Here is a 55,769-nt window from a genome sequence, read left to right as displayed (position 1 = left end):
TGGTTAAGGAATACCCGGACTTCTATCAGAGCCCGGGTATTTTTTGTTCAGTCTTCATGTTTTTCCGCCCATTCAAATATAACAGGACTTTGCACATCGACTCCGAACTCTGCCGCTTTTTGCAAAATACGGTAAGCCAGCAACGGCTTTTTATCCTCCGGTGCATATCTGAAATAAGCCTCAGCCGCCCGGACATGGGCTGCATCAGGCATCGGAAACTCACGTGTTCCCGGGAGACCGAAATCGGATGAAGGAAGTTCTTTACGTTCTTCTGTCGTCAGTTTGTCACTCGATCCACTGTTCATTCTTGCCATAATGATTTCATTTTAAAGATTTATCCTACAATAACCGGATCGACAGGAAGAATGTTTACTCCTCCTTCTTTAGTAAGATAATGTCCAGGATGGAGCTGACAGTATCCGCTTTCTTCACCACCATCAGATGATCCCCTCCCTCAACGGGGAATACGTTTTCAAGCCGGTCATAAGGAAATATCTGATCGGCAGTACCGTGGATGTGGTAGAGGTGTTCGCTTTTATTATCCGGTACCCAGTCGGTGATCTGTTCGAGTGCCCATTTTATATAGACAGGATCGGTAACAGTCATATACTCAGCCAGGTCGGAGTTGGAGGCATTATATACCAGCCGGTTAAAAGCATTGGTTATAAAATCGGTGGAAGAAAAGAGCCTCTTAGGCATAAATTCCATCAGGTTCACTTTGCGCACGGCCTGAAAGAGAATCGGGATTTCCCTTTTACTTTTGAAAGATGAGATAATAACACATTTCTCCGGTTTCAGGAAAAGGGTCATCTCCTGCATGATCACTGCCCCAAAAGAATACCCGATCAGGATAAAAGGAGAAGTCGTATCGATCACCTTCGCCATAGTACGGGCATACTCGGACAACGACTCGTCGGGCCGGGGAATATACCATTCAATATATACTTTCTTAAATCCTTTGGGGAGCCGCAGCTTATTAAACACTTTACAATTATAGCACATCCCGGAAATAAAATAGACATTGACGTCCTTTACATCCTTCTTCCAAAGCCAGTTTACCAATGAAGATAAACGCTTCCACATTCCGGGTGATGATGCCTTACTTTCTTCCATACAGCTTTTACTCTTTATATAAGTATAAAGATAGCGTTTTTGTTCAAAACCTTCCGGCTTATAGCTAAAAGATTATTTTTCAGCCTTAAGCTGGCGAAGTAATTCGGACGGAGTACAACCGAACTGTTGTTTACAGAACCGTGTAAAATGGGTAGCTGAATTAAACTTGTAAAGCCTCATTATATCACTTAGGGTATTGCCCGGTTCTGCCAGTTTGAAACGGACATGTTTAGCTTTCTGTTTCAACAGCCACTGGTGGGGAGAGATACCAAACTCTTCGCGAAACTTGTTATTAAAATTCGTGCGTCCCATCCCTGCTATCTTTGCCAGATCGTCCACATGATCCACTTTCAGATAATTTTCAAACATAAGCGAACGGAAGTCCAGCGACTTACCTATGATCGGGTGAAAGAGGTAAGCCAACTCCTCTTTCGTATAGAAACCGCGAAATAGCAGAAAAAGCTCCATCGATTTAATTTCATGCAAATGCTTACAATTCATCCGGCATTCCATATATTCGATCATCGTATTCAAAAAAGTCTTTAAAGGAGGATATATTGCAGTAGGTTCAAAGTCATATTGTATCTTACTGGATAAAGGAGCCAGCGATTGAAGTTCCAGTTTATTACATGCCCCTTGAAAACGATCGAATGTAAATATAACAACATTCGACGTCGACAATATCCTGCAAGAAAAATCGGAGGATTTAGGTATCAAGATAAACTCATTAGCCCTGATAAATTTATTTCTCAGGTCATTACAAGAAAAGATAGCATCTCCTTCAAGAAAAAAAATCAAATGGTGATAATCCTTGTCCTGTTCTTTCAGAAAGCTTTCCTCATTCAATATCCGATGTTTAAACCCAACTAAAATATTCGGAGAATATTCACTGCAAGATATATGCTCTTCCAAATAAAGCATCTTTTTCATTACACCCCCTATTTTAAAAAATCCGACATTAGTGTTTTCCTCATGTATATCCATTAAGGATATCATTACCGGCCTGGTCTTTCATTCACGCAAAAAAGTATCGTACTCGTTATGTAAAAACAAATGTATAACCTTTTTTTAGTATTACGACCCACATTTTCGCCGTTAATGTTTACATATTCACCAATCTGATACAGGCTAATAAATTATTGACCTGTATTAAACTTTTATTAGTAAAATCAGAAGTATATATCTAAATAATGCCTTATAAACAAAGATGCAGCTTTCACGCAATTTGAAAAGCTGCATCTAATGGATTAACTACCAGTATTTAATATTTATTTCTGTTAAACCTTACCTACCATCTTCGATGGATCAACCCATTTATCAAACTCTTCCGCGGTTATATAACCCGACTCGACAGCCGCCTGCTTCAAGGTCTTATTTTCCCGGAAGGCTTTCTGCGCAATGGAAGCGGCTTTATAGTAACCGATCTTCGGATTAAGAGCCGTAACCAGCATCAGTGAATCATCCAGGTGCTTCTTTATATTTTCCTTTACCGGCTCGATACCTATTACGCAATTATCGGTAAAACTTCTGCAACCATCACCGATCAACCGAGCACTATGGAGAAAATCAGTAATGATCATCGGCTTGAATACATTCAGCTCAAAATGCCCGTTTGCCCCACCAACCGAAATCGCGACATCATTCCCCATTACCTGTGCCGCAATCATTGTCAGCGCTTCACATTGGGTAGGATTCACTTTACCCGGCATGATGGAAGAACCCGGTTCATTCTCCGGCAGATGGATCTCCCCTATTCCTGCCCGGGGACCGGAGCCCAGCATACGGATATCGTTCGCAATCTTCATCAGGCTGACGGCAATACCTTTCAACGCACCATGAGTCGACACGATTGCATCATGGGTAGCCAATGCCTCGAATTTATTAGGAGCCGTAACAAACGGCAATCCGGTCAGTTGGGAGATTTTACGGGCTACGTTCTCCGCAAAATTCTCAGGAGTATTGATGCCCGTACCGACAGCCGTACCACCCAAAGCCAGTTCCGCCAGATGCGGCAAAGTACTTTTCAGGGCATGGATACCATATTCCAACTGGGCGGCATAACCACTGAACTCCTGACCGAGTGTAAGCGGCGTAGCATCCATAAAATGCGTACGCCCTATTTTTACGATCGGCATGAACTCACGGCTTTTCATCACCAATGTCCGGTGCAACAGCTCCAAAGCCGGGATTGTATTCTCCCTCAGCACCTTATAAGCGGCAATATGCATGGCAGACGGGAAAGTATCGTTAGACGACTGCGATTTATTCACATCATCGTTCGGAGATAATATCTTTATCTCATCCGTGAGTTTACCCCCATTCAGCACATGTGCCCGATAGGCAATCACTTCATTTACATTCATATTTGTCTGCGTGCCGCTACCGGTCTGCCAAACAACCAGCGGAAAAGAATCCTCCAGTTTTCCGTCGAGTATTTCATCACAGACACGTACGATCAGGTCGCATTTCTCCGGAGATAAGACGCCCGCATCTTTATTCGTCAGAGCGGCTCCCATTTTCAGGTAAGCAAAGGCCTGTATAATTTCCTTCGGCATCCAGCTGATATCCTGTGCGATCCTGAAGTTGTCAATACTACGTTGTGTTTGAGCACCATAATATGCGTGGACAGGGACTTTAACATTTCCCATCGTATCTTTTTCTATCCGACATTCCATAAGTCTTTATCTTTAATTATTCTTTTATTAAAACCATACAGAGAATGAATTGTTTAGACTAAGGGGAGGTATCTTTTAAAGTACCTCACCTTCATATACCAATAAGACAGTACAAAGAGGACAAAAACATACAAAAGTTCTGCTGTCCAATAGATTACAAGAGGTGCGTCAAACCGAACCACTATCAGGAACAGATAAAGCAGGTAAAGAACAATCGTTATCAACTCGAACACAAAAGCGGTACGTGTCCTACCCGTTCCCGTCACGGCATTACAATAGATATGCGCCGGGACAGACAGGAAATAATTAGACAGCATCACCACGAAAGGCCCGAACGCATCCCGTATCAATTCCTGATTTCTTGTATAGATACCTATCACCTCATCCGAGAAAAAGAGCGTAAGCATAATCAACGGAATACCCAGCAGGAAGCTCAGCCCCATCATTTTCCGGCATAAAGGCATGATCTTTTTATATTCTCCCGCTCCGATCAGATTACTGACCAGCGATCCGGTTGTCGTAGAGAAAGAACATACTATGACAAAAAAGACGGTCGAGATGCTACGCACTATATTGGCAATGGCCAGTTGTGCTTCTCCCAGGTGTTCTATCATCACAAAGAATAAGAACCAGGGTGCCACCCCCGTAAAGGAATGCATCATGCTCCATATCGAAAGACGAAGCAGGCGGATCAACAAAGGCAATTCGCAAACAGGCTTCAACCCGTAATGACGCCTATCTACTTTACGGTAAACATGAACAACTAAAACGATCAGGAAGGAAAGTTCCGAAATCGTGGAGGCCAGCGCAGCGCCCGATATCCCCAACCGGGGAAATCCCAGATTCCCGAATATCAACAGATAATTCAACAGAACGTTAGTCGTCACCATAACGATCGCGCCGATCGTCAAGATCCTGGTCTTTGTGATGCCGACAAAGAATGCACGGAAAGCCAAAGCCGGAAAGGTGAACAACAGGCCGAAGATACGCCAGTCAAGATATTTTAGAACGGCCTCATAGACTTCTTCCGAAGTAATCAGCCAGGATAACAGTTTCGGGGAAAAGAACCAGGACAGAAGAAACATAGACCCGGCCAGTACAAGAAGAAAGAACAATCCCTGAAAGAATACTTTACCCGTCTCATGGTAATTCCGTTCGCCATTCCTGCGGCCTACCATCACTTGCAGCCCCAGGCTAAAACCAAACCCCAGCATATAAATAGCCAGATAATACATTCCGGCCAGGGCGGAAGCCCCAAGTTCCACCTCCCCATAATGTCCCAGAAAGATAGCATCCGTAATATTGATCAACTGTTCTATGAGAATGCTCATCATCACAGGAAAGTTGATGAGCCATATTTGTTTGTATGTAAAATTCATAATTCAACTTAGTATATATACGTCAGTGTACATCCTCCCGGGGAGAATGCAGCACGGCAATTAATAAAAATATAAGATTTTGTACCCTGTATAAATAGGATAGCGAATAACAGACAAAGAGAACCTTTGCCTTATATGAGGGAAAACGACGCTATATACAGAGTTGCCACTTCATAAGTTGAACACTTGGATTAATTATTACACCTGCAAATATAGAAGTTTTTCCGGATTATCCCCCTTCATCCTCCTGTGAAAAATAATCGGAATGGGGAGCACAAGCAGCCAGATACTCTTTCGGCGTATAACCGGAAAAGACTTTAAACTCATTGATCAGGTGGGATTGGTCATAAAACCCACATTCATACGCCAGTTGGGAGAAGCTCATGCCGGGGTTGGATTGCAACACATATAAAGCATGCTGGAAACGGACAATCCGCAGAAACTCTTTCGGACTGATCCCCACATGTCCGGTAAACACACGCTGAAACTGCTTGGTACTAAGAAAGACGGAAGAAGCCAGATCGGAAATACGGACTTCCCCTTTACTTCGGTTGATGGTATGTATAGCGGAGAACATCCGCTCCAGGTTATGTTCTTTCGGCGGATTCAGGCGGGATAAGAGGAAACGTTCGACCAGGCGGATACAATTCAGGTCGTCTGCTTCATATAATATACGGTCTTCCAGTTCCTGCAATTCGCGGTCGCCCGCTTCATCGGCCGAAACTTTCCGATTGCAGAGTTCGCTTACAGGCATCCGGAAGAAAGCACTTGCCGCGTGGGTACGGAATATAACGGCCAGAATTTTTATCGTACCGGTAAAGCTCAGGTCGGAGAAACCGATAAACTGACCGGACAAAAGCACCTGATTGTCTACCAGGCGCTCATCAAGGGAAGAAGAAAACCGGATCGGATTGCCCCGGTAAAAAAGCATCTGCACATTTCCCGACGGGATCACGCGCTCAGTACCCAGAACGGGACTATCCGTCTCCAACAGCCAGTAATACCTGACATAAGGAGCAAGTGCCGGCGATGGCAACATTGTCTGAAACGATTCCATGCCGGCAAATATACTAATTTATTCGATCGGAATATGAATTTCGGTAATCAGCTCTTCGGGAGCGGTATTAGCCGGATTATTCAGATACTGCTCATATCCCGGTGCATCGAGCGTCTTGTAGCCGCCTTCGGGAAGCAGGTGCAGATAGACCGTATCATAGACCGCTTTCAGATTTTCATACGAACCCTTATAACGGAAAACGACATATTTAGCAGCCGGCAACACCTTCACGCCTACCTCCCCTTTCGGTTCGGCCGTCTTTGGCAAGATCAGGCAGACATACGTCCGCAGCTTGTCGGGTTCCGTCACTTTGGGGTCGTCGTGATAGATACAGATATGTTCTATCCCTTCCGAATACAGGTTCTGCTCCTTCACAAAACCCCATAGCTTCTGCCAGGCTCCGCAAAAATCGAGGGTCATATAGGCACCCGACAAACGGACATAGGCTATCTGGCGGTCGGGGAACTCTTTTACTTCAGTTTCTATATTTAAATCATGTCTTACTTCAACAGGTCTCATAATAATGTACTCTTTATTTTTACGATAATCATTCGGTGAAATACCATAGAATTGCTTAAAGGCTTTCGACAGGGAAGACGGTACATCATATCCTACGCGCCAGGATATTTCCTGTACCGGCATATCAGAGTAGCGCAATAGCCGGGCGGCAGTCTCGACTCGCATACGGATGATAAAAGCACCGATATTCTCCCCCAGGAATGCTTTTACGATCCGGTGGAAATGCCAGGGCGAAAAACCGGACATTTCTGCCAGTATATCCAAATCAATTGTTTCGCTCAAATGATTGTTGATATACTCCACGATGATATTTATTTTACGCTGATATTCTTCTGTTGTAGATGGTCTTTGTTGCATATCGGATTGTATTTCGATACAAAGATAAGAGACGGTTAGAGAAAGCACTTGTCCTATCTTGCTAAAAAGAAAAGAAGGAAACTGATGATAGATTAGCGACAAGAAACCATAGTCCGACTAGAACTATGTTCATAATAGCCGCAAAGATAGGAATAATCCACAAATACAACTTATATCATAAGATTATAATCAAGGTTTAACGCTAAAAAAGATACTTATTCTATCTTTTTCAGTCATATAATTGGTACCCTCAGAGTACCACAAGCAGGACAAACCACATTCCAACTCTATGGATATATCGGTGATCCTATCGTATTTAGTACAAGGCTAAGAGCTTCCCTAACGTGAAAATCAATGCTATTGCCACAGTTCTAGTCGAACTTAATAAATCTAATAAAGCCTATGGCAACAAACGAACCTAAAAAACGTAGCATCGTCGCCACCTTAGTGGCTAACATGCTGACAGAGCGTGAAGATGACTTCACAGCCAACGTTACTTACGTGGCAAATCGCTCGATCGAAGACCTCTGCAATATCGCAGCAAGCGGTAAAAGCAAATTCTCTGCTTCCGAATTACTGGCCGCCCACAACGATCTGAAGGCGACTGCAAAGGATGAATTGTACTCCGGTTCTACCGTAGAATTCGGATTGACAAACAACTCTCTCGGAATAGACGGTTCCTTTATCGGGCCGAAGGCTAAATTCGATCCGGCAAAGAATAACGTCACTCTCCGCAGCACTCCCATTAAGGAAGTTAAAACGGATATGAAAGGTATCAGCGTGATCATCGGTGAAGTAGTGGAAGGCCTTCCGACCGTTACCAAAGTGACCGATATATTCTCCGGTGCAGTAAACGGAAAGATCACTCCGGGAAATACCCTCAATGGTGAAGGCAAACGGGTTAAAATCGTAGGTACAGAAGGCAATACCGTAGGTTTCTTCTTTATCAACTCGGAAACCGAAGCAGAAACGGCTGTCCCGATGATTTACATTTCGCGCAACGATCCTTCTTACTTCTCCTTTATTATCCCGGCACTGGCCGACGGTAAATATTATCTGGAAGTAGCCACCCAATACGGCGGTAGCAACCAGCAGACCGTGAAAACCGTACGCCGCAACCGCTTCCCCTATTTACTCACTGTTGGTGATGGCGGCGGAAGTGGCGAGGACGACCGCCCCGTAATCGAATAAACTTTTTATGGGATGACCCTATGTGAGCGTATAGGGTCATCCTATGTGAGGGGATAGGGACACCCTATGCTCCCGTATAGGCTCACCCTATGTGAGCGGATAGGACGACAATATATCAATTAAATAAAATATAACATGAAACATTATTTACTAAAAACAACTTTCCGGCTACTACTGACGGTCGTTATGGTTTATCTCCTGCCAATGACAGCATGGGGACAAGGTACACCTCCTTCTGGAGACGGTAATAGTGAGGGTTCCGCTTATCAAATCAGAGAGCGGGCGCATCTGGAATGGATGGCAGACCAGATAGCGAACCAGTCTACAACCTTTGATGGTAAGTTTTTCAAATTGCAGAATGACATTGACCTGGGCGGCACCGCCTGGGCACCGATCGGCATCCCTGACAGCCACTTCAAAGGCACTTTCGATGGCGATGGATACACAATATCCGGACTGTATATCCCGGCAACCAACCCAGCCCAAAAAAATAGAAGTGAGGGATTATTCGGAGAGGTCGGTCAAAACGGTACGATTAAGAACCTGGGAGTAGAAATAGCATCGGGCGGCATACATATATGCGCCCCCAATAATTCAGAACCGACTTTAAGTCTCAATGCAGGTGGAATAGCAGGAAGAGTTCAAAATTCCAGTACGATCGAGAACTGTTATGTTACCGGAGGTGGCATTTATTGGGACGGAGACTTGGATGGGGTTGATGCCCATATGGGTGGCATAGCAGGAAGATCAGATGGTACAATCGAGAACTGTTATGCTACAATAGATATAACGCTTGACTGCGAAAATGCTATTTATCAACAAGGGAATAACTTTATCGAGGTGGCAGGAATAGGTTCTGGAGGTACGATCACCAACTGCTGTTATTCAGGGGCATTGACGGCGCATGCTGCTAATTGCCTCAATAGTAATTATCGATGGAAAGTCGGTGGTATATCCATAGGTGGAACAATCACCAACTGTTTGGTGTTAAGCCGGGATATTTCTCTTGTTATCGATAATGGCCCAACTGAAAATAAAAAGGTTAATGCAATCGCTCCAGATTTGAGTAATAGCACCAATTACGTCTCTCCGCTAACTAATGTAAACGGAGCAGCCCCGAGTTATGACAATGCAGCAAATGGCACGAAGTGGGATAACATAACCGATGGTGCCGCCCCTATCTCCACCTGGATAGGTACCAGCAAGTGGGAAGCAAACGCCGATTGGGATAAATGTATGCCTACCTTAAAGAAGGAAGATACAAACCCGTTCCAGTCATCGACACCACAACCCTACGTTTTCAAAGAGACAACACCAATCTCCATCGGTACCGCAGCCGAGCTGGCCGCTATCAATACGAATGCAGCACATCTGGCAGGCTCTTACAAGTTGACAAACGATATTGACCTGACCGGCTATAACGGCGACAACTGGACACCGATCGGCTCGACTGCCACCCCTTTCAAAGGAACCTTTAACGGCGATGGTTATGTAATCGAAGGACTGAACGCGGAAGGGGCAACACAAGTTGGCTTATTTGGTGTCATTGAAAGCGGGACAGTCGAGAATCTGGGGGTAAAGTTCGGAACGCTCAATTCGACAGGAGCTAGTAATACTCTTGTTGGAGGTATAGCCGGAGAGATTCAAGATAATTCCACCATTCAAAACTGTTACACGACAGGAGGAGCGATAATAGCAGATCTAAACTCATTCGGCTCTACAGCTGCTGGAGGTATCATCGGAAAAGGATCTCAATCTACCATTCTGAATTGTTATTCCACCTGTAATATAAGCCTTGTGTCTACCTATTTAGTTTATGGAGGTGGCATTGCAGGCTCCGGAACAAACCTGACTGTCAGCAACTGCTATTCGATCTGTAAAATAAAAGGGATACACGGCGGTGATGGCGGAGGTGGTAGCGCTTATGCCGGAGGTATAATCGGAGGTGTTTCTAGTATTTATGGTCAACCGACAGAACAGAGTCGTATAACGAATTGCCTGGCTCTTAGCAAAGAAGAATTCGATTTAACAAACACGGATGGCCGTCCGGATTTCCATTCCGGTCGTATTCTGGGCGAAAAGGGATATAACTCAAGTGCGACTCTCTCCAACAATTACGCAACCACATTGATGCCCGGCAGCTGGACGACAATCGGTGCGGATAAAAACGACGGAGGAGACTGGAACGGAGCAAACTGTACACCTTCCGACCCTGACGCATGGGATATCGCATGGACTGATATGACTATTAGTAGGGCAATAGCCGGCCCCAATCTACCCAAGCTGAAAACAACAGGTGGAGCGCTTATCAACGGTCAGGGCGATATAGATAAATTACTCTATATCGGATTTAAACTGACAACTACATCGGATGCAAACGGAAACATCGAAGTTAAGAGTACCTCCGGAGGCACCCTCTACAACGATGGCGATTATATACCGGCAAATACGGAGCTGACCATCACAGCCAAACCGAACAGTTCTTACAAAACGGCTTCATTGAAAGTATCCGGTAGCAACTTTACATCCGGCAGCAGCTATATTGTTGGCAGCGACCTTGCCACAAAAGGTACCGACCTGACTGTCGAAGCTACATTTGCAATGACTCATACGGTAACAGTAGACGCAGCAATAGCCAACGGTAGCATCGAAGTTAAGAAACCTGACGGAACTTCTCTGACAGCAGGTGCAAATACCGTAGACAAAGGTACCGTACTCACGATCACCGTCACCCCCGCCACCGGCTACCAGTTAAAACAGCTGACGGCAGGCGGAAATCCGATCAACGGAAACACCTATACCGTTACAGGCGACATCACTCTTTCCGCCGAGTTTGAAGCAAAATCCGGAGGAGGAAATGAAGGTGACGGAGGTGGTTCCACTACCCCGACAGTCTACCACACGGTAACCCTTCCGGCAGTAGAAGGAGCAACCACCGATCCCATAGCAGGCGATTATGAAGTGGAAGCATGGGGCAGTTTCCGTTTCTACCTGACCCTCGATAAGGAGTACGATAAGTCTGAGCCCGTGATAACAACCGACCGGGGTGAAACAATTCAACCTCGCAGTAGTGACGGCGCATATATCGTCAAGTATGTGCGTAGCGATGTGCAAATCCTGATCGACGGTATCATAAAGAACCCCGATCCGGTAGGCAACGAAACGGTTACGGCAAACCAGTCCAAAGTATGGGCTGCCGAAGGTTATCTGCATATCGAAGCGGCAACCGACGGTCAGGCTTATATCTTCACCGCCGACGGCAGACTGCAAAAGCTGCAACCTCTCACCGCCGGCCAAGCCATAGCCCTTCCCTTGCCGGAAGGTGTCTACCTCGTCCGCATCGGAGACGAACGATTCAAGGTGCTCCTGTAAGGGCAGTTCGTAAGTGCGGTTCGTGAACCGCACTTACCCCAAAAAGAAAGGGCGACCATCACTGGCCGCCCTTTCGACGTTTACGTTGAATTATCGTTTATTTAAATCAGAGAGTGAATGTTGAATATCTTCTTTTGTTATAGAGAAGTTTTCATTATTGGCAATCCTGTCACGGACAAGCGAACCGATATTTCGGGCACTCGCCTCATCGGGAAAAGCCATTAATGTATCAATTGCAGGAATGGTGGGTTGATCAATCAACACTTTATCATTCATCAGGATCCGGTATCCCCAGCCATTCCCCAATCGATACGTTTGCAACTCCGGTTGCCGGCCGTCCGGAGACCCCTTTTCTCCGGAACAGATGTAAACAAATAGAATCAGTACCGGCAGTACGCATAGCCCCCACAGGGCTTTTCTACCTTTAATAGTCATCATCATCAAATTCATAAGGGCGAAGTTCCCAAATGTCATCAAAGTAATAGGTACTGCTACTACCGGTTGCTACGAATCCTCTCTCACCATTGGAGAAAGCGACCGTGGCGCTACGGGCTGTTCCCTTAAACTTGGCTACCTTCTCCCACAAGTCGGTTGTAGGATAGTATTTCCAAGTATCGGAGCGTACACCTCCACTCTCACCGCAGGCCAGATAAACTGCCCCGTCGATGACTAAGGCTACGCCATTCGTCCGTACTATATTATAATCATCATCATAGCTCTCATCCGATGAGTCCGACATATCGCGCAACTGCGTCCATGTCCCGTCAGACGGGTCGAACTTCCAGAAATCATCCACATATCCTCCATTGTTCGTACCGCAGCAGACATAGGCGATATTATCCAGTACAAAGCTGGTCGCCCCGCGGCGTTTGCTTCCGCCGATACTGACGATCTGCGTCCAGCTGTTGGTAGACGGGTCGAAAACATAGAAATCTTTCAGATAGTTGCCGTCATAACCGGAACCCATGTATCCTTTCCCGTTGATCCCGAACGCAGTCGCGTCATAACGGGCTGAACCGGGGAAATCGGCTTTCTGTGTCCAGGTGTTCGACGCCGGATCGTATTCCCAAAAGTCTTTCAGATAGTTTTCACTATCATAACCGGTGCCTAAATAGCCTTTCTGGTTGATAGTCATTGCAGTGGCCGTGTTGCGGGCTACACCGGGGAAGTCGGCCTTCTGCGTCCATGAATCCCGATCCATATCGTATTCCCATACGTCGGAGAGAGGTTTCGTTTTCCCATTATACCCGCAGGCCAAATATCCTTTGTTCCCGATGGTAAACGAAGATGCATAACTACGGGCAAGACCGTCGAAGTCGGACATACGATACCATTTACCTTGCAAATCATCGTCATCATCGTCACCGCAGGAGATCATCATCACCGGAAGCAGTGCTATCAGGAATAGAAATAATCTTTTTTGTGTCATCATATAGCGTGTTACTGTTTTACGGTCACAAAAGAACAGGGCTTTTTGTTGTCCGGCAAATTAAATCGGCAAACAGGCCATCCTGCTCGGTGAATGCCTTAAAAAAGGGGGTAAAGCCCCCTCCCGCATCCCGCAGACTGGTTGACCTGCCGATTTCAACCGTTAATGGAGCAATATCAGCGTTTGACAGGTTATTCTTGCACAAGAATAGGCGATTGCGGTTCTTTGCCCGATCAACAGACTCTATTACTAATATATATAATGTATATGAATAAGATTCTTTTTCTATTTTGGATATGCCTTTCCGGCTGCCTGCTTTCTTCCTGCTATGACGAAAGTAATAAATACGGCAACGGACTGGTCGATTCGGTTTTTCGCAATATCAGTACCGATACCTCAACAGTCGTCATCACTTCCGTACTGATCGACTCGCTGGAAACATCCGGGACAGGGGTGGCACTGATCGGCGAATATACGCATTCGCTTTGGGGTACGATGAAATCGACGGGATATATACCTTATACACGCCCCACTTACAGCACGGATATCAGCAAGACAGTAGTGTTGGACTCACTGATCCTGTCGCTGTCGTACGGTAGTTATTGCCTGGGCGATACCTTACAGTATCAGCAGTTCTCGGTTTACCAGCTAACGGAAAAGGTTCTCCTCAACGACAACGGTTACTTATATAATACCTCTTCCTTTACCTACGATCCTACTCCCATAGGTAGTTGCAGGTTCAAACCCCGCCCGCTGGCCGGCAACAGATTGGAAATCCGCCTGCCGGACGAATTGGGGCAAAACCTGCTGACCCGTTTCCACGAACGGGATGAAGCAGTGTCGTCCGAACGTTTTGAGAATTACTTTAAAGGAGTCGTTATAGTTCCCGACAATCCGGACAGCCATTCGATACTCTCTTTCCAACTGGCCGATACGATGTCGACAATGGTATTGCATTACCATATCATCGGGGAAGAGAGTAACGAGCAGGAGCTGGTGTTCGCCCCTAACACCTCCACTCACTTCAGCCATATCGATCACGACAGGAGCGGAACCCTGATGGAGCCTTATCCTGCAAAGGACGCTGAAATACCTTCCAAAGCTCTCGACAACCGGGGGGTATTGTTCGGTGGGTTGGGTTGGTTCGCCCGGTTGGAGTTCCCCCACCTCAACAATATCATGAAACTGGGGGAAAGGGTGGTGATAGAGTCGGCCATGCTCAAACTGTACCCCGAACTGGGCACCTACTCGGATATAAATGCGCTCCCCGACAGTATCTATCTCTATATTGCCGACGAGAACAACGTCGTTACCGATGCCGTAAAAGACTACCTCGGATCGGAAGTACAGGGCGGAACGCTTGTAAAAGATAATGTATATAATGAAAATACGTATTACTATTTCGATGTCACCGACTTTATGCAGCAGGAACTGGGTACAATCGGAATAAACAAGCATAACCTGCAACTGGTGCTGAACGAAGACAGCTACACCCAAACATTCAAGAACATGACCTTTGGCGACTGTCAAAGCAAATCGCCCATCGTATTACAGCTAATCTACAAAATATATGAAAGCTATTAAGTATATATTCTCTTCCCTCCTGCTGACTGCAACGGCAGCAAACGCGCAAAATATTATGACTTCCTCGCCTTATTCCATGTTCGGTATCGGTGAGATCGTAACCGGATTGTACGGCTCCAATTCGGCGATGGGTGGGGTTTCCACCGGGATGCGCCATTCCTCGTTGATAAACACAGAGAACCCGGCCGGACTTTCGGGACTCGACTCATGCAGGCTCTTTGCCGAAACGTCTGCCTTCGCCAAAAGCGAATCGTATAAGTCGAAAAGCGGAAGCAGCGATGCTTTCTCCGGCAACGTATCGGCTTTTGCGTTAGCCGGACGGATCATGCCCCGCTGGTATATGGCTGCCGGGCTGACTCCTTACTCGTCGGTCGGTTACTATTTCCAGAGTACGCAGCCGTTGGAAGGTTCGCCCAACTCTTACTATACCAGTACCTTCGAAGGATATGGTGGTCTTTCCAAGGTGTATCTGACCAATGCCTTCATGCTTTCCAAACATTTGACTGTTGGGGTGAACCTGAATTATATTTTCGGGAATATAAAGGCGTCAGAGAATCAGGGTAGCATGACTGTCGAAAACAAAATGTATACGAATGCCTTTTATGCTGATTTCGGGATCCAGTATCACCGGAATATTGCCAAGGATAAATCGATTACGCTCGGGGCGGTTTACGGATACAAGCAACATCTGAAGATAGATAATTCGACCATCATAACGAACGGGAACGTGGAAACGGAAGAAAGCGACAAGAGTTCCTCCCAATATCTCCCGCAGTACATGGGGATCGGCGGATCGTTGGTCTACCGGAAATGGACGTATGCGCTCGACTATAAGTTTCAGCAATACAGCTCCATGATATCCAACGACAGCCGGGTGAAGTTCAAGGATGCACACGAAGTACGTGCCGGGGTCTGTTACTTCCCGAACGGGTATTCTTCAAGCAGCTATTGGAAACGGATGTCTTACAAAGCCGGACTGGACGTCTCCACCCCTTATATGAACATCAGCGGGCAATCCGGCCTTTCATGGCGGGCCAGTTTAGGTTTCGGCCTGCCTGTCTCCAACGGACAGATCAACGCCGCCCTCTTCTACGACCGCACCAAACTAAAAAACAACACTTACCAAAAAGATGTCATAGGGATAACGGTGACTTATACGTTGAGCGAGTTGTTTTATAAGATAAAGTTGTAAGGGTTTTCAATAAGAAAAGGGGCAGATCAATTAAACCTGCCCCTGCAATATATCAAGAATATAAATTATTTATTTGGAAGACGTTCCACTCTCCAGGATACTGACAATAGAAAATAGGGTAAAACAAATACCACCTAATCCCGCCAAGACCCTGGCCGGTACGAAATAATATCCATGAACCGAGCCCATTTCAAACAAGAAAGCGGAAAGGAACAGGCAAGTCAGTGCCGTAAAGATCGGAATTAACGGTATACGGTTGGATAGCTTGAACTCGTGCCGCCATATCTTCGACAACAGGATCACTTTACTGGATATGCTGAAACAAACTAATCCAAGTCCGATCATGATATAACCCGTGGCACCGCTTGCCGCATTGGCTGTCGCCAGGATCAGGATTATTCCCCAGATAACACACAGGCTACCCATGATCAATACCATGATCGGCCATATTTCGCGCTCGGTCGGTGAAAAGATATTCCGTATCTGGCGGGCAATAGTGGCGACCAATGCTATCAGGCTGGTACAGATACAAGCCAATCCGATCATCACATGTCCGGCCACGAAATATTTGGAACCATGCCCGCTGTTGGCCAGCAACCAGAAAGCCCATATCCAAGCAGCTAGTGCAATCAGCCCGGCAATAGCGATCAAGGTCAATCCCTGTGCACGGGTAAACGCTTCGGGTGGGACATCGTGATCCGTCTTTTTGGAATTGACGGTGATCATCGTAAAACGGGTGGAAGAGGTAGCCGTAGTAGCCACACAAGCCGTGATCAGCCCTACTCCGCAGATAACATGACCGGCTACGAACGATGAAGTATCGGGCGATTCCATTATATGGATCCCGATGATCACCGTCAGCAGTGCAGACAGATAACCGAGTGCCGGAAGTGCGTACCGGCTCACCATCCCGAAGGTGTTTATGATCTGCCGGATAATCGTCGCCGCTGTGGAAAAGAGAGCGATACAGATCATCCCCAGAGAGAATACTACCGGCCCTGCCACAAACTTACCCGGATCTGTTCCATATTCATAAACGAACAAACCATAACCGAAACAAAACAAAGCCATCAACAAAGGGATCGTCCTGAATAAAACACTAATGCCGTAATTCATAGTCTATTTGTTTTTAATTTTCCTCCAAACAGACGGAATCACGGCATTGTTTCTCCAATTACATTTTTATAAAATCTTTTTAGTTATCAGGAACAGGATCTACCTATTCCTGCAACGCCAGCCGCCCCATAAGGGCAGGCAGGTAAGAATCGCTGATGGGGATCAACTCCTCACCGATGCGTATCCTTTTCCGCTCGATGTAGCTGATATGGGAAAGAGCTACGATATAGGAGCGGTGTACACGACAGAACAATCCGTCGGTAAGATTTTCTTCAAATCGCTTCAGGCTGACCTGCGAAAGCAAGGGTTTGCCCACTGTACGATGAATCTTGACGTAATCGCCATAGCCTTCCAGAAAAAGGATCTCCTCTCTGCGAAGGCGAATGATCTTACTTCCTTCCCGAACAAATATAGGTTGCTCGGTTTGTTCCTTGTGCAAAACGTCATGCACGTCAGCGAGTGCTTTATCCAACTTCTCAAAATAACCCATCAGGGTGTTCAACGTAGAAGCATCTCCATCGAAAGTAATACATTTCAACATAGTTGATTCTCTTTTTAGTTTACACTACAAATAAATAAGAATATTCGGTGAACAAAGGTTAACCACCGATAAATGGTACAACTTGATCGGTGAATCGCCCGAAGTGGCAGGGTGAAAAAACTTGCTTTTGTGATGCAGTATTCCACCGGAAAACTATTCCATCAATATCCACTTTTTAAATACAGGCGTCTTTGTCTTGCTGATAATGATACGTTCGGGAACGGGTAAGGTCAGGTTGACCGACAGGCGACTGCCGAACCAGAGGTCGATATCCTTGATGGATTTACGGGCGATGATAAACTGGCGGTTGGCACGGAAGAAGTCTTTCAGGTCGAGCTGGTCGCTCAAGGTATCCAGCGTACGGTCTACCGGGTGTTGCTTTCCGTCGGAAGTATAGGCGGTCACCTTTTCGTTCATCGTATAGAAATAAAGGATCTCCTCAACCTGTAAGGGATAGAATTTGTCGGTGAGCATGATCAGCAGGCTCTTTATCACATGCCGTTTCTGGATCGTGTCATTCGTTTGCCGGATATGTGCCAGACGTTCTTCCGGGCTGAACACGCGCAACTTACTTAAGGCACGTTCCAGGGAAGCCAGCGTAACCGGCTTCAACAGATAATCGATACTGCTTACCTGAAAGGCCTGCAGGGCATACTCGTCGTAAGCAGTTGTAAAAACAACGGGAGCTTCGATCTCTACCTGCTCAAAGATCTTAAAAGCCGAGCCATCAGCCAGGTGGATATCCATAAAGATAATGTCGGGATGAGGTTCTTCCCGAAAATATGCCACGCTCTCCTCAATACTCTCCAACTCCGCTATTACTTCGATCGCAATAATGGAGTTCTGCGCCAGGATAGCCTTCAGGCTACCTACAGCAGCAGTTTCATCTTCAATAATGACAGCTTTCATACAATCTTTTCGTTTCGATAATTCATAATTCATGCTTTGACCGGCGTATCCAGCAAAGGGAGAGAGACTTTGAAGTATTCTTTCCGGTTGGAGATCGTAATATCTTTCCCGGTCAGCAGCCGGTAACGTCCCCAAAGATTTTTAAGTCCGATGCCGCTGCTATGTCCCTCCTCCACCTTCGGTTGTACTTTATTGGACACCACCAAAGCATGCTCTTCTGTAGTATAAATGTCGATTTGCAACGGATACTGCTTGCTGATCACGTTATGTTTGACTGCATTCTCGATCAGGGGTAGCACGCTAAGGATGGGAAGATAGCAAAGCAGAAGAGCGGGAGCCGCTTGTACTGAGAAGAATAGCTTGCCTTCGTAACGCACGCTCAGCAGATAAGTGTAGGCTTTTACGAACTGTAATTCTTCTGCCAGGGTGACCATTTCTTTCTTATTGCTCTGCAGGATATAGCGGAACACGTTCGACAGTTCGTCGAGATAAGTCAGCGTTTGTTCCTTCTCGCCGTTTCGTATCAGCGAATTCAATCCATTCAGGGAGTTAAAGAAAAAGTGGGGGTTGATCTGTCCCATTAAGGCGTTATAAGAAGTTTGGAGTTTCTCGGTCTTGAGTTTCTCATATTCCAACATCATCTGTTGTTTTCCATTCAGCAGGCGTATCAGAAGGACACTCAACAAGACAGTCAGCAGGATAAGCAGGTGCTCTGTCAGGAATGGCCTCGGATGATCTATTCCCCGGCTGAGTGTTACAGCCATACGATGATCGGGCGGCCCGGGTTTTACTGCCATATCGGGAGCCCGCTCCATAACCGTAAAGCTATCCGCCCGAAACATTTCATCCATCTGCAGGAGATCCGTCATGATGAAACGCTGTACGCCGGGGTATAAAAGAAACAGTGCCACCCCGCAGACGATCGTCAGTACAGCCGCCAACAGCATCGTTTTATATTCTTTATTATGGAACAGGCGGTCGCCCAGCTTATATATCTGCGAGTTCAGCATAAACAACAGAAAGGCATACATGAAGAACCAGAACAGGGAATAGTAAAGGAACTCGTCCCCGAACGAATGCCTGCCACGAAAAGGCAAATCCAGCGACTGCATCTTATAAGTAAGCATCAGCATGGAAAAGTTAACAAACAGGCTTAACAGCACTGACACGATAAAACCAATCACCAGATTGTTTTTTACGGAATGTTGCATAAGAATAGTATTTATAATGGTCAAAGATAAACCTATTCAGCAGTCAAAGGGAAATCAAACCGACGAAACGGACAAAAACATCGGCGAAACGCCCGCATAAGGGCATAAAAAAAGGTTACCCGCAATGAGTAACCTTTTTTTATGGCAATTAAACCCCGAAGGATTAGAATCTTCTTTCTTTGATTCTTGCTTTCTTACCAGTAAGAGCACGCAGGTAATACAATTTAGCGCGACGTACTTTACCAAGTTTGTTTACAGTGATGCTTTCGATGAACGGAGATTCCATCGGGAAAATTCTCTCTACACCTACGTTTTCAGACATCTTACGAACTGTGAAACGTTTTTTGTCACCATGTCCTGAGATACGGATAACTACACCTCTGTACTGCTGGATACGTTCCTTGTTACCTTCTTTGATACGGTAAGCTACTGTAATAGTGTCACCACTCTTGAATGAAGGATATTCCTTCTTCGTAGCAAACGCTTCTTCTGCAATCTTAATTAAATCCATTGTTTTATAGCTTTTTAATTGTAATTTTAAACGAAACGCAATATAACGGGCTACTTCTCCCGACAGAGATTGCGCAAAGCGGATGCAAAGTAACGAAAGATTTATTTGATACGCAAATAGTTTAAGTAATAATTCACTCGCTATGACCTATTTCTCTTTATCCGAACGATTGTCTAACCTTACTTTTGCACGCTCTATTGAAAGTCTAAGCTTTTCTTCAAGGATTCTCTTATCCGGTAGCTTAGTTAAATAATCTGCCACTCTAATATTGCATTTATCCAGTTGCATCAGCTCAACATGCTCCTCACTTTTCCCTGCACAAAGGATCAAGCCGATGCGATAATAGCCGATTCCAAATCATTCTCCGAATAAGTATCCTTCAATCCCAAGAAATCGAGAAAATAAGGATCTTTGAATACAAGATCGGGAGATAGTTTTTCCTCTTCTTTTAATGCTTGAAGCTCGCTGCTGATTGTTTCTTCCGGTTTCTGACTGATAACAGTACGTTCATATAACATGGAATCAATGCGTTCACGAAGAATACGAACACTCCAACGATCCATTTTACACATTTCTATATAGAAATCTCGTTTTAAGCCATCTTCAATAGGTAAAACCTCTTTAATATGCGACCACGTCAATTGTCTCCACAGTGTAGAGACAATTGGTTTCTCCGGAAATACCTGAAAAAATCGCATACAATGCCGTAATTGTTTTTCACTCCATCCTTTTCCATATATTAATGTAAGCTGCTGTGACAAAGATGCAACGACCTGCTTGCCATATTCAGCACGCTCATTCTTCAGTATATCCTCACTAATTAGTTTGCCTACAGACCAATAAAGCATACTTATTTCTGAATTTACAACGGAAGCGACTCGGAGACGACTTTGTTCGATTAACTGTCTGACATTTGTCAAAAGAGCAGGACTCTCAAATAAACGTTCTTTATTTCCCATTTGGATTCTTTATTTCATAGTTAATAATATTATTCCTTTGATCAATCAGATACAAAGATAGATAAAACATTTACTTCACTCAGGTAAAACTTCAACTAATTTTCCTATTTTTGAGGGATAATAATGATAACGTGAAGATGAGGAAGATACTTACAATACTGTTTTGCGCAGTGTGTTTATTAACTGCCAAAGCACAGACTATTCCTAATATGTACCGTAACGTCGATCAGGCAAAAATGAATCACTGGGTAGATTCGGTGTTTGACGCGATGAGTTACGATGAACGGATCGGGCAACTTTTTATGGTCATAGCCGAACCTAAATCAGACAACCGCAACATGCAACGGCTCCTGCGGTACGTAAATGAAATCAAGATTGGCGGAATCCTTTTCCATAAAGGAAATCCGGTGACGCAGGCTGAAGTGACCAACCGGCTTCAAAAAGCCTCTCGCGTACCTATGTTTGTTTCGTTGGATGGAGAATGGGGATTGTCGATGCGTTTAAGCGGTACGACCCGTTTTCCCAAGAACATGATGCTGGGAGCGATCGAAGACAATAAACTGATCACCGAATATGGAAAAGAAGTAGCCCGCCAGTGTAAAGAACTGGGGATTCAGATCAACTTCGCCCCCGACATAGATGTGAACAGCAACACCGACAACCCGGTAATCGGCCTGCGCTCCTTCGGAGAGAATCCGGTAGCGGTAGCGGACAAAGGCCTCGCTTATGCACGCGGTTTGGAAGGGGAAGGTATTATCTCTGTTTCCAAACATTTCCCCGGACATGGAGATACCTCGGAAGACTCACACAACACACTACCTTCCGTACATCATGACCGGGCACGTCTGGACAGTGTCGAGCTCTATCCTTTCAGACGATACATATATGATGGATATGCAGGTGTTATGACCGGGCATCTTTATGTTCCGGCTCTCGACAAAACACGCAATCTGCCCTCTTCCCTCTCCCGCCCGATAGTTACCGGATTGCTGAAAGAGGAATTAGGATTCAGGGGGCTCTGCTTTACTGACGCATTGGCCATGAAAGGCGCGACGACCAGTAAGCTGGACAATCCTTCGGTAAAGGCTTTACTGGCAGGCAACGATATCCTGCTGGCTCCGGCCGCCCCGATCAATGACTTCACTGCCGTGAAGGAAGCGATAGACGAAGGTATCCTCAATATAGAAGACATCGAAGCCAAATGCATCAAGATACTTCAGTATAAATACATTACCGGTCTTAACAAATATAGTCCGATAGAGGTCAAAGGCTTAAGCAAGCGACTGAACTCGCCGCACGCCGCCTGGCTGGCCGCCAAACTGAATGCGGAAGCAATCACGCTGCTTAAGAATGAAGCCGACATGATTCCGCTCCGGCAACTGGATAAAAAGAAAATTGCCGCCTTGTCGATTGGTTCACCCGTAGGAAACGATTTCCAGGAGATGCTGGGCCGTTACGACTCCGTGGCCTGCTTCAGTATCAGCCGTAGCTCGACAGCGGCACAAGTTCAGCAGGTTTACAGGCAACTGGAAAAATACGATGTTATCATTTGCAGCATACATACCGTGCGGATACCGGAAAGCCAGTTGCTCCGCACACTGGCCAGCAAGAAAGAACTGGTTTACGCCTTCTTCACCCTGCCCTATTTCTGTAAAGACTACAAAAACTCCATACAGAAAGCCAAAGCAGTCGTCATGGGATATGAAGCGACTCCCCTGGCTCAGGAATATGCCGCCCAACTGATATTCGGAGGTATCCCCGCCAAAGGAAAACTGCCTGTTACCATCCCCGGACTTTACTATGCAGGAACCGGCATTTTTACGGAAAAGACCCGGCTGGGTTACCATGAACCCGAAGAAGCCGGTGCCAACCCGATACGCCTCGATGTGATCGACTCCATTGTAGAAGAGGGACTGGAAAAGAAAGCCTATCCCGGTTGTCAGGTGCTTGTGGCGAAAGACGGCATGGTGATCTATGACAAATCGTTCGGCTATTTCGATTACAGCGAGCGCCAGCCTGTACGGGAAAATTCGGTCTACGATCTGGCTTCCGCTTCCAAAGCAGCCGGCACTTTACTGGCAGTCATGAAGGCGTATGATGAAAAGAAATTCACGCTCAACAATAAGATATCGGAATATATCCAGGAGCTGAAAGACTCCAATAAAAAGGATCTGAATATAAAGGAAATGCTCTACCACCAGTCGGGCGTAGTCTCCACCATCAACTTTTACCTGAATGCCATCGACAAAGACAGCTATAAAGGTAGTCTCTACAGCCGCGAAAAGAATGCCACCCACCCGGTGCGCTTCGATGCTAAGACCTTTGTCCGCAACAATTTCAAATACCTGCCCGACCTGGTTTCCGATAAAAAGAAACCAGGTTTCACGACCGAAGTGGCACGTGACTTCTATCTCCACGACTCTTTCAAAGACAGTATCATGCAGGAGATAAAAGACTCCCGTCTCGGTACACGCGGCAAATATGTGTACAGCTGCGTCAACTTTATCATGCTGAAGATGATGGTGGAAAACCAGATGAAGCAACCGATGGATCAACTGCTCCACAACGATTTCTACAGCCGCCTGGGCGCCCGTCACACCACCTATAACCCATTGAAAGTGATGGATACGTTGCAGATCGTCCCCACAGAAGACGACCAGTTCGTGCGTCGCCAGCTGATCCGGGGATATGTGCACGACGAAGCTGCCGCTTTCCAGGGTGGCGTATCCGGTAATGCCGGACTGTTCTCCAACGCCAACGACCTGGCAAAGGTTTTGCAACTGTTCCTTAACCAGGGGAAGTACGGCAACGAGCAATACCTGTCGCCCGAAACCTGCCGTCTCTTTACGCAAAGTAAAAGTCCGACAAGCCGCCGCGGGCTGGGGTTCGACAAACCGGCCGTAGGTTCGCATAAAGGTTCGCCCTGTAGCAGCCTGACACCGCCATCCGTCTACGGACATACCGGATTTACAGGGACTTGCTTCTGGGTGGATCCCACCAACCAGCTACTTTATATATTCCTCTGTAACAGGGTGAACCCGTCGCGCGCCAACAGCAAGCTGAGTGCATTGGATATACGAACACGCATACAGGACGCAATCTATAAGTCAATTGATAGAAAAAGCCAAAAAGATTAGTATTTTTGCAGTACCTTATATAACAACATTAATTACTAAAAACAAATAAAGTATGCTATTCGGACACGGTGACGACTTTTACAACTCACAGAACGAAGTAAAGATAAACTTCAGCTCCAATGTATGGCACGGCGCCAACCTTGAAAAGCTCCAGGTACATCTCAACGAGCAATTCAATAAACTGACACGTTATCCGGAACCGGATGCCGCTTCACTCAAACGGTTACTCGCCCGTCGATACGAAATAAAAGAAGAGAACGTAGTAGTAACCAACGGTTCCATTACCGCTTTCTATCTGATCGCCCAGGCATGGAGAGGGGCCAAATCAATGATCGCTGTTCCGTCCTTCTCCGAATATGAAGACGCCTGCCGCTTGCATGAACATGAGATCAGCTTCTTCTCCACTTCCGACGATCTCTCGGAGCTTTCTTTGGAAGGACAGGATTTCTGCTGGATATGCAACCCGAACAACCCGGATGGCAAACTGCTTCACCGCACAGAGATACTCGGATTGCTCACAGCCAACCGCAATACGAAATTCATCATCGACCAGGCGTATGTTGCCTTTACTACCGAAGATATGCTGAAACCTTCGGACGTAAAGAACCATCCGAACCTGATCCTTATCCAGTCTATTTCCAAAGCGTACAACATTCCGGGACTGCGTATCGGTTATCTTGTCGCTTCTCCGGAAATTGTAAACGAGGTAAACAAATATATCATTCCCTGGTCTATCAATGCGATAGCACTGGAAGCGAGCAAATATATCCTGATCCATCCGGCACAGTTCACTTTGCCCATCCGCAAATGGCAACGCGAAACAGCCGAACTGATCTACCAGTTGAACAAATTCGATAATCTGGAAGTGATCCCTTCTTCCACAACATTCTTCCTTGTTCGTCTGAAAAAAGGGACAGCTGCCGAACTGAAAAAATACTTGTGGGACAACTACGGCATCCTGGTTCGCGACGCGTCCAACTTCCGTGGACTGGATGAAACATACATCCGCCTGTCTACCCAGACGACAGCCGAAAACCAGATACTGATCGATGCCATTCGCGAATGGTTCAATCAGCAGTAAAATAACACCGACACAACGAGCATAAAAAGGGGGACGATAATATCATCGTCCCCCTTTTGCATACACTCCTATCAATACCGCTTAGCGAATAATCACCTTTTGTGATACTTCACCGATACGTACGATATAGAAACCGGCACGCAACTGCATATTGTAGTCGCCCGATACGCCACGAAGCTGTTGCAGCAAAGCTCCGGTACCACTAACTACATATACGTCGGAAGTTTCCGGTACATGTATATATAAGGTAGAACCTACAGTCCATGCACGGGCAGCATCTTCAACAGTATCTTCAATGCCGGTAGCCGTATTCTTAACGATACCTGATACCACGATCTTAATATCTGTCTGAATATTCTTGATTGTATAACTGCCGTCGGCATCTGCTGTGATGGCTTTGCCGTCTACGGTTACAACCGGTTTCGACTGGTCATAATCTTTATCCAACGTGATTTTGAAAGAGAAGCTATCGCCTGCATCAACGGTTGTCTTTTCGCCTTTGCTGAAAGTAGCACCTGTTACCTTATCAAGTGATACGGTGTAAGTAGGTGTCGACGGATTTGACGGCTCATCCGGAGTACTTGTGTAAAACTGAACAGAGGCAGCCTGGGTGTAAAGAGTGGTGGTCTTTGCAGGTTCTCCTTTATTTGTACTCTTCACCTCGCAACGATATTGTGTCGTTCCGTTCGCTGTTTTGGTGATCTTCAAAGCTTTGTCTGTACTACTACTTACATTTCCCCAACCACTAGCGGAATATGCTTGCCATTGGTAAGAAAGATTACCATTTGATTCGGCACTAACAGACAGAGTCACTTCGTTTCCGGTTGTCGACTTACTTGTTGGCTGGGAAGTGATAGACAGATCGGCAGCTCCTGTTACAGTAACGATTGTAGCTGTCATATCGGTAAAGACACCGTTGTTCTCTACAGCACCTACAGCACCATTGTTTGCGAGAGCAGCACGTGTTCCGATAGCCATTGACTGAGTGGCAACGGCAGGTGTAGCTTCTCCATTCTGCAATGTCAGCGTTCCGGCATTGGTGATCTTTTCGATCGTGTTGCCTGATTGCAAAGTGATCTTTGTTTCTTTACCGGAAATCAAAGTAACATCTTTGATCGTTGCCGCCTTCAATACAATCTCACCGATTGACTCATTCAATGTCAATGCAGAGCTAACGGTTGCGTTGTCAATGGTCAGTTGTTTGGCACTTGTTCCGGCAGCAACTATTACAGTTTCTATTGTTGTAGGAGTCGTTCCACCGTCACCGATCTTGTCGACCGGGTTTTGTTCGGTAATCTCTACATCTGTTACTTCACCTGTTACTACCTTCAGGTTAGTTACAGTTGTTTTTCCGGTTTTTTCTACTCCACCGGCAATTACGTCTAAAGCTGATTGAATAGTCCAGGTAAAGACATTCGTTGCACCTCCGGCAGCATTGAAAGCACCTTCTGTGTGACTCTCATTATCATTATCCGCAGCATCATACGACCATTCCAGTTTCAGATCGGTATTACCACCGTTTGTCTTAATAGTAACACCTTCCATCTTAGCCAGCAGAAGTTTGACTGCTTCTATATCAGCTGCTACTTCCGGCAGTTTGTATGTGGCAGGAACTGTTACTTCTGTTATCTTTTCATCCTCAACAGTAAACGTGATACTAAAGTTCTTTTTAGTCACACCATCTTCGGCAGTGATGGTAAACTTAAACACTGTTGTTGCTCCTGTGATTGGAACTTCAAATGTTGTTGGAGTTACTGCTTCTTCAGCAGGTAGATCATTTACAGATGGAGCCTGTTCATCAGTCAGAGCCACTGTTGCCCCCTTATCGGTCGGGGTAACAGATACTTTTACTGACGTTGTGTTGAAAGGAACGGTAACGTCGTTGGTTGCGGTTTCTGCTTCTTTAGGAGCGTTAATATCTACTACCTCACCATCTTCAATCTGATAAGACAGTTTGGAGATAGAAGCATCCGTGCTTGCAGGTTTTGCTCCAACGGTGAAGTTGATCGTGACAGTGCGGTTTTGTATTCCATCTTCTGCAGTGATGATCAGTTCTAATGATCCTGTTCCTCCATCAAGAGTAACGGTAAATGCTTTAGCTGGTTCTCCTTGACCAACTTTAGCTGTTGCATAGTCGGTACTTGCTACATTAACGGTGATCTCTGCGTTCAAAGCAGTCTTGTAGGAAAGCTCTATATTGTATTGATCTTCGTTCAAGTTCCCACCTACAGGAGTAGCTTCACCTTGAGGAACCGTATAAGTAAATTCAGATAAATCAGTACTTGTGTTAGCATCAACATTTGCAACTTCGACTGTTCCGGTTATCTCTACTGCCGGATCTGGATTAACTAATTCACCTAAAGCCAGTTCCCATCTGAAATTATTCGTTACACCACCAGCAGCGTTATAATCATGACCGTCATTGTCAGCTGCGTCATAAGACCAGGTGATGGGTAGAGAATTAACAGTTGTTCTTGTTGATGTAACAGTAGCATTCTCAACAAACTCAGCAGCTTCAAGAGCTGCAGCGCTAGTAGAATAACGGGCTGACAGCTGAGCAACATCGATTCTCTCAACTGTAGCTAGCTTATCTTTAGATTTGAATGTGATAGTATACTCCTGTGTTACTGTTGTGTTTTCTGCTGTTACAGTAATTTTTGCTTCTGTTTCAATGCCGCTATAAGTAATAGAGGTCTCTGATGCTGTCGCTAAACCGGTAGCCGTGACTGTCGGAGTTAAAGTGATAGAAGTTTCGTCAGCAACAAACTCGGTAAGTTCAACTGTGTAAGCAAATTTACCACCCTCAAGTGTAATTGCCGGGCCTTCGGCACCACTATAAGTTAGATCACTTAAAGTAACATCCGTGCTCTTTTCCACAGCAGCAGCGGTAATTTCCACAGCACCATCGATTGTTACGTTTGATCCTATAGTTATTTGTCCTGCCGAATAGGTGAAACCGTCTGCTTCTTCTACAACACCAGCCTCGACTTTATTAACAGTACCCCCATTAACGGTAATGCCAGTTATTTCAGTGGGTAACTTGTATGCTTGAGCACTCGAAGGAGCAACCCCAAGTATGATCGATGCTCCTGATGCACCCTTTGTTATTTCTTCTGGAGTAACCGTTAGCTTTGCATCAGTCACTGTCACATTAACGTTTTGTGCCAGCACCTTCCCCGAAGTCAGCAACGTAATCAACAACAAGCTTGCCAGAAACATAAAGTGAGAGAATAAGCCTTTCGCGGCCTTGGTTCGTGTACTTCCGGTGTGGTTCGCCTGTCCGGTTGTTGTCATCTTACTTCCCGACGATGACTGGTCGGTTGAGAGTAGATTTACCCTGTTCATATTAATACTGTGTTTGTTTATCCAGGACTTCCCCACACTGGATGATTAAAAAATAAAAGAGGCGCAGGAAGTTGTTGATATGTGTATCTCCAAATGAGGCTCTCGACTGCCCAACCAAGTGATACGAACAACAACGACCCACGCCCTTTTATCTTGTACATCCATACAAACATTTGCACACAGCAATGCCTATGAACAGATATAACAAGGAAAGGTACGTGAGCGTTTTAGTTGCTATTATCCACTTGGTTTGAAATTGTCGAGATTTCATTTGAAGGATAATATCTTTAAACGCTCTTGTAATCAATAAAACGTACTGACCGATAACTCTATACCGGGGTACGAGGGCAAAAGTAGGGAGTCTTATCGGATAAAACAAGTAAAAAGAAAAAAGTTTTTTGAGCGTTGCGGGTTCAGCGTTCATTCAAATTCAATACCCGGCTGATATTCTGACAGATACAAGATGAACCCAGGAGTATTTTCGGTGTCATCGGCCCTTCATAGGGGCTTCATTTCGCCTTCATAATGTTCAGTTATTGACAACTTTGAATCAAAAATACGCTTTTCGATAACCGGAATAATAAAATAATACTTACATTTGTCGCGTTACCCGCTATTGGGTAATAGACCATTTAAACCATTAACATATGGAAAGATACGTGAATGTCATGCTCGATGCCGGCTTCAAGGCTGTCTTCGGGGTAAAGCAAGTAGCCATTGATTTTATCAATGCCGCCCTTCAGGGTGAACGCCAGGTGAAAGGCCTGACCTATCTCGATAAAGAAATCCAACCGGAAGTAGTAGAACAACGCACGGTGATCTTCGATCTCCTTTGCGAAGATGTGGACGGGACGAAATTTGTCTTGGAAATGCAGAATTGCCCGCAACGTTATTTCTTTAACCGCGGATTATATTACCTTTGCCGAATGATTTCCCGTCAGGGAAAGAGCGGACGGGACTGGCAATACAGCCTTCTTCCCATCTACGGTATCTACCTGTTGAACTTCAGCCTGCCTGAATTTCGTGGTTGGCGTACGGACGTAGTCCTGGCCGACGAGGCAACGGGTAAAACTTTTGGTGAGGTCAAACTGAAACAGATCTATCTGTCGTTCGACCTGTTCAATCTGACAAAAGAGGAATGCACGACACCTCTCGAAAACACGGTTTATATCTTGAAGAATATGAATTTATTTGATATGTCTCCGTTCAAGGAGAAAGAGGATGCTTTCAGACGTTTGCTCGACGTGGCAAACCTCAATGCGATGACCGACCACGAGCGTGCCATCTATGAGGAGAACCTGAAGATTTACCGTGACTGGCATGCTACGATGGAATATGCGGTTGAAGAAGCTGAGGAGAAAGGTTTGAAAAAAGGAATGGAGAAAGGTAAGACTGAAGAGCAAAGACTGATTGCTACTAAATTAAAAAAGCAGGGAGTCAATATCGAAACGATTGCCCAATGTACCTGTCTGTCGGTGAAAGAGATTGACGAATTGTAATTAATGATTGCATAATATATTGAATCAGCCGGGTTGTATTAATACATAATACCCCGGCTGATTTTGTTTCACTTCCTGCCAGATTTAAATGTTTCAGTTCTTCCTATAAATGAATGTTTTCGGTGTAAGATTATAACGACTCTATCTCCTCTACCGACAAACCTGTACATTTTGCAATGCCGGTAGTCTCTATACCCATACGTTTCATATTTACTGCCGTCTGACGTAAGGCTTCTGCCTTTCCTTTAGCCTCTCCTTCTGTAAGACCTTCCGCTTTTCCTTCTGCAAGGCCTTCGATCCGACCTTCCCATTTGGCGGTGTCGAGGACGTCGTTCTGGATCATGATTACATTCAGGTGCTCGTCATAAGCATGCCGCTCCTGCGAGGACATGGAGTAATACTTTAGTTTCTCGCGGGCTTCACGAAGCCCCGGTGTTGTCGTATCGGGGCGGATCGTGCCGTCTTTCAGGTATTTGATCCATTCGTCCAGAGGCGTTGTGGCTACTTTATCGAACTCGTTTACACGGATCAGAATGTATTCAGGGAAGATCTCTGCAGGCAGGCGGGTAATGACTGCATCGCGGTCGCGCATGTTGATACGCAGACGGTCGCCGGTATGCACGCCGGTGAAATGATTCTGTCCGTGGTAGAAATAATCCGTACCCACACCGAGATCGAAGTAAATAATACTGATGGAGTAGACTTTCTTTACCTTCTGATAACCTTCACCCAGCGAGATATGCTCGGTGATGGCTTTGGCCACGCCGTAGAGGATACGTTCGAGATAATGCACTTCGCGGGTGTTTTGGATTTCGACGATGATGATCTCGCCTTTGCTGTTCAATGCTTTGATGTCTACACGATTGAACTTGTCGTTGGCACTTTCCTGGTTGCTTTCGCTTTCGAGGATTTCAAGGATACGAACCTCTTCCCTGAGCACGACTGTCAGGAAACCGTTAAGCACATCGAAGTTGGCCTTCTGGCGCAACAAACGCTTGATGGCCCAATCGAAGCGGATATACCGGTCTTGCAACTCTTTTCTTTCATTCTCTGCCATGACTTTAGGATCTAAATTTTTCATAATTAAGTGTTTTATGTGTTACGTAATTCACAAAGATACATATATTAATGGATGAACTGGTAGAGTCGGCACATTTTTTCCAGGCAAGAAGTGTTTTATATTTGAGGAACCGGGCCGGCTATTCCTTAATAGAACATCCGGATGGGATGGGTCTCGCAAACTAAGTCCGTTACATAGGAAAGCTAACCTTTTCTCTCCCGACATCTAACCATTTTTCTCCTGACTAATATATTCGTACAATATACCTTGCATAATAGCAAGGCATGCCTTACATATTTGTAATTATAGCCTTACATATTTGTAAAGCATACCTTACTTATTTCAAATAGCAGAGCTAAATGATTAATAATCCTATGCTAAGACCTTAACATTCCTATGCAACCGCCTTAGCTTTCGGCATAGAGCCGGAAAGAACAAAGCCGTCCCCGAAGGAACGGCCTCTTATCATTCAAAATCAGACCTTATTAGTTTTCTTATTTCTTATAAGTCTTGTAACCATAAACAGCCAGATTACCCAACTCTTCTTCGATACGAAGCAACTGGTTGTACTTAGCCATACGATCCGAACGGCTTAATGAACCGGTCTTGATCTGTCCGGAGTTGGTTGCAACAGCGATATCGGCAATTGTAGCATCTTCCGTTTCACCCGAACGGTGTGAAGTAACAGAGGTGTATCCGTTGCGGTGAGCCATCTCGATAGCATCCAATGTTTCGGTCAATGTACCGATCTGGTTTACTTTGATCAGGATTGAGTTGGCACAACCTTCTTCAATACCTTTCTTCAGGAACTCAACGTTCGTTACGAACAAGTCGTCACCTACCAGCTGGACACGATCACCTAACGCCTTTGTCAGATGCTTCCAGCCTTCCCAGTCGTTTTCATCCATACCATCCTCGATAGAGTCGATCGGGTATTTGTTAACCAGATCCAACAAGTAAGCAACCTGTTCGGCAGCAGTACGTTTAGCACCGTTGGCACCTTCAAACTTCGAATAGTCATAAATGCCTTTCTTATCATAGAATTCGGAAGCAGCACAGTCCATAGCGATCGTTACGTCCTTGCCCGGTTCGTATCCGGCAGCTTTGATGGCAGCCATGATCGATCCCAAAGCATCTTCCGTACCGTTCAGAGCCGGAGCGAAACCGCCTTCGTCGCCAACAGCAGTGCTCAGACCTCGGTCGTGCAATACTTTCTTCAATGCGTGGAATACTTCAGCACCCATACGCAAGCCTTCGCGGAAACTCTTCGCACCTACCGGGCGGATCATGAATTCCTGGAATGCGATCGGAGCATCGGAGTGCGAACCTCCGTTGATAATATTCATCATCGGAACAGGCAATACATAAGCATTTGTTCCACCGATATAGCGGTAAAGCGGCTGGTCGAGATAGTTGGCAGCAGCTTTAGCTACAGCAAGAGATACTCCAAGCATGGCGTTTGCACCTAGTTTGGATTTCGTCTTTGTTCCGTCCAAGGCGATCAGTTTATGGTCGATCTCGCGCTGGTTCAATGAGCTCATACCGATAATGGCAGGAGCAATGATCTTGTTTACATTGTCAACGGCTTTCAGGACACCTTTGCCACCATAACGCTTTTTGTCACCATCACGAAGTTCGATTGCTTCGTTTTCGCCGGTTGAAGCACCGGAAGGAACGGCTGCACGTCCAAATGCGCCACATTCAAGAAGTACATCTACTTCTACTGTCGGGTTTCCACGGGAATCAAGGATCTCTCTACCTACTACTTTTTCAATTTTCATAACCTAAATATTTAGTATTCTATTATTTTTCACTCAGTACAAATATAACAACGAGTGCGCAAAGATTGTTGTCGAACCGCCATAGAGTTTTTCAATGAATAAATAGAGGACTTTCTTTTTCTATTCAATATTTTATCTAAATTTGGTGCCGGATTAGTAGACATTTTTCCTTAAATAGTTTCAACCTTTTATATTAACAAACTGTTTTAACATAAAAAGTATCATTTGTCGGGTTATGAAAAAAGTTCTATCCATATTAACACTGCTCATTTTGATCTTTGCAGGTCAGAAGGTTGCGTTTAATGCTGATAGCGAAAGCATAGTCCTGCAATGTAACCAGACCGACGATGAAAATGCTTCTTCCCTGAACAAGGAGCTTAAGAAGTTTGAATTAAGTAAAAATCCTCTCGAGTCTTTCGATATAACTGCCCGTACGAAACCGGCTTCCGACAATTACGAACGTCTTTTCAAGTTGTCGAACAGTAACAAGGGACTTTTCTTCCTAAAACTGAAAGAGCAAGCTACGCAATATAAAATATCAGAGACATTATCTACTATTCAAACCATAAACTACTCCTCGCTCCGTAAATGTGGAAACCAGTGGATCTACGTTCTGCGGAAACTCGTTATTTGATATTATAGATAAAATGATTGTAATCGTCAGGTTATACCTTTAGAGGTATAGCCCGGATGCACATTCTCTTATTTGTGCACTTAAACCATTATTTTCTGTTTTTATCTTCAATATAATATCAAAATTATGAAAACAAATAATTCAATTATATCAAAAACATCCAACGGCGTTTCGGCCGGTATTGTTATTATCGTTTGCTTTATCCTGGCCGTATGCTTCTTTCATTTTGTGCTGGGTAATCCATCCAACTTTATGGATAATAATCCTGACAACCATCCGCTTCCCGGCAATTATGCAGGTACGATTTATAAAGGCGGCTATATCGTTCCGGTCGTTATCACACTGTTACTGACCGTTATTACATTGAGTGTGGAACGTTTCATCGCAATCAGCCGTTCCAAAGGGAAAAAGGGGTTGATGGGATTTGTCCGGACAATCAAAAAAGATCTGGAAGAAGGTAACCTGGAAGCTGCTAAAACAGCTTGCAAAGAGCAACAAGGTTCAGTAGCCAACGTCGTCAACGCCGCCCTGACCCGCTATGCAGATGTCGAACAAAGACCGGATCAGACGAAGGAACAAAAGATGGTCATTATCCAGAAAGAGATCGAAGAAAGTACTGCGTTGGAGCTGCCCACGATGGAGCAGAACCTTCCGGTTATCGCAACAATCTCTACATTAGGTACTTTGTTCGGGTTGCTGGGTACCGTATTAGGTATGATCCGTTCGTTCGCCGCCTTGGCCAATGCAGGAGCACCCGACTCTGTTGCGCTGTCGACCGGTATATCGGAAGCGCTGGTTAATACGGCCTTAGGTATCGCAACCGGTGCCATGGCCATCATCTCATACAACTATTTCACCAGTAAAATAGATAATATCACCTACGCTATTGATGAGATCGGTTTCTCTATCGTACAGACATTCGCCGCTAAACACTGAAGCATATGCCTAAGATCATAGTAAAACGCAAAAGTACATTCATTGACATGACGGCAATGAGTGACGTGACAGTGTTGCTGCTTACTTTCTTTATGCTGACATCTACCTTTATTCAGAAAGAACCGGTCATGGTAACTACCCCGGCTTCTGTTTCCGAAATCAAGATACCGGAAACAAACATTCTTTCAATCCTGGTAGACCCGGACGGGAAAGTTTTTATGAGCCTGGATAAACAGGAAGACAAGGCGAATGTGCTGAAGATGCTGGGTAAAGATTATGGTATCGACTTTACCGACAAGGAAATATACAGCTTCAGCCTGCTCCCTTCTTTCGGTGTTCCTATCCAGAACATGCAGGAGTTTCTGAACCTGCCGGGTTCCGAACAAGACCGTTTAATACAGAACTACGGAATCCCGACCGACAGCACCAACAACCAGTTTAAAGCGTGGGTTCAACATGCCCGCGAAGTAAACCGCGATCTGGTGATTGCCATTAAAGCCGATCAGCAGACTCCTTATCCGAAGATCAAGAACATTATGAACACATTGCAGGACTTGAGGGAGAACAGGTATAACCTGATCACCACACTCAAAAACGTTCCTGACAATGCCTAAACAACTAACGTTATGGCAGAAGTAAATACAGATAAAGATAAAGGTAAAGGCGACGGCAAGAAAGGCAAGCAGAAAAAGGTGAATATCCGTGTGGACTTTACTCCGATGGTGGATATGAACATGTTGCTGATTACTTTCTTTATGCTCTGTACTTCGCTCAGCAAGCCGCAGACGATGGAGATCAGCATGCCGTCGAAAGACCATGTAACGGAAGCCGAACAGACGAAGGTAAAAGCATCCAAAGCGATCACCCTCATATTGGGTGAAGACAGCAAGGTGTATTACTATTTCGGCGAACCGGATTACGAGCATGTCGAATCATTGCAGACAACCGACTTCTCTCCCACCGGATTACGCAACATCCTATTGGAACGTAACTCCGATGCCGTGCAGAAGATCACGGAACTGAAAGTGAAAAAGCTGAATAAAGAGATTTCCGAAGATGAGTTTAAAAAGCAGGCCACGGAAATAAAAGGCGGCAAGGATGCGCCGGTCGTACTGATCAAGGCTACCGACGATGCTTCCTACAAAGACCTGGTGGATGCACTCGATGAAATGCAGATCTGCAACATAGGCAAGTATGCGATTGTCGACATCACCGACGGAGATAAGTTTCTGGTTGATAATCTAAAAAGCGGGGGTGAACTATCCAAGGAGATCGCCCAGGCGAATAAAAAATGACGATCATGATTAATATTAATAATATAAATCTGAACTCACCGGAATGGACTGATTTGATCTTTAAGGGAAAGAACAAAGAATACGGAGCTTATGAGTTACGTAAGAATTCTTCCCGCAGGCATATACGCGCCCTGATCATCGTTGCTGTCGGGGCTGCCCTGGTAATGATCATTCCGGCTCTAATCAAATCCGTCATTCCGCAGCATACCAAAGAACAGGTGCTGGAAGTGACTACGCTTTCCAACCTGCAAATGGAAACGAAGGTGCCGGAAGAAAATCAAATCCGTACGATCGAGGCTCCGCCGCCCCCTGTACTGAAAAGTACGATCAAGTTTACACCGCCTGTCATCAAAGCGGACAAGGATGTAAGGGACGAGGAGGAGATCAAGACACAGGAAGAACTGACTACGTCCAAGCTGTCTATTTCAGTGGCGGATGTCAAGGGTTCGGATAGTGCGGATGCTATCGACATTGCCGATCTGAAAGATAATAAGGAAGTGATCGAGGAGGAAACGACTCCTTACATTGCTGTCGAACAGATGCCGCAATTCCCCGGTGGAAATGAAGCTTTGTTGAAGTTTATCAGTACTCACCTGAAATACCCGGTAATTGCAGCAGAAAACGGGGTTCAGGGAACTGTAACGCTTCGCTTTGTGGTCAGTCCGACAGGTGAAGTCACTAAGGTAGAAGTATTGAGGCAACTGGATCCTTCTTGCGACAAAGAGGCTGTACGGGTAATTAAGTCTCTTCCGCAATGGGTTCCGGGAAAGCAGAATGGTAAACCTGTACCGGTCTACTTCACGGTTCCGGTACGCTTCAGATTACAATAATATGGAGGTAAAGTGTATAAATAGTAGGATTGTTTGGGGTATATCCATGATTGTGATATACCTCGGCATGTCCTTTCTGCTGGCTTCCTGCAACAGTAGGAAAAACAATTCACCGGACGATACGCCTACGAGCGGTGTAATTGCAATCGCTTCGGATGGTTGCTTTGCCCCGATCATAGAGGAAGAGATTGCTGTGTTTGAAAGTCTTTACAAGGAAGCGGGTATTGTTCCTTTCTTCTCTGGTGAGACTGAAACGATCAACCGCCTGCTGCATGACAGTACACGGTTGGCAATCGCTTCACGTCCGCTAACCCGCGAAGAGACAGAATACATGAACGCCAAAAAGTTATTCCCTAAGAGTATCAATATTGCAACTGACGCAATAGCTTTAATCGTTAACAAGCAAAATACGGACTCTCTGATCGGTATTCCTTCCATAAAAGAGATACTGACCGGAAAGGTGAAGGATTGGAAAGAGCTTTCCGGAAATAATAAATCAGGAAAGATAGAAGTTGTATTCGACAATCCGAATTCGGGGATTGTCCGTTATGCGATCGATTCAATCTGTGGCGGTGAACCGTTTGCCGGAAATCTTCATGCTATGGAAGGTAACCGGCAGGTTATGAATTATGTTGCCCAGTCACCCGGTGCCCTGGGCATTATCGGAGTGAACTGGATCAGTAATCCGCTTGACTCAACCTGTATGAGCTTTGCTGACAACATAAAAGTAATGGCGGTCAGCCGTTATAAAAATGCAACGGCAACGAATAGTTTCAAACCTTATCAGGCGTACATTGCCTTAAAGGAGTATCCGATGACAAGATCCGTTTACCTGATCTTATCAGAACCGCGCATGGGGCTGGCTTCCGGCTTTACTACCTTTATCACCAGCGACCGGGGACAACGGATCATTCTCAAATCCGGCATCCTCCCCGCTACACAGCCTGTCCGGTTAGTGAATGTAAGAGATCAATTATAAACCCTATAAACATCTACAATCATGATAAAGAATTTATATATACTCGCTTTAAGCCTGATAGCCATAGCTATCCACGCTGATAACCAACAAGGTCTTGCTTACTACAAAGCAGGTGAGCCGACCATCGCAAGCCAGCTTTTCAACAAACAGCTAAACGCTTCCCCTGCCGAACAAGCCGAAGCGTTCTATTATCTGGGAGAAATAGCTTTTGAGGCCGGTAAAACGTCAGATGCACTTGCCTACTATCAAAAAGGATGGAGTGCTTCTTCCGACTACGCTTATAATAAAGTAGGCGAAGGTAAAGTATTACTTAAAACGGATAAGCCGGCTGCCCAAAAAGCGTTTGATACGGCAATCAAAATAAATAAAAAGGACGTACCGGTTTATGTAGCCATCGCTAAAGCGTATTCCACCAACGGGATGAAACCGGAAGCTCAGGATGCGCTCGATAATGCAAAGAAGTATAATATCAACGATCCGGCCATTTACCTGTATGAAGGCGACCTGTTGATCAGTCAAGATAAACCGGGAGATGCAGCCGGCCGATATGAACAGGCGATCCATTTCGACCCTTCCTGTAAAGAGGCTTATCTCAAATATGCAAATGTCTATCAGGGTGTTCAGCCTGCATTATCGATAGAAATGCTTCAGAAAGTCATTACCAATTACCCGGACTATCTCCCTGCTTACAATCAACTCGGCAATATCTATTCATTGCAGGGTGCATATTCCAAGGCAGTGGCAGCCTATAAAACGTATATGGCCGGAGGCCTCTACTCTATCGACAACCTGATCCATTACGCCTCTGCCCTCTTCTTCAACAAGCAATATGCGGAAGCCGCCAAAGTCATTAACGAAGGCCAGGCTATCGATCCAGACAACTTCCTGCTGAAACGTCTGAGCATCTATAATAGCTATGAGACAAATGCATACGAGAAAGGACTCGAAGAAATCAACACCTTCTTCAATGATCCGGATGCCAAATATATATGGCAGGATTATCTATACTACGGCCGCTTACTCAACAAAGCCCGGCAATATGATAAAGCGGCAGAGGCATTACAGAAAGTGATTAAAGAAAATCCGTCCCATACGGAAGTGTATAAAGACTTGGCAGAGGTGTACAGTAACAGTGAAAACGATTCGGATGCCATCAACGCCTATACATTATATATAGAGTCACTTGGCAAGGAATCCGAAGCAGCCGATTATTACCAACTGGGTAAATACTATTATTCTGCTGCAGCCAAAGATAGCCTGACGGCTACCGATTACCTGACAAAAGCAGATAGTTTGTTCGCCATCGTAAAAGAACGTGTACCGGATAGCCATTTAGGAAGTTTATGGCAGGCACGTACACAGTCCCAACTGGATCCGGAAACAGAACAAGGGTTGGCTAAACCCTACTATGAGACGTGTATTCCTATCCTGGAAAATAATAAAGACAAATATCGCAATGAATTAACGGAATGTTATCGCTATCTAGGTTATTACTACTACCTTAAGCAGGATATGGATAGTTCAAAATTATATTGGAATAAGATCCTTTCAATAGATCCTGCCAATGCGACGGCACAGGAAGCTTTGAAGAATATCAAATAAATAGATCTCGAACTCATGCAAATAAAAACGGCCGACATAAATATGCCAGCCGTTTTTATTATATATAAGTTACAGATATTATTCTGCAGCTTTTTCTTCTGTTGTTTCTGCAACAGGTGCTTCAGCAACCGGAGCAGTTTCAGCAGCTGTAGATTTCTTACGAGAACGTCTTGTTTTCGTAGCTTTCTTAGCTGTTGTATCTTTCAACATGTTTTCGTTATAGTCAACTAATTCAATGAAGCACATTGCAGCGTTGTCACCTAAACGGTTACCAGTCTTGATGATTCTGGTATAACCACCCGGACGATCACCGATCTTCTGAGCTACTTCCTTGAAAAGTTCTGTTACAGCATTTTTATCCTGTAATGTACTGAATACGATACGTCTTGAGTGAGTTGTATCCTCTTTGCACTTTGTGATCAGAGGTTCAACAAACTTACGAAGCGCTTTCGCTTTTGCTGTTGTCGTAAAGATTCTCTTATGCTTGATCAAAGAAGAAGCCATATTAGACAGCATTGCTTCACGGTGAGTATTCGTACGACCTAAATGATTGAATTTTTTATTATGTCTCATCGCTTTACTTACTCTTTATCTAATTTATATTTCGTGATATCCATACCGAATGAAAGGTTCAAGCTTTCAAGCAGTTCATCAAGTTCAGTGAGCGACTTCTTACCGAAGTTACGGAATTTCAACAAATCATTTTTGTTGAACTTAACCAGTTCACCTAATGTTTCAACATCTGCGGCTTTCAAGCAATTCAATGCACGAACGGAAAGATCCATATCTGCTAACTTGCTCTTAAGCAACTGGCGCATGTGAAGTACTTCTTCATCGAATTCTTCATTGCCGTCAGTATCAACTGTCTCGATCGCAATCTTTTCATCTGAAAACAACATAAAATGGTGAATCAGAATCTTAGCAGCTTCTTTCAACGCTTCCTTCGGATGAATAGAACCATCTGTGGCTATTTCAAGAACCAACTTTTCGTAGTCCGTCTTTTGCTCAACACGGAAGTTCTCGATCGAATATTTAACGTTGCGTATAGGAGTGTAAATAGAGTCGATAGCAATAACGTGAACGTCTGCATTCGGATCTCTGTTTTCGTCAGCGGGTACATATCCGCGTCCTTTATTTATCGTTAATTCAATCTGGAAACTAGCGTTCGGATCCAAACGGCAAATAACCAGGTCAGGATTCAATACTTCGAATCCGGTCAGCTGTTTACCTATATCACCGGCTTTGAACACTTCCGAACCCGAAACAGTAATACTTACTTTTTCATTCTCTATGTCGTCTACAATATGCTTGAACCGTACCTGTTTCAAGTTCAAGATAATGTTTGTTACATCTTCAATAACACCGGGGATTGTTCCAAATTCATGGTCAACACCTTCGATCTTAATGGATGTAATAGCAAAACCTTCAAGCGACGACAGGAGAATACGGCGCAGAGCATTACCTATAGTAATACCATAGCCGGGTTCCAACGGACGAAATTCAAACTTTCCGAAGAAATTGTCCGCTTCCAACATTAATACTTTATCGGGTTTTTGAAATGCTAATATCGCCATGGAAATCAATTATTATTTAGAATACAATTCTACGATCAACTGCTCTTTAATGTTTTCAGGAATGTCAGTTCTTTCCGGCAGATGCAGTAATTTTCCGCTTAAAGAAGACTGATCCCACTCAATCCAAGGATATTTGCTGTGGTTGAATCCTGATAATGCATCAGCAATCACTTCCAGAGACTTGGATTTTTCTCTAACACCAACGATCTGACCGGGTTTCAAAGAGTAAGAAGGAATATTTACAACCTTACCATCTACAGTAATGTGACGGTGAGAAACCAACTGACGAGCAGCAGCTCTTGTAGGAGCCATACCCAGACGGTATACTACATTGTCCAGACGACCTTCCAGCAACTGAAGCAGAACTTCACCGGTAATACCTTTTGAACGCTGTGCTTTTTCAAACAGGTTTCTAAATTGTTTTTCCAATACACCATAAGTGTATTTCGCTTTTTGCTTCTCGCGAAGCTGAATTCCGTACTCAGAAGTTTTTCTCTTTCTGGCGTTTCCATGTTGTCCGGGAGGATAATTCTTTTTAGAAAGAACTTTATCCGGTCCGAATATGGCTTCACCAAACTTACGGGCAATTCTTGTTTTTGGTCCAGTATATCTTGCCATTTTTTTATTGTTTTAATTTTTCTGTCTGAATCTGGAACCGTGCAGCCGCGATTACAGAGAGGATAAGGTCTTTATGCAATCTATTCACAATTCCGGATTCAATGTTCAAGAAACTATAGTTAATTATACTCTTCTCTTTTTCGGAGGACGACAACCATTGTGAGGCAGTGGAGTAACGTCTACGATTTCTGTTACTTCAATTCCAGCACCGTGGATAGTTCTGATAGCAGACTCACGTCCGTTACCCGGTCCTTTTACGAATACTTTTACTTTTCTCAAACCAAGATCATAAGCTACCTTAGCACAATCTTGTGCTGCCATCTGAGCGGCATACGGAGTGTTCTTTTTAGAACTTCTGAATCCCATCTTACCTGCAGAAGACCAACTAATAACTTGACCTTCGCTATTGGCAAGAGACACAATAATGTTATTAAAAGAAGAATGAATATGAGCTTGACCGTAAGCGTCAACTTTTACGTTTCTCTTCTTTGCTGCGACTGTTTTTTTTGCCATATCAACTCTTATTATTTAGTAGCTTTTTTCTTATTTGCAACAGTTTTCTTCTTACCCTTACGAGTACGAGCATTGTTTTTTGTGCTCTGGCCTCTCAATGGCAAGCCAATACGGTGACGAACACCTCTGTAACATCCGATATCCATCAGACGTTTAATGTTAAGCTGAACTTCTGAACGAAGATCACCTTCTACCTTGTACTCAGCGCCAATGACTTCACGTACTTTTGCAGCCTGGTCATCAGTCCAGTCTTTTACTTTGATATCACGATCAACGCCTGCTTTCTCTAAAATAGATTTTGAAGCACTCCGACCGATACCGTAGATATAAGTCAAAGCGATTTCTCCTCTTTTATTTTGTGGCAAGTCTACACCAACTATTCTTATAGCCATATTACTTACTAATAATTATTTTGCAAAAATAATAAATTATCCCTGACGTTGTTTATACTTAGGATTTTTCTTGTTAATTACGTATAAGCGTCCCTTTCTTCTTACAATTTTACATTCCGGGGTACGCTTCTTTAAAGATGCTCTTACTTTCATATCTAGTTATTTTTATTTATATCTAAAAGCAATTCTACCTTTCGATAAATCATACGGAGACATTTCAACTCTTACCTTATCACCAGGAAGGATTTTAATGTAATGCATACGCATCTTTCCTGAAATGTGAGCAGTAAGCTCATGCCCGTTCTCTAATTCTACACGAAACATTGCGTTTGACAATGCTTCAATAATTACTCCATCTTGTTCAATAGCTGCTTGTTTAGCCATATAAATCAAATTAAATTGCGTTACTTCCTAGGACTTCTTCTAAAAACTTAAATGAAGACAAGATTTGTGGTCCATCAGGTCTGATAGCGATACAGTGTTCAAAGTGAGCAGAGCATTTTCTATCTTTGGTCCGTACGGTCCAACCATCTTTTTCAAAAACTACATTTTTGCTTCCCATATTGATCATAGGTTCAATGCAGATGCACATTCCACTACGCAATAAAGGTCCGCAACCATATCTGCCATAATTCGGGACTTCCGGTTCTTCATGCATTTTACGACCGATACCGTGTCCTACCAGCTCTCTGACTACAGAATAACCGTTCGACTCACAATACTTTTGTACAGCATGACTGATATCCCCTATGCGTTTTCCTTCCACAGCTTGCTCTATACCTAGGTAAAGAGATTCTTTTGTTGTCTTCAACAATTTCTTTACTTCCGGTGCGACTTCACCTACACAAAATGTATAAGCAGAATCTCCGACAAAACCGTTCAATATCGTTCCGCAGTCAACTGATATGACATCACCTTCCTGAAGAATTGTATTCGAGGAAGGAATACCATGTACTACATGTTCATTTACAGAAGCACATATTGAATTAGGAAAACCACCATACCCCAAAAAGGCAGGAACTGCTCCATTATCTCTAATGAATTCTTCAGCAATCTTATCGAGTTGAAGAGTTGTTACTCCGGGAGCGATGTGCTTTGCCAACTCTCCCAGTGTCTTACCAACCAATTGATTGGCAGCACGCATCAACTCGATTTCTTCATCTGTCTTTAAATAGATCATTCTATTAATAAGCGGCTACAGAGCCTGAACGTCCTTTAATTCTTCCTGACTTCAACAAACCGTCATAATGACGCATCAACAAATGACTTTCAACTTGCTGCAATGTATCTAACACTACACCAACCAAAATCAACAAAGATGTTCCTCCAAAGAACTGAGAGAACTCCATACTCACACCAGCGATTCTTGCAAAAGCAGGCATAATAGCTACTAATGCCAGGAAGAATGCACCCGGAAGAGTAATACGGTCCATGATTGTATCCAGATAGTCTTTGGTACTTTTTCCTGGCTTAACACCCGGAATAAATCCATTGTTTCTCTTCAAATCATCAGCCATCTGCGTCGGATTGATCGTGATAGCTGTATAGAAATAAGTAAAGAGGATAATCAATACCGCAAAAACGAAGTTATACCAGAAACCGGTATTATCCATAAATGCAGCCCAAAAACCACTCTGATCACCTGTGCTAGAGAATCCTACAATAGAAATAGGTATAAACATGATTGCCTGAGCAAAGATGATAGGCATTACGTTGGCAGCATTCACCTTCAGAGGGATATACTGTCTTGCACCGCCATACTGTTTGTTACCTATAATTCTTTTTGCATACTGTACGGGTACTTTACGAGTTCCCTGAACCAATAAAATAGCACCGGCAATAACAAGTAAAAGGAACAGCATTTCAAACAAGAACATAACCAGACCACCAGTTTTTTCACTTGTTCTTGAAATAAATTCCTGGAACAATGAATGCGGCAGACGGGCTATGATACCAATCAAAATGATAAATGAAATACCATTTCCAACACCTTTATCTGTAATTCTTTCACCTAGCCATAAGATAAACATACTTCCTGCAGCCAGAATAATAGTAGAAGAAACTGTAAACCAGATACCCGGAGGTAAAGCTGCACCGGCTGCCTTCAACTGAACACTTAAGTTCACAAGGTATGTCGGTCCCTGGAATAACAGGATAGCTACTGTCAGGTAGCGAGTCCATTGGTTGATCTTTCTACGACCACTCTCACCTTCTCTCTGTAATTTCTGGAAAGAAGGAACTGCAATGGCTAACAACTGCATAACAATTGAAGCGGAGATATAAGGCATAATACCCAATGCAAAAATAGAAGCATTGGAAAATGCACCACCTGAAAACATATCCAACAGTGCAAGCAATCCGCCTCTTGTCTGCGCCTGTAAAGCGGTTAACGCTTGAGGATCAATACCAGGAAGTACTACATACGTTCCGAAGCGATATATAGCCACCAATAAAAGAGTGGTGAGGATCCGATTTCTCAGATCCTCAATCTTCCAGATATTTTTTATTGTTTCAACTGCTCTCATGACTTAGAGTTTAACAACAGTTCCACCTGCGGCTTGGATAGCTGCTTCTGCACTCTTAGAGAAAGCGTGAGCTTCAACTTCTAACTTAACAGTCAGGCTACCATTACCAAGAATTTTAACCATTTGAGATGTAGAAATAAAACCAGCTTCGATCAATTCGTTTACACCAATCTTAGTTAAGTTCTGAGCTTCAGCCATTAACTGTAATGTTGCGAGATTGATAGCTTTATATTCTACACGGTTAATATTCTTGAAACCAAATTTAGGCAAACGTCTCTGAATAGGCATCTGACCACCTTCAAATCCGATCTTTTTTGAATAACCAGATCTTGACTTTGCTCCTTTATGACCTCTTGTTGAAGTTCCACCTAATCCTGAACCCGGACCACGGCCGATTCTTTTTCTGGTCTTAGTAGAACCTTCAGCAGGTTTTAAATTTGATAAATTCATATCGTATAATTTATTTTTTCAACCAATTATTAATTCTCTACCGAAACCAAATGTTTCACTTTCTCAACCATACCCAGGATAGCCGGAGTAGCTTCATGTTCTACTACGCGGTTCAACTTTGTCAGACCCAGTGCATCAAGTGTTCTTTTCTGGTCTTTCGGGCATTTAATTCTACTCTTAACTTGTTTAATTTTAATAGTCGCCATAATTTTTCCTCCCTAATTAACCTCTAAACACTTTTTCAACAGAAATACCTCTGTTCTGAGCAACAGTGAACGGATTTCTTAATTCACCCAAAGCAGCAATAGTAGCTTTTACTAAGTTGTGAGGGTTTGAAGATCCTTTAGACTTTGCCAAAACGTCAGTAATACCAACACTTTCCAATACTGCACGCATAGCACCACCAGCTTTAACACCGGTACCGTGAGATGCAGGCTTGATCAAAACTTGTGCACCACCGAATTTTGCAAGCTGTTCGTGAGGAATAGTACCTTTGTGAACAGGAACCTTGATCAAATTCTTTTTAGCAGCTTCTACACCTTTAGCGATAGCTGTCGTTACTTCACCTGCTTTACCTAAGCCCCAACCGATGATACCATCTTCGTTTCCTACTACTACAATAGCAGCAAAACTAAAAGTACGTCCACCTTTTGTTACTTTAGTTACGCGGTTGATTGCAACTAATCTGTCCTTCAACTCTAAGTCGTTGGTCGATTTAACTCTATTATTAACTCCTGCCATCTTCATTAAAATTTAAGGCCGCCGTTACGTGCAGCATCTGCTAATTCTTTAATTCTTCCGTGATACAGGTAACCATTACGGTCGAAAACAACAGCCTGAACACCAGCTTCCTGAGCACCTTTAGCGATCAGTTCACCAACCTTGGCAGCGATTTCTTTCTTGGGAGCCTTAACATCTAATTTCAAAGATGAAGCAGCAGCCAAAGTTTTACCTGTAGTATCATCTATAACCTGTGCATAGATCTGCTTGTTGCTTCTAAACACAGTAAGGCGCGGGCATTCAGGAGTTCCTGAAACTTTGCCACGTATACCTCGTTTTATTTTTAATCTTCTTTCTTCCTTCGTTGTCATGATAATTTCAGTTTACGTAGATTACTTACCTGCTGATTTACCAGACTTTCTGCGAATTTCTTCACCCACGAACTTAATACCTTTACCTTTATAGGGTTCCGGCATTCTGAATGAACGAATCTTTGCACAAATCTGACCTATTAATTGCTTATCAGCTGATTCAAGGATAATAAGAGGATTCTTATTTCTCTCAGTCTTCGTTTCAACTTTCACTTCTTTAGGCAACTGCAAGTAAATGTTGTGAGTATAACCTAAAGAAAGATCCAACAGCTGGCCTGTGTTAGACACACGATAACCAACACCGACTAATTCCAGTTCTTTTTTGTATCCTTCAGATACACCGATCACCATATTGTTGATCAAAGAACGGTACAAACCATGTAATGCACGATGGTTCTTTTCGTCTGTCGGTCTTGTTAAATGAATAACTCCGTCTTCCAAAGTTACATTTATGTCAGGATTTACGGCCTGAGTCATCTCGCCTTTAGGACCTTTTACAGTCACCACGCTATCCTTAATCGTAACCGTTACACCGGCTGGTACATGAATTGGTAATTTTCCTATTCTTGACATTCTTCTTTCCTCCTAATTAATAAACATAACATAATACTTCACCACCGATCTTTAAATCGCGGGCTTCTTTGTCTGTCATCACACCCTTAGAAGTAGAAAGAACGGCAATACCTAAACCATTCAATACTCTCGGCATTTCTTTGTAACCAGTGTATTTACGCAAACCTGGAGTAGAAACTCTCTGAAGTTTCTTGATTGCATTCACTTTGTTTACCAAGTCATACTTCAGGGCAATCTTGATTGTACCCTGAGGACCTTCTTCTACAAACTTAAAGTTAAGAATGTAGCCCTTTTCGAAAAGGATCTTAGTGATCTCTTTCTTTAAATTTGACGCCGGCACTTCTACAACTCTGTGCTTCGCTTTAATTGCGTTACGCAATCTTGTCAAATAATCTGCAATAGGATCTGTCATATATAAATGAATTAAATTGATCCGGCCACCCGGACAATATTTAAATAAAAAAACTTACCAACTTGCTTTCTTTACACCCGGTATTAAACCATTGGATGCCATTTCACGGAACTGAATACGTGAAATGCCGAACTGGCGTACATACCCTTTCGGACGACCTGTAATTTTGCAACGATTGTGCAAACGTACAGGAGAAGCATTTTTAGGTAAAGACTGCAAAGCGTCATAGTTGCCTTCTGCTTTAAGTTGTGCTCTCTTAGCAGCATATTTTTCAACAAGCTTTGCTCTTTTAACCTCGCGGGCCTTCATTGATTCCTTAGCCATAACTACTTAGTCTTTTTTTGCATTTTTAAAAGGCAACCCAAATTCTCTCAATAGAGCATACCCTTCCTCATCTGTTTTCGCAGAGGTCACAAAGGTAATATTCATTCCCAATATTTTGGTAATATTATCGATATTTATTTCAGGGAAAATGATCTGTTCCTGAATACCCATCGTATAATTACCTCTTCCATCCAGCTTACTTTCAATACCTTTGAAGTCACGAATACGAGGAAGAGCTACACGAACTAATCTTTCCAGGAATTCGTACATTTGCTCACGACGCAATGTTACCATTACACCGATAGGCATTTTCTTACGTAATTTGAAGTTAGAGATATCCTTTTTAGAAACTGTCGCAACGGCCTTCTGACCAGTGATTGTTGACAATTCGCTGATTGCGATATCGATGATCTTCTTGTCAGCAGCAGCCATACCTAAACCCTGATTGATAACAATCTTCTTCAGTACGGGAACCTGCATTACTGATTTATAACCGAACTCTTTAGTCAAAGCAGGAACAATTCTGTCCTGATATTCTTTTTTAAGACTGGCAGTATTGCTCATTACTTAATTTCCTCCCCTGATTTTTTAGAATAACGAACTAAAGCACCTTCTGCATTTTCTTTACGGCCGATACGTGTCGGTTTTCCTGATTTAGGATCAACAACGTTCAGGTTAGAAAGATGGATAGGAGCTTCTTTCTTTTCAATTCCTCCTTGCGGATTCTTTGCATTAGGCTTGGTATGCTTTGATACCATATTAACACCTTCAACAATAGCACGGTTCTCGCTTACGAGCACCTGTAAAACACGACCTGTTTTACCCTTGTCTTCGCCGGTATTAACAAAAACTATATCGCCTTTTTTGATATGTAATTTACTCATTACCTTAAATTTTACGAATTAAAGTACTTCAGGTGCAAGTGAAACAATCTTCATATTTGTTGCACGAAGTTCTCTGGCAACCGGACCGAAGATACGGCTTCCACGAATATCACCACCGGCATTCAACAATACGCAAGCGTTATCATCGAAACGGATGTATGAACCATCCGGGCGACGGATTTCTTTTTTAGTGCGAACAATGATAGCTTTAGAAACAGCACCCTTCTTCACATCACTTGACGGGATTACACTTTTAATTGCAACTACAATTACATCCCCAACAGTGGCATAGCGTTTTCTTGTTCCGCCCAAAACGCGGATACATAATGCTTCTTTTGCGCCACTGTTATCTGCTACTACTAGTCTTGATTCTTGTTGTATCATGTTACTTAGCTCTTTCGATTATTTGAACTAATCTCCATCTCTTTGTTTTGCTCAAAGGACGAGTTTCCATAATTTTCACGGTGTCACCGATGTTGCACTCGTTCTTTTCGTCGTGAGCATGATATTTCTTCGTCTTATTAACGAACTTACCATAAATGGGGTGTTTTTCCTTCCATTTAATAGCAACAGTGATGCTTTTTTCCATCTTGTTGCTAGTAACCACGCCCGTTCTTTCTTTTCTTAAATTTCTAGTTTCCATCAGGCTCAATTATTTGTTGTTAAGTTCTCTCTGGCGCAATTCTGTTCTCATGCGCGCAATCATCCTGCGTTGTTGTTTAATCTGAGCAGGGTTGTCTGTCGGAGAGATAGTGTGGTTAATTACCTTCTGATCGTAGGCAGCAACCTCAGCATCTACTCTTTCAAGCAATTCTTTTGTGCTTAATTCTCTAATTTCTGCAATCTTCATAACAATTACGCATTTTGATTAGCCATATCATAATCACGTCTCACAACAAATTTCGTTGTTACAGGAAGCTTCTGTGCCGCTAAGCGCAATGCTTCTTTTGCAACATCAAAGGGAACGCCTTCGATTTCGAAAATAAGACGACCTGGAGTAACAGGCGCAACAAATCCTTCGGGATTACCTTTACCTTTACCCATACGTACTTCGGCCGGTTTCTTTGTAATAGGTTTATCCGGGAAAATCCGAACCCAAACCTGACCTTGACGTTGCATATAACGAGTTACCGCGATACGGGCAGCTTCAATCTGGCGACCGGTAATCCATTTATTCTCTAACGCTTTTATACCAAACGAACCGAACGCCAGCTGGTTGCCACGTTGAGCTTCGCCCTTCATGCGACCTTTCTGCTGTCTTCTGAACTTGGTTTTCTTTGGTTGTAACATCTCTTCTTAATTCTAACGTTTAACGATTAGCTTTCTTTCTCTTGAAGTTTTTATCTCCTCTGTTGTTGCCGCCGGCATTGTCATTTCTGCGACCTGAATCTTTTGATGCAGTGAATGAAGGAGCAAGATCTCTCTTACCATAAACTTCACCACGGCAGATCCAAACCTTAACACCCAGCAAACCAACTTTCGTCAACGCTTCAGCCAAAGCGTAATCGATATCTGCTCTCAGTGTGTGTAACGGAGTTCTTCCTTCTTTGTACATTTCAGAACGAGCCATTTCAGCGCCGTTCAAACGACCAGATACTTGCACTTTAATACCTTCTGCACCCATTCTCATGGTAGAGGCGATAGCCATCTTGATAGCACGACGGTAAGCAATTTTTCCTTCAAGCTGACGAGCAATATTGTTTGCTACAATAACTGCGTCTAATTCGGGTCTTTTTACCTCAAAGATGTTGATCTGAACTTCTTTGTCGGTAATCTTTTTCAACTCTTCTTTCAACTTATCAACTTCCTGACCACCTTTACCGATGATAATGCCCGGACGTGATGTGCAAACTGTGATTGTGATCAACTTAAGCGTACGTTCAATAACGATACGAGATACACTAGCTTTAGCAAGACGAGCATTCAGATATTTACGGATTTTGCTATCTTCCAGCAAAGTATCTCCGTAATTTTTGCCGCCATACCAATTGGAATCCCATCCACGGATAATTCCTAAACGATTACTAACCGGATTAACTTTTTGTCCCATCTACAATTAATTTTGACTATCGTTTTTACTAAGTGTATCAACAAACAAGGTTACATGGTTCGAACGTTTACGAATTCTGTATCCTCTACCCTGGGGAGCCGGACGCATTCTCTTCAATGTAGTAGCGCAATCTACGCTGATTGAAGAAACAAACAACTCACCAGTTTCTGCTTTACGTTCATTTTTCTGCTCCCAATTGGCAATTGCTGAACGAAGCAATTTTTCTACTCTTGCTGCAGCTTCCTTGTTAGAAAACTTCAAAACACCAAGCGCACGGAATACTTCCATTCCACGGATCATGTCTACAACGAGACGCATCTTACGCGGAGAAGTAGGTACGTTACGCAACTTTGCGAAGTACATGGTCTTTTGGGCTTCTTTTCTTGCTTCAGCTGATATTCTTTTTCTAGCACCCATTTTTATTGATTCTTTTTATTTTCAGATTCCTGAATTCCTGTTACTACCGATAATTATTTTTTCTTGTTACCGGCGTGACCACGGAACGTACGAGTTGGTGAAAATTCTCCCAACTTGTGACCTACCATATTTTCGGTTACAAAAACAGGAATAAATTTATTTCCATTGTGAACTGCAATAGTATGGCCTACAAAGTCAGGCGAAATCATTGAAGCTCTTGCCCATGTCTTAACTACGGCTTTCTTTCCTGACTCATTCATAGCCAAGACTTTCTTTTCCAGCTTAATGTTAATATACGGGCCTTTTTTTAGTGAACGACTCATAGTTTACTTAATTAATCAGATTATTTCTTTCTTCTTTCAATAATATACTTTGAAGAATGCTTCTTCGGAGCTCTTGTCTTCAAGCCCTTAGCATACAAGCCTGTACGAGATCTTGGATGACCTCCGGAAGCACGACCTTCACCACCACCCATTGGGTGATCAACCGGGTTCATTACAACACCACGGTTGTGAGGACGACGACCTAACCATCTAGAGCGACCGGCTTTACCTGATTTTTCAAGACCATGGTCTGAGTTACCTACACTACCAATTGTAGCCTTACATGCAGCAAGAATCTTTCTGGTTTCGCCAGAAGGCATCTTAATAATTGCATAAGCGCCTTCTTTAGAAGTCAACTGAGCGAATGCACCTGCAGAACGTACCATTTTGGCACCCTGTCCAGGACGAAGCTCAATATTGTGAATAATTGTACCAACGGGAATATTTGCCATAGGCAAAGTATTACCTACCTCAGGAGCGGCATCGCTACCTGAAACCACTGTCTGGCCAACTTCCAATCCGTTCGGAGCGATGATATAGCTCTTTGCTCCGTCAGCATAATACAATAAAGCGATACGAGAAGTACGGTTTGGATCGTACTCGATAGACTTTACTGTTGCAGGAATGCCATCTTTATTTCTCTTGAAGTCGATAATTCTGTACTTTTGTTTGTGACCGCCACCAAGATAACGCATTGTCATCTTACCTGTGTTGTTACGACCACCAGTACTGCTCTTACCTACCACAAGAGACTTCTCTGGTGTACTTGCAGTGATTTTATCAAATGCACCAATAACTTTGTGTCTCTGCCCCGGTGTTGTGGGCTTTAATTTACGTATTCCCATTTCTTTTTTTAGATATTACTAAAGAAATCAATTGTTTCTCCTTCTTTCAACGTTACGATTGCTTTCTTAAAAGCTGCCTGTTTACCATTGATAATACCTGATTTTGTATAACGGCTTTTCTGCTTGCCAGAGTAGTTGATGGTGTTAACATCAACTACGGTTACGTTATACATATCCTGTACAGCTTTTTTGATCTCCAACTTGTTGGCATCAGGAGAAACACGAAAACCATAGCGATTAGCCATTTTTTCAGTAATCGCTGTTTGCTTCTCTGTTACTATAGGTTTAATAATAATTCCCATTTCTTTACTCCTTATGCGTTAAAAAGTTTTTCTATAACAGCAACAGAACTTTCAGTCAGCATTAAATTTGCTGCATCAAGAACTTTGTATGTGTTTAATTCATAAGCTGTTATAACATTTGTCTTTCCTAAATTACGAGCCGACAAATATACAAAATTATTCTTCTCCGGCAAAACCATAAGTAACTTTTTATCAGCCACTTTCAGGTTTTTAGCAATTGTTATTAATTCTTTAGTTTTCGGAGCTTCCATAGCGAAATCTTCTACAACTACAATTGCATTATTAGTTGCTTTATAAGTCAATGCAGACTTACGAGCCAGACCTTTTACCTTCTTGTTCAGCTTGAACTCATAATCTCTCGGTTTCGGGCCGAATACACGAGCACCACCAACCAATACAGGAGAGTTGATATCACCACGACGTGCACCACCTCCACCTTTCTGGCGGATCAGTTTACGAGTACTACCAGAGATCTCACTTCTTTCTTTCGATTTGTGAGTACCCTGACGCTGGTTAGCTAAATACTGCTTTACATCCAAGTAAATAGCATGATCATTGGGTTCAATGCCGAAGATAGCATCGCTCAAAGTTACCTTTCTTCCGGTATCTTCACCTTTAATATTAAATACGCTCAGTTCCATTACTTTTCAATTAATACGATTGAACCTTTTGCTCCTGGAACAGATCCTTTAACCAATAAAAGATTGTGTTCCGGCATCACCTTGATCACTTCGAGGTTCTGAACAGTTACACGTTCATTACCCATCTGTCCAGCCATACGCATGCCCTTAAATACCTTTGCAGGGTAAGAACAAGCACCGATACCACCGGGAGCACGCAAACGGTTATGCTGACCGTGAGTAGTCTGACCTACACCACCGAAACCATGACGTTTTACTACACCCTGGAAACCTTTACCTTTTGATGTACCAACTACATCAACGAAACCTGCATTTTCCAGATAATCTACAGTGATAACATCACCCAGATTGTATGCAGTTTCAAAATTCTTGAACTCGGCCAAGTATCTCTTGGGAGTTACACCGGCTTTCTTGAAATGGCCCATTTCCGGCTGTGTAGTGTGTTTCTCTTTTTTGTCTTCGAAACCAATCTGCACTGCTTCATAGCCATCTTTCTCGATAGTCTTGATTTGTGTAACAACACAAGGACCCACTTCGATAACAGTGCATGGAAGATTTTTTCCCTCGGCACTGAAAACGGATGTCATTCCGATTTTTTTTCCTAATAATCCTGGCATTTCACTTAATTTTTAAATAACTCACACTTTAATTTCTACTTCAACACCGCTGGGCAATTCCAGCTTCATCAATGCGTCAACTGTTTTTGCAGTTGAGCTGTAAATGTCTATCAATCTTTTGTAAGATGACAGTTCGAACTGCTCGCGAGACTTCTTGTTAACGAAAGTCGAGCGGTTCACAGTAAAGATACGTTTGTGTGTAGGCAGAGGTATAGGACCACTAACAACAGCACCTGTAGCCTTTACCGTCTTCACGATCTTCTCGGCAGACTTGTCTACCAGAGAATAATCGTAAGACTTTAATTTAATTCTGATCTTTTGGCTCATATTGTTATATATGTTTCTAAATTATTTGATCAAATCAGCACGACCCTGTACTTCTGTCAGTACCTGCTTAGCAATAGAAGAAGATACCTGAGCATAGTGAGAGAACTGCATTGAAGACGTTGCACGACCTGAAGTAATAGTACGAAGTGCTGTTACATAACCAAATGTTTCAGCCAAAGGAACTTTAGCTTTTACAACACGTGCACCTGTACGGCTTGATTCCATACCTTCTACCTGTCCGCGACGTTTGTTCAAGTCACCAATTACATCACCCATGCTTTCTTCCGGAGTAACAACTTCCATCTGCATGATCGGCTCCATCAAAGCAGGACCTGCCTTTTCTGATGCACTCTTGAATGCCTGGATACCTGCGATTTCGAAAGACAACTGGTCAGAGTCAACCGGGTGGAATGAACCATCGATCAATGTTACTTTCAGTTTATCCAACGGATAACCGGCAAGGATACCGTTCTTCATAGCCTTTTCGAAACCTTTCTGTACTGAAGGGATAAATTCCTTAGGAATGTTACCACCCTTTACTTCGTCGATAAACTGCAGTGTACCTTCGAAATCAGCATCAGCCGGTTCAACGCGAACGATGATATCAGCGAACTTACCACGACCACCAGACTGTTTCTTGTAAACTTCACGAAGTTCAACAGATTTGGTAATAGCTTCCTTGTAAGTTACCTGAGGTTTACCCTGGTTACATTCAACCTTGAATTCGCGACGCAGACGGTCAACGATAATATCCAGGTGAAGCTCACCCATACCGCTAATTACAGTCTGACCTGTTTCTTCGTTAGTCTGTACACGGAATGTAGGATCTTCTTCAGCCAGCTTAGCCAATCCCATACCCAGTTTATCCAGGTCTTTCTGAGTTTTAGGCTCTACTGCGATACCGATAACGGGATCCGGGAATTCCATAGATTCCAGTGTAATCGGATGTGCTTCGTCGCAAAGAGTATCACCAGTACGGATATCCTTGAAACCAACACCTGCACCGATATCACCACAACCGATAGCTTCCATCGGGTTCTGTTTGTTTGAGTGCATCTGGAACAGACGAGAGATACGTTCTTTCTTGCCTGAACGAGTGTTATAAACATAAGAACCAGCAGGCAGAGAACCTGAATATACACGGAAGAAGCACAGACGGCCTACATACGGGTCGGTTGCGATCTTAAATGCCAGTGCAGTCAACGGTTCTTCGAACAACGGTTTGCGAACGATTACTTTATCAGAGTCGTTAGGATCTGTACCTTCGATAGCTTCTGTATCGGCAGGACTCGGCAGATATGCACAAACTGCATTCAACAAAGTCTGAACACCTTTATTCTTGAAAGAAGAACCACAGATCATCGGATTGATCTGCATAGCGATAGTACCTTTACGGATAGCAGCTCTGATTTCTTCTTCAGTGATAGTAGAAGGATCGTCAAAGTATTTTTCCATCAAAGCGTCATCGCATTCAGCCAGAGATTCAAGCATCTTGTCTCTCCACTCTTCAGCTTCAGCTTTCAGGTCTGCGGGTATTTCTTCAATTGAATATTCAGCACCCATTGTTTCGTCATGCCAAAGAATAGCTTTCATTGTT

General features: G+C 43.8%; 63 protein-coding genes (1 of these 63 only partly in view). 14 read left to right on the top strand and 49 right to left on the bottom strand.

Annotation, left to right across the window (positions count from 1 at the left end; all coding sequences use genetic code 11):
* Positions 1 to 47: 47 nt before the first annotated feature.
* From HMPREF1212_RS24555 to HMPREF1212_RS24525, 7 genes are all read right to left on the bottom strand, one after another.
* On the bottom strand, positions 48 to 305 hold the full coding sequence (locus HMPREF1212_RS24555) for a hypothetical protein (protein ID WP_082099985.1): 258 nt from the start codon (positions 303 to 305) through the stop codon (positions 48 to 50).
* A 64-nt stretch (positions 306 to 369) separates the two neighbouring features.
* Complete coding sequence (locus tag HMPREF1212_RS24550) at positions 370 to 1,113, bottom strand: alpha/beta hydrolase (RefSeq protein WP_028730704.1); 744 nt, start codon at positions 1,111 to 1,113, stop codon at positions 370 to 372.
* 72 nt (positions 1,114 to 1,185) lie between these two features.
* On the bottom strand, positions 1,186 to 2,043 hold the full coding sequence (locus HMPREF1212_RS24545) for a helix-turn-helix transcriptional regulator (protein WP_232430219.1): 858 nt from the start codon (positions 2,041 to 2,043) through the stop codon (positions 1,186 to 1,188).
* A gap of 347 nt (positions 2,044 to 2,390) precedes the next feature.
* Positions 2,391 to 3,788, bottom strand: coding sequence for a class II fumarate hydratase (gene fumC / locus HMPREF1212_RS24540; protein ID WP_046151510.1), 1,398 nt, complete (start codon positions 3,786 to 3,788; stop codon positions 2,391 to 2,393).
* A gap of 53 nt (positions 3,789 to 3,841) precedes the next feature.
* Entirely contained in the window at positions 3,842 to 5,167 is a 1,326-nt protein-coding gene (locus tag HMPREF1212_RS24535) for an MATE family efflux transporter (protein ID WP_046151509.1), read from the bottom strand.
* A gap of 229 nt (positions 5,168 to 5,396) precedes the next feature.
* Entirely contained in the window at positions 5,397 to 6,224 is an 828-nt protein-coding gene (locus HMPREF1212_RS24530) for an AraC family transcriptional regulator (RefSeq protein ID WP_046151508.1), read from the bottom strand.
* A gap of 18 nt (positions 6,225 to 6,242) precedes the next feature.
* Positions 6,243 to 7,100, bottom strand: coding sequence for an AraC family transcriptional regulator (locus HMPREF1212_RS24525; protein ID WP_046151507.1), 858 nt, complete (start codon positions 7,098 to 7,100; stop codon positions 6,243 to 6,245).
* A gap of 402 nt (positions 7,101 to 7,502) precedes the next feature.
* On the opposite strand from HMPREF1212_RS24525, the gene HMPREF1212_RS24520 reads away from it, so the two are divergent.
* On the top strand, positions 7,503 to 8,291 hold the full coding sequence (locus tag HMPREF1212_RS24520; RefSeq protein ID WP_028730698.1) for a DUF4469 domain-containing protein: 789 nt from the start codon (positions 7,503 to 7,505) through the stop codon (positions 8,289 to 8,291).
* Positions 8,292 to 8,426: 135 nt separating this feature from the next.
* Positions 8,427 to 11,663: an InlB B-repeat-containing protein gene (locus HMPREF1212_RS24515; RefSeq protein ID WP_157317134.1), complete on the top strand. Its 3,237-nt coding sequence runs from the start codon at positions 8,427 to 8,429 to the stop codon at positions 11,661 to 11,663.
* A 90-nt stretch (positions 11,664 to 11,753) separates the two neighbouring features.
* Here the strand turns inward: HMPREF1212_RS24515 and HMPREF1212_RS24510 are convergent, their stop codons facing one another.
* On the bottom strand, positions 11,754 to 12,101 hold the full coding sequence (locus tag HMPREF1212_RS24510) for a DUF4907 domain-containing protein (RefSeq protein ID WP_232430218.1): 348 nt from the start codon (positions 12,099 to 12,101) through the stop codon (positions 11,754 to 11,756).
* Positions 12,088 to 13,092, bottom strand: coding sequence for a Kelch repeat-containing protein (locus tag HMPREF1212_RS24505; RefSeq protein WP_046151544.1), 1,005 nt, complete (start codon positions 13,090 to 13,092; stop codon positions 12,088 to 12,090). The genes HMPREF1212_RS24510 and HMPREF1212_RS24505 overlap by 14 nt, the downstream gene beginning before the upstream one ends.
* 267 nt (positions 13,093 to 13,359) lie before the next feature.
* Between HMPREF1212_RS24505 and HMPREF1212_RS24500 the strand changes: the two genes are divergently transcribed.
* Positions 13,360 to 14,676: a DUF4270 family protein gene (locus HMPREF1212_RS24500; RefSeq protein WP_046151543.1), complete on the top strand. Its 1,317-nt coding sequence runs from the start codon at positions 13,360 to 13,362 to the stop codon at positions 14,674 to 14,676.
* On the top strand, positions 14,663 to 15,868 hold the full coding sequence (locus HMPREF1212_RS24495) for a PorV/PorQ family protein (RefSeq protein WP_046151505.1): 1,206 nt from the start codon (positions 14,663 to 14,665) through the stop codon (positions 15,866 to 15,868). Before HMPREF1212_RS24500 ends, HMPREF1212_RS24495 begins: the two co-directional genes overlap by 14 nt.
* A 69-nt stretch (positions 15,869 to 15,937) precedes the next feature.
* On the opposite strand, the gene HMPREF1212_RS24490 is transcribed toward HMPREF1212_RS24495, so the two are convergent.
* The 6 genes from HMPREF1212_RS24490 to HMPREF1212_RS24465 form a co-directional block, all read right to left on the bottom strand.
* The gene (locus HMPREF1212_RS24490) at positions 15,938 to 16,984 is read right to left on the bottom strand and encodes a DUF2776 family protein (protein ID WP_046151504.1); all 1,047 of its coding nucleotides are present in this window, start codon (positions 16,982 to 16,984) and stop codon (positions 15,938 to 15,940) included.
* 103 nt (positions 16,985 to 17,087) lie between these two features.
* Positions 17,088 to 17,525, bottom strand: coding sequence for a LytR/AlgR family response regulator transcription factor (locus HMPREF1212_RS24485; protein WP_046151503.1), 438 nt, complete (start codon positions 17,523 to 17,525; stop codon positions 17,088 to 17,090).
* Positions 17,526 to 17,678: 153 nt separating this feature from the next.
* The gene (locus tag HMPREF1212_RS24480; protein ID WP_028730690.1) at positions 17,679 to 18,434 is read right to left on the bottom strand and encodes a LytR/AlgR family response regulator transcription factor; all 756 of its coding nucleotides are present in this window, start codon (positions 18,432 to 18,434) and stop codon (positions 17,679 to 17,681) included.
* Positions 18,435 to 18,463: 29 nt separating this feature from the next.
* On the bottom strand, positions 18,464 to 19,645 hold the full coding sequence (locus HMPREF1212_RS24475) for a sensor histidine kinase (protein WP_046151502.1): 1,182 nt from the start codon (positions 19,643 to 19,645) through the stop codon (positions 18,464 to 18,466).
* A 163-nt stretch (positions 19,646 to 19,808) separates the two neighbouring features.
* Positions 19,809 to 20,156: a 50S ribosomal protein L19 gene (rplS, locus tag HMPREF1212_RS24470; RefSeq protein ID WP_028730688.1), complete on the bottom strand. Its 348-nt coding sequence runs from the start codon at positions 20,154 to 20,156 to the stop codon at positions 19,809 to 19,811.
* 326 nt (positions 20,157 to 20,482) lie between these two features.
* The gene (locus tag HMPREF1212_RS24465) at positions 20,483 to 21,115 is read right to left on the bottom strand and encodes a DUF1016 N-terminal domain-containing protein (RefSeq protein ID WP_232430217.1); all 633 of its coding nucleotides are present in this window, start codon (positions 21,113 to 21,115) and stop codon (positions 20,483 to 20,485) included.
* Positions 21,116 to 21,252: 137 nt separating this feature from the next.
* Here HMPREF1212_RS24465 and HMPREF1212_RS24460 point away from each other — a divergent pair, with 137 nt between their 5' ends.
* Positions 21,253 to 24,252, top strand: coding sequence for a glycoside hydrolase family 3 N-terminal domain-containing protein (locus HMPREF1212_RS24460; RefSeq protein ID WP_046151501.1), 3,000 nt, complete (start codon positions 21,253 to 21,255; stop codon positions 24,250 to 24,252).
* A gap of 52 nt (positions 24,253 to 24,304) precedes the next feature.
* Entirely contained in the window at positions 24,305 to 25,333 is a 1,029-nt protein-coding gene (locus tag HMPREF1212_RS24455; RefSeq protein WP_028730685.1) for a pyridoxal phosphate-dependent aminotransferase, read from the top strand.
* 81 nt (positions 25,334 to 25,414) lie between these two features.
* Here HMPREF1212_RS24455 and HMPREF1212_RS24450 read toward each other — a convergent pair whose 3' ends face one another.
* Entirely contained in the window at positions 25,415 to 28,678 is a 3,264-nt protein-coding gene (locus tag HMPREF1212_RS24450) for a cadherin-like beta sandwich domain-containing protein (protein ID WP_046151500.1), read from the bottom strand.
* A gap of 647 nt (positions 28,679 to 29,325) precedes the next feature.
* On the opposite strand from HMPREF1212_RS24450, the gene HMPREF1212_RS24445 reads away from it, so the two are divergent.
* Positions 29,326 to 30,177, top strand: a complete 852-nt coding sequence (locus HMPREF1212_RS24445; protein ID WP_046151499.1) for an Rpn family recombination-promoting nuclease/putative transposase — start codon at positions 29,326 to 29,328, stop codon at positions 30,175 to 30,177.
* Between the two features lie 130 nt (positions 30,178 to 30,307).
* Here the strand turns inward: HMPREF1212_RS24445 and HMPREF1212_RS24440 are convergent, their stop codons facing one another.
* Entirely contained in the window at positions 30,308 to 31,258 is a 951-nt protein-coding gene (locus HMPREF1212_RS24440) for an Rpn family recombination-promoting nuclease/putative transposase (RefSeq protein ID WP_046151498.1), read from the bottom strand.
* A gap of 473 nt (positions 31,259 to 31,731) precedes the next feature.
* Positions 31,732 to 33,018, bottom strand: a complete 1,287-nt coding sequence (gene eno, locus HMPREF1212_RS24435) for a phosphopyruvate hydratase (RefSeq protein WP_046151497.1) — start codon at positions 33,016 to 33,018, stop codon at positions 31,732 to 31,734.
* A 235-nt stretch (positions 33,019 to 33,253) separates the two neighbouring features.
* On the opposite strand from eno, the gene HMPREF1212_RS24430 reads away from it, so the two are divergent.
* The 7 genes from HMPREF1212_RS24430 (at position 33,254) to HMPREF1212_RS24400 (ending at position 39,294) form a co-directional block, all read left to right on the top strand.
* Positions 33,254 to 33,652: a hypothetical protein gene (locus tag HMPREF1212_RS24430; RefSeq protein WP_046151496.1), complete on the top strand. Its 399-nt coding sequence runs from the start codon at positions 33,254 to 33,256 to the stop codon at positions 33,650 to 33,652.
* A 126-nt stretch (positions 33,653 to 33,778) separates the two neighbouring features.
* On the top strand, positions 33,779 to 34,588 hold the full coding sequence (locus HMPREF1212_RS24425) for a MotA/TolQ/ExbB proton channel family protein (RefSeq protein WP_044193834.1): 810 nt from the start codon (positions 33,779 to 33,781) through the stop codon (positions 34,586 to 34,588).
* A 5-nt stretch (positions 34,589 to 34,593) separates the two neighbouring features.
* Complete coding sequence (locus tag HMPREF1212_RS24420) at positions 34,594 to 35,202, top strand: ExbD/TolR family protein (RefSeq protein WP_046151495.1); 609 nt, start codon at positions 34,594 to 34,596, stop codon at positions 35,200 to 35,202.
* 12 nt (positions 35,203 to 35,214) lie between these two features.
* Positions 35,215 to 35,883 (top strand): ExbD/TolR family protein, encoded by a 669-nt coding sequence (locus HMPREF1212_RS24415; RefSeq protein WP_046151494.1) that lies wholly within the window; start codon positions 35,215 to 35,217, stop codon positions 35,881 to 35,883.
* A 5-nt stretch (positions 35,884 to 35,888) separates the two neighbouring features.
* Positions 35,889 to 36,713 carry an energy transducer TonB gene (locus tag HMPREF1212_RS24410; RefSeq protein ID WP_046151542.1) on the top strand — a complete coding sequence of 275 codons (825 nt, stop codon included), beginning with the start codon at positions 35,889 to 35,891 and terminating at the stop codon, positions 36,711 to 36,713.
* Between the two features lie 46 nt (positions 36,714 to 36,759).
* Positions 36,760 to 37,692, top strand: coding sequence for a PstS family phosphate ABC transporter substrate-binding protein (locus HMPREF1212_RS24405; protein ID WP_046151493.1), 933 nt, complete (start codon positions 36,760 to 36,762; stop codon positions 37,690 to 37,692).
* Between the two features lie 21 nt (positions 37,693 to 37,713).
* A complete protein-coding gene (locus HMPREF1212_RS24400; RefSeq protein WP_046151492.1) occupies positions 37,714 to 39,294 on the top strand; it encodes a tetratricopeptide repeat protein in 1,581 nt (526 codons plus the stop codon).
* Between the two features lie 78 nt (positions 39,295 to 39,372).
* On the opposite strand, the gene rplQ is transcribed toward HMPREF1212_RS24400, so the two are convergent.
* The 31 genes from rplQ to fusA all read right to left on the bottom strand — a co-directional run.
* A complete protein-coding gene (gene rplQ, locus HMPREF1212_RS24395) occupies positions 39,373 to 39,867 on the bottom strand; it encodes a 50S ribosomal protein L17 (protein WP_028730673.1) in 495 nt (164 codons plus the stop codon).
* Positions 39,868 to 39,875: 8 nt separating this feature from the next.
* Positions 39,876 to 40,868: a DNA-directed RNA polymerase subunit alpha gene (locus HMPREF1212_RS24390; RefSeq protein WP_028730672.1), complete on the bottom strand. Its 993-nt coding sequence runs from the start codon at positions 40,866 to 40,868 to the stop codon at positions 39,876 to 39,878.
* A 12-nt stretch (positions 40,869 to 40,880) separates the two neighbouring features.
* Positions 40,881 to 41,486, bottom strand: coding sequence for a 30S ribosomal protein S4 (gene rpsD / locus HMPREF1212_RS24385; protein ID WP_028730671.1), 606 nt, complete (start codon positions 41,484 to 41,486; stop codon positions 40,881 to 40,883).
* Positions 41,487 to 41,609: 123 nt separating this feature from the next.
* Positions 41,610 to 41,999 carry a 30S ribosomal protein S11 gene (rpsK, locus tag HMPREF1212_RS24380; RefSeq protein ID WP_005634781.1) on the bottom strand — a complete coding sequence of 130 codons (390 nt, stop codon included), beginning with the start codon at positions 41,997 to 41,999 and terminating at the stop codon, positions 41,610 to 41,612.
* A gap of 11 nt (positions 42,000 to 42,010) precedes the next feature.
* Positions 42,011 to 42,391 carry a 30S ribosomal protein S13 gene (gene rpsM, locus HMPREF1212_RS24375; RefSeq protein WP_009859527.1) on the bottom strand — a complete coding sequence of 127 codons (381 nt, stop codon included), beginning with the start codon at positions 42,389 to 42,391 and terminating at the stop codon, positions 42,011 to 42,013.
* A gap of 36 nt (positions 42,392 to 42,427) precedes the next feature.
* Positions 42,428 to 42,544 (bottom strand): type B 50S ribosomal protein L36, encoded by a 117-nt coding sequence (gene ykgO, locus HMPREF1212_RS26815; RefSeq protein WP_005645768.1) that lies wholly within the window; start codon positions 42,542 to 42,544, stop codon positions 42,428 to 42,430.
* 12 nt (positions 42,545 to 42,556) lie between these two features.
* Entirely contained in the window at positions 42,557 to 42,775 is a 219-nt protein-coding gene (infA, locus tag HMPREF1212_RS24370; RefSeq protein ID WP_028730670.1) for a translation initiation factor IF-1, read from the bottom strand.
* Between the two features lie 10 nt (positions 42,776 to 42,785).
* Complete coding sequence (gene map / locus HMPREF1212_RS24365; protein ID WP_028730669.1) at positions 42,786 to 43,571, bottom strand: type I methionyl aminopeptidase; 786 nt, start codon at positions 43,569 to 43,571, stop codon at positions 42,786 to 42,788.
* Between the two features lie 4 nt (positions 43,572 to 43,575).
* A complete protein-coding gene (gene secY, locus HMPREF1212_RS24360) occupies positions 43,576 to 44,916 on the bottom strand; it encodes a preprotein translocase subunit SecY (protein WP_028730668.1) in 1,341 nt (446 codons plus the stop codon).
* Positions 44,917 to 44,919: 3 nt separating this feature from the next.
* A complete protein-coding gene (gene rplO / locus HMPREF1212_RS24355; RefSeq protein ID WP_028730667.1) occupies positions 44,920 to 45,366 on the bottom strand; it encodes a 50S ribosomal protein L15 in 447 nt (148 codons plus the stop codon).
* Positions 45,367 to 45,395: 29 nt separating this feature from the next.
* A complete protein-coding gene (gene rpmD, locus HMPREF1212_RS24350) occupies positions 45,396 to 45,572 on the bottom strand; it encodes a 50S ribosomal protein L30 (RefSeq protein WP_028730666.1) in 177 nt (58 codons plus the stop codon).
* A gap of 16 nt (positions 45,573 to 45,588) precedes the next feature.
* Positions 45,589 to 46,107, bottom strand: coding sequence for a 30S ribosomal protein S5 (rpsE, locus tag HMPREF1212_RS24345; protein WP_028730665.1), 519 nt, complete (start codon positions 46,105 to 46,107; stop codon positions 45,589 to 45,591).
* 5 nt (positions 46,108 to 46,112) lie between these two features.
* Positions 46,113 to 46,457, bottom strand: a complete 345-nt coding sequence (rplR, locus tag HMPREF1212_RS24340) for a 50S ribosomal protein L18 (protein ID WP_028730664.1) — start codon at positions 46,455 to 46,457, stop codon at positions 46,113 to 46,115.
* Positions 46,458 to 46,478: 21 nt separating this feature from the next.
* Positions 46,479 to 47,030 carry a 50S ribosomal protein L6 gene (gene rplF, locus HMPREF1212_RS24335; RefSeq protein ID WP_028730663.1) on the bottom strand — a complete coding sequence of 184 codons (552 nt, stop codon included), beginning with the start codon at positions 47,028 to 47,030 and terminating at the stop codon, positions 46,479 to 46,481.
* Between the two features lie 16 nt (positions 47,031 to 47,046).
* Positions 47,047 to 47,442 (bottom strand): 30S ribosomal protein S8, encoded by a 396-nt coding sequence (gene rpsH / locus HMPREF1212_RS24330; RefSeq protein WP_028730662.1) that lies wholly within the window; start codon positions 47,440 to 47,442, stop codon positions 47,047 to 47,049.
* A 54-nt stretch (positions 47,443 to 47,496) separates the two neighbouring features.
* Positions 47,497 to 47,766 carry a 30S ribosomal protein S14 gene (gene rpsN / locus HMPREF1212_RS24325; RefSeq protein ID WP_028730661.1) on the bottom strand — a complete coding sequence of 90 codons (270 nt, stop codon included), beginning with the start codon at positions 47,764 to 47,766 and terminating at the stop codon, positions 47,497 to 47,499.
* 6 nt (positions 47,767 to 47,772) lie between these two features.
* Positions 47,773 to 48,330 carry a 50S ribosomal protein L5 gene (gene rplE / locus HMPREF1212_RS24320; protein ID WP_028730660.1) on the bottom strand — a complete coding sequence of 186 codons (558 nt, stop codon included), beginning with the start codon at positions 48,328 to 48,330 and terminating at the stop codon, positions 47,773 to 47,775.
* Entirely contained in the window at positions 48,330 to 48,650 is a 321-nt protein-coding gene (gene rplX / locus HMPREF1212_RS24315) for a 50S ribosomal protein L24 (RefSeq protein ID WP_028730659.1), read from the bottom strand. The genes rplE and rplX overlap by 1 nt, the downstream gene beginning before the upstream one ends.
* An 18-nt stretch (positions 48,651 to 48,668) precedes the next feature.
* The gene (gene rplN, locus HMPREF1212_RS24310; RefSeq protein ID WP_005634749.1) at positions 48,669 to 49,034 is read right to left on the bottom strand and encodes a 50S ribosomal protein L14; all 366 of its coding nucleotides are present in this window, start codon (positions 49,032 to 49,034) and stop codon (positions 48,669 to 48,671) included.
* A gap of 1 nt (position 49,035) precedes the next feature.
* A complete protein-coding gene (gene rpsQ / locus HMPREF1212_RS24305; RefSeq protein WP_028730658.1) occupies positions 49,036 to 49,293 on the bottom strand; it encodes a 30S ribosomal protein S17 in 258 nt (85 codons plus the stop codon).
* A gap of 9 nt (positions 49,294 to 49,302) precedes the next feature.
* On the bottom strand, positions 49,303 to 49,500 hold the full coding sequence (rpmC, locus tag HMPREF1212_RS24300) for a 50S ribosomal protein L29 (RefSeq protein ID WP_009859540.1): 198 nt from the start codon (positions 49,498 to 49,500) through the stop codon (positions 49,303 to 49,305).
* Positions 49,501 to 49,505: 5 nt separating this feature from the next.
* A complete protein-coding gene (gene rplP, locus HMPREF1212_RS24295) occupies positions 49,506 to 49,940 on the bottom strand; it encodes a 50S ribosomal protein L16 (RefSeq protein WP_028730657.1) in 435 nt (144 codons plus the stop codon).
* Positions 49,941 to 49,959: 19 nt separating this feature from the next.
* Entirely contained in the window at positions 49,960 to 50,700 is a 741-nt protein-coding gene (gene rpsC / locus HMPREF1212_RS24290; protein ID WP_028730656.1) for a 30S ribosomal protein S3, read from the bottom strand.
* Positions 50,701 to 50,706: 6 nt separating this feature from the next.
* Positions 50,707 to 51,117, bottom strand: a complete 411-nt coding sequence (rplV, locus tag HMPREF1212_RS24285; protein ID WP_009859542.1) for a 50S ribosomal protein L22 — start codon at positions 51,115 to 51,117, stop codon at positions 50,707 to 50,709.
* Positions 51,118 to 51,170: 53 nt separating this feature from the next.
* On the bottom strand, positions 51,171 to 51,440 hold the full coding sequence (gene rpsS, locus HMPREF1212_RS24280) for a 30S ribosomal protein S19 (protein ID WP_028730655.1): 270 nt from the start codon (positions 51,438 to 51,440) through the stop codon (positions 51,171 to 51,173).
* Between the two features lie 20 nt (positions 51,441 to 51,460).
* Positions 51,461 to 52,285, bottom strand: coding sequence for a 50S ribosomal protein L2 (gene rplB, locus HMPREF1212_RS24275; RefSeq protein WP_009859543.1), 825 nt, complete (start codon positions 52,283 to 52,285; stop codon positions 51,461 to 51,463).
* A gap of 8 nt (positions 52,286 to 52,293) precedes the next feature.
* Positions 52,294 to 52,587: a 50S ribosomal protein L23 gene (gene rplW, locus HMPREF1212_RS24270; protein WP_009859544.1), complete on the bottom strand. Its 294-nt coding sequence runs from the start codon at positions 52,585 to 52,587 to the stop codon at positions 52,294 to 52,296.
* Between the two features lie 11 nt (positions 52,588 to 52,598).
* Positions 52,599 to 53,228: a 50S ribosomal protein L4 gene (rplD, locus tag HMPREF1212_RS24265; protein WP_028730654.1), complete on the bottom strand. Its 630-nt coding sequence runs from the start codon at positions 53,226 to 53,228 to the stop codon at positions 52,599 to 52,601.
* Complete coding sequence (gene rplC, locus HMPREF1212_RS24260) at positions 53,228 to 53,845, bottom strand: 50S ribosomal protein L3 (RefSeq protein WP_028730653.1); 618 nt, start codon at positions 53,843 to 53,845, stop codon at positions 53,228 to 53,230. The genes rplD and rplC overlap by 1 nt, the downstream gene beginning before the upstream one ends.
* A 21-nt stretch (positions 53,846 to 53,866) precedes the next feature.
* A complete protein-coding gene (gene rpsJ / locus HMPREF1212_RS24255; RefSeq protein WP_005634728.1) occupies positions 53,867 to 54,172 on the bottom strand; it encodes a 30S ribosomal protein S10 in 306 nt (101 codons plus the stop codon).
* A 21-nt stretch (positions 54,173 to 54,193) separates the two neighbouring features.
* Positions 54,194 to 55,769, bottom strand: partial view of an elongation factor G gene (gene fusA, locus HMPREF1212_RS24250; protein WP_028730652.1) — the 3' portion only. The gene runs 554 nt beyond the window's last position; 1,576 of the gene's 2,130 nt are visible here — the last part of the coding sequence; the start codon falls outside the window, past its right edge; its stop codon occupies positions 54,194 to 54,196.

The sequence above is a fragment of the Parabacteroides sp. HGS0025 genome (genome assembly GCF_000969845.1).
Lineage (GTDB): Bacteria > Bacteroidota > Bacteroidia > Bacteroidales > Tannerellaceae > Parabacteroides > Parabacteroides gordonii.
The sequence above is the reverse complement of the archived record's forward strand: the minus strand, read 5'-3'. Positions and strand labels throughout refer to the sequence as shown.

What these genes read in the sequence shown, in the direction of transcription:
- rpmD (WP_028730666.1), bottom strand. Translation starts at nt 45,572, where the DNA reads ATGGCGACTATTAAAATTAAACAAGTTAAGAGTAGAATTAAATGCCCG.
- rplQ (WP_028730673.1), bottom strand. Translation starts at nt 39,867, where the DNA reads ATGAGACATAATAAAAAATTCAATCATTTAGGTCGTACGAATACTCAC.
- HMPREF1212_RS24450 (WP_046151500.1), bottom strand. Translation starts at nt 28,678, where the DNA reads ATGAACAGGGTAAATCTACTCTCAACCGACCAGTCATCGTCGGGAAGT.
- rpmC (WP_009859540.1), bottom strand. Translation starts at nt 49,500, where the DNA reads ATGAAGATTGCAGAAATTAGAGAATTAAGCACAAAAGAATTGCTTGAA.
- secY (WP_028730668.1), bottom strand. Translation starts at nt 44,916, where the DNA reads ATGAGAGCAGTTGAAACAATAAAAAATATCTGGAAGATTGAGGATCTG.
- HMPREF1212_RS24505 (WP_046151544.1), bottom strand. Translation starts at nt 13,092, where the DNA reads ATGACACAAAAAAGATTATTTCTATTCCTGATAGCACTGCTTCCGGTG.
- HMPREF1212_RS24415 (WP_046151494.1), top strand. Translation starts at nt 35,215, where the DNA reads ATGGCAGAAGTAAATACAGATAAAGATAAAGGTAAAGGCGACGGCAAG.
- rplB (WP_009859543.1), bottom strand. Translation starts at nt 52,285, where the DNA reads ATGGGAATACGTAAATTAAAGCCCACAACACCGGGGCAGAGACACAAA.
- HMPREF1212_RS24445 (WP_046151499.1), top strand. Translation starts at nt 29,326, where the DNA reads ATGGAAAGATACGTGAATGTCATGCTCGATGCCGGCTTCAAGGCTGTC.
- HMPREF1212_RS24430 (WP_046151496.1), top strand. Translation starts at nt 33,254, where the DNA reads ATGAAAAAAGTTCTATCCATATTAACACTGCTCATTTTGATCTTTGCA.
- HMPREF1212_RS24530 (WP_046151508.1), bottom strand. Translation starts at nt 6,224, where the DNA reads ATGGAATCGTTTCAGACAATGTTGCCATCGCCGGCACTTGCTCCTTAT.
- rpsJ (WP_005634728.1), bottom strand. Translation starts at nt 54,172, where the DNA reads ATGAGCCAAAAGATCAGAATTAAATTAAAGTCTTACGATTATTCTCTG.
- HMPREF1212_RS24400 (WP_046151492.1), top strand. Translation starts at nt 37,714, where the DNA reads ATGATAAAGAATTTATATATACTCGCTTTAAGCCTGATAGCCATAGCT.
- HMPREF1212_RS24490 (WP_046151504.1), bottom strand. Translation starts at nt 16,984, where the DNA reads ATGAATTACGGCATTAGTGTTTTATTCAGGACGATCCCTTTGTTGATG.
- HMPREF1212_RS24465 (WP_232430217.1), bottom strand. Translation starts at nt 21,115, where the DNA reads ATGGGAAATAAAGAACGTTTATTTGAGAGTCCTGCTCTTTTGACAAAT.
- rplN (WP_005634749.1), bottom strand. Translation starts at nt 49,034, where the DNA reads ATGATACAACAAGAATCAAGACTAGTAGTAGCAGATAACAGTGGCGCA.
- rpsQ (WP_028730658.1), bottom strand. Translation starts at nt 49,293, where the DNA reads ATGGAAACTAGAAATTTAAGAAAAGAAAGAACGGGCGTGGTTACTAGC.
- fumC (WP_046151510.1), bottom strand. Translation starts at nt 3,788, where the DNA reads ATGGAATGTCGGATAGAAAAAGATACGATGGGAAATGTTAAAGTCCCT.
- HMPREF1212_RS24420 (WP_046151495.1), top strand. Translation starts at nt 34,594, where the DNA reads ATGCCTAAGATCATAGTAAAACGCAAAAGTACATTCATTGACATGACG.
- HMPREF1212_RS24550 (WP_028730704.1), bottom strand. Translation starts at nt 1,113, where the DNA reads ATGGAAGAAAGTAAGGCATCATCACCCGGAATGTGGAAGCGTTTATCT.
- rpsD (WP_028730671.1), bottom strand. Translation starts at nt 41,486, where the DNA reads ATGGCAAGATATACTGGACCAAAAACAAGAATTGCCCGTAAGTTTGGT.
- HMPREF1212_RS24520 (WP_028730698.1), top strand. Translation starts at nt 7,503, where the DNA reads ATGGCAACAAACGAACCTAAAAAACGTAGCATCGTCGCCACCTTAGTG.
- HMPREF1212_RS24515 (WP_157317134.1), top strand. Translation starts at nt 8,427, where the DNA reads ATGAAACATTATTTACTAAAAACAACTTTCCGGCTACTACTGACGGTC.
- HMPREF1212_RS24525 (WP_046151507.1), bottom strand. Translation starts at nt 7,100, where the DNA reads ATGCAACAAAGACCATCTACAACAGAAGAATATCAGCGTAAAATAAAT.
- HMPREF1212_RS24495 (WP_046151505.1), top strand. Translation starts at nt 14,663, where the DNA reads ATGAAAGCTATTAAGTATATATTCTCTTCCCTCCTGCTGACTGCAACG.
- rplO (WP_028730667.1), bottom strand. Translation starts at nt 45,366, where the DNA reads ATGAATTTATCAAATTTAAAACCTGCTGAAGGTTCTACTAAGACCAGA.
- rpsC (WP_028730656.1), bottom strand. Translation starts at nt 50,700, where the DNA reads ATGGGACAAAAAGTTAATCCGGTTAGTAATCGTTTAGGAATTATCCGT.
- HMPREF1212_RS24405 (WP_046151493.1), top strand. Translation starts at nt 36,760, where the DNA reads ATGATTGTGATATACCTCGGCATGTCCTTTCTGCTGGCTTCCTGCAAC.
- map (WP_028730669.1), bottom strand. Translation starts at nt 43,571, where the DNA reads ATGATCTATTTAAAGACAGATGAAGAAATCGAGTTGATGCGTGCTGCC.
- infA (WP_028730670.1), bottom strand. Translation starts at nt 42,775, where the DNA reads ATGGCTAAACAAGCAGCTATTGAACAAGATGGAGTAATTATTGAAGCA.
- rplC (WP_028730653.1), bottom strand. Translation starts at nt 53,845, where the DNA reads ATGCCAGGATTATTAGGAAAAAAAATCGGAATGACATCCGTTTTCAGT.
- ykgO (WP_005645768.1), bottom strand. Translation starts at nt 42,544, where the DNA reads ATGAAAGTAAGAGCATCTTTAAAGAAGCGTACCCCGGAATGTAAAATT.
- eno (WP_046151497.1), bottom strand. Translation starts at nt 33,018, where the DNA reads ATGAAAATTGAAAAAGTAGTAGGTAGAGAGATCCTTGATTCCCGTGGA.
- rplE (WP_028730660.1), bottom strand. Translation starts at nt 48,330, where the DNA reads ATGAGCAATACTGCCAGTCTTAAAAAAGAATATCAGGACAGAATTGTT.
- rpsE (WP_028730665.1), bottom strand. Translation starts at nt 46,107, where the DNA reads ATGGCAGGAGTTAATAATAGAGTTAAATCGACCAACGACTTAGAGTTG.
- rplD (WP_028730654.1), bottom strand. Translation starts at nt 53,228, where the DNA reads ATGGAACTGAGCGTATTTAATATTAAAGGTGAAGATACCGGAAGAAAG.
- HMPREF1212_RS24455 (WP_028730685.1), top strand. Translation starts at nt 24,305, where the DNA reads ATGCTATTCGGACACGGTGACGACTTTTACAACTCACAGAACGAAGTA.
- HMPREF1212_RS24485 (WP_046151503.1), bottom strand. Translation starts at nt 17,525, where the DNA reads ATGTTGAAATGTATTACTTTCGATGGAGATGCTTCTACGTTGAACACC.
- HMPREF1212_RS24510 (WP_232430218.1), bottom strand. Translation starts at nt 12,101, where the DNA reads ATGATGACTATTAAAGGTAGAAAAGCCCTGTGGGGGCTATGCGTACTG.
- HMPREF1212_RS24425 (WP_044193834.1), top strand. Translation starts at nt 33,779, where the DNA reads ATGAAAACAAATAATTCAATTATATCAAAAACATCCAACGGCGTTTCG.
- HMPREF1212_RS24390 (WP_028730672.1), bottom strand. Translation starts at nt 40,868, where the DNA reads ATGGCGATATTAGCATTTCAAAAACCCGATAAAGTATTAATGTTGGAA.
- HMPREF1212_RS24460 (WP_046151501.1), top strand. Translation starts at nt 21,253, where the DNA reads ATGAGGAAGATACTTACAATACTGTTTTGCGCAGTGTGTTTATTAACT.
- rpsK (WP_005634781.1), bottom strand. Translation starts at nt 41,999, where the DNA reads ATGGCAAAAAAAACAGTCGCAGCAAAGAAGAGAAACGTAAAAGTTGAC.
- HMPREF1212_RS24410 (WP_046151542.1), top strand. Translation starts at nt 35,889, where the DNA reads ATGATTAATATTAATAATATAAATCTGAACTCACCGGAATGGACTGAT.
- rplF (WP_028730663.1), bottom strand. Translation starts at nt 47,030, where the DNA reads ATGTCAAGAATAGGAAAATTACCAATTCATGTACCAGCCGGTGTAACG.
- rpsN (WP_028730661.1), bottom strand. Translation starts at nt 47,766, where the DNA reads ATGGCTAAGGAATCAATGAAGGCCCGCGAGGTTAAAAGAGCAAAGCTT.
- rplV (WP_009859542.1), bottom strand. Translation starts at nt 51,117, where the DNA reads ATGGGTGCTAGAAAAAGAATATCAGCTGAAGCAAGAAAAGAAGCCCAA.
- rplW (WP_009859544.1), bottom strand. Translation starts at nt 52,587, where the DNA reads ATGGGAATTATTATTAAACCTATAGTAACAGAGAAGCAAACAGCGATT.
- HMPREF1212_RS24535 (WP_046151509.1), bottom strand. Translation starts at nt 5,167, where the DNA reads ATGAATTTTACATACAAACAAATATGGCTCATCAACTTTCCTGTGATG.
- rpsH (WP_028730662.1), bottom strand. Translation starts at nt 47,442, where the DNA reads ATGACAGATCCTATTGCAGATTATTTGACAAGATTGCGTAACGCAATT.
- HMPREF1212_RS24440 (WP_046151498.1), bottom strand. Translation starts at nt 31,258, where the DNA reads ATGAAAAATTTAGATCCTAAAGTCATGGCAGAGAATGAAAGAAAAGAG.
- HMPREF1212_RS24555 (WP_082099985.1), bottom strand. Translation starts at nt 305, where the DNA reads ATGAACAGTGGATCGAGTGACAAACTGACGACAGAAGAACGTAAAGAA.
- rplR (WP_028730664.1), bottom strand. Translation starts at nt 46,457, where the DNA reads ATGACAACGAAGGAAGAAAGAAGATTAAAAATAAAACGAGGTATACGT.
- HMPREF1212_RS24480 (WP_028730690.1), bottom strand. Translation starts at nt 18,434, where the DNA reads ATGAAAGCTGTCATTATTGAAGATGAAACTGCTGCTGTAGGTAGCCTG.
- HMPREF1212_RS24545 (WP_232430219.1), bottom strand. Translation starts at nt 2,043, where the DNA reads ATGAAAAAGATGCTTTATTTGGAAGAGCATATATCTTGCAGTGAATAT.
- rplP (WP_028730657.1), bottom strand. Translation starts at nt 49,940, where the DNA reads ATGTTACAACCAAAGAAAACCAAGTTCAGAAGACAGCAGAAAGGTCGC.
- rplS (WP_028730688.1), bottom strand. Translation starts at nt 20,156, where the DNA reads ATGGATTTAATTAAGATTGCAGAAGAAGCGTTTGCTACGAAGAAGGAA.
- rplX (WP_028730659.1), bottom strand. Translation starts at nt 48,650, where the DNA reads ATGAGTAAATTACATATCAAAAAAGGCGATATAGTTTTTGTTAATACC.
- rpsM (WP_009859527.1), bottom strand. Translation starts at nt 42,391, where the DNA reads ATGGCTATAAGAATAGTTGGTGTAGACTTGCCACAAAATAAAAGAGGA.
- rpsS (WP_028730655.1), bottom strand. Translation starts at nt 51,440, where the DNA reads ATGAGTCGTTCACTAAAAAAAGGCCCGTATATTAACATTAAGCTGGAA.
- HMPREF1212_RS24500 (WP_046151543.1), top strand. Translation starts at nt 13,360, where the DNA reads ATGAATAAGATTCTTTTTCTATTTTGGATATGCCTTTCCGGCTGCCTG.
- HMPREF1212_RS24475 (WP_046151502.1), bottom strand. Translation starts at nt 19,645, where the DNA reads ATGCAACATTCCGTAAAAAACAATCTGGTGATTGGTTTTATCGTGTCA.